General features: G+C 36.8%; 62 protein-coding genes. 32 read left to right on the forward strand and 30 right to left on the reverse strand.

The window, feature by feature from the left end; all coding sequences use genetic code 11:
• Positions 1-217: 217 nt before the first annotated feature.
• The 9 genes from AC220I_RS03505 to AC220I_RS03545 form a co-directional block, all read right to left on the reverse strand.
• A complete protein-coding gene (locus AC220I_RS03505) occupies positions 218-1492 on the reverse strand; it encodes a phage major capsid protein (RefSeq protein ID WP_486722434.1) in 1275 nt (424 codons plus the stop codon).
• An 18-nt stretch (positions 1493-1510) separates the two neighbouring features.
• Complete coding sequence (locus AC220I_RS03510) at positions 1511-2824, reverse strand: hypothetical protein (protein WP_486722435.1); 1314 nt, start codon at positions 2822-2824, stop codon at positions 1511-1513.
• Positions 2821-4899, reverse strand: a complete 2079-nt coding sequence (locus tag AC220I_RS03515; RefSeq protein ID WP_486722436.1) for a hypothetical protein — start codon at positions 4897-4899, stop codon at positions 2821-2823. The genes AC220I_RS03510 and AC220I_RS03515 overlap by 4 nt, the downstream gene beginning before the upstream one ends.
• Before the next feature lie 2 nt (positions 4900-4901).
• Positions 4902-5081 carry a DUF6496 domain-containing protein gene (locus tag AC220I_RS03520; protein WP_486722437.1) on the reverse strand — a complete coding sequence of 60 codons (180 nt, stop codon included), beginning with the start codon at positions 5079-5081 and terminating at the stop codon, positions 4902-4904.
• Positions 5078-5359, reverse strand: coding sequence for a hypothetical protein (locus AC220I_RS03525; RefSeq protein ID WP_486722438.1), 282 nt, complete (start codon positions 5357-5359; stop codon positions 5078-5080). The genes AC220I_RS03520 and AC220I_RS03525 overlap by 4 nt, the downstream gene beginning before the upstream one ends.
• Positions 5346-6869 (reverse strand): hypothetical protein, encoded by a 1524-nt coding sequence (locus AC220I_RS03530; protein WP_486722439.1) that lies wholly within the window; start codon positions 6867-6869, stop codon positions 5346-5348. The genes AC220I_RS03525 and AC220I_RS03530 overlap by 14 nt, the downstream gene beginning before the upstream one ends.
• Positions 6862-7173 (reverse strand): hypothetical protein, encoded by a 312-nt coding sequence (locus AC220I_RS03535; protein WP_486722440.1) that lies wholly within the window; start codon positions 7171-7173, stop codon positions 6862-6864. The genes AC220I_RS03530 and AC220I_RS03535 overlap by 8 nt, the downstream gene beginning before the upstream one ends.
• The gene (locus AC220I_RS03540; protein ID WP_486722441.1) at positions 7160-7759 is read right to left on the reverse strand and encodes a hypothetical protein; all 600 of its coding nucleotides are present in this window, start codon (positions 7757-7759) and stop codon (positions 7160-7162) included. Before AC220I_RS03540 ends, AC220I_RS03535 begins: the two co-directional genes overlap by 14 nt.
• A 134-nt stretch (positions 7760-7893) precedes the next feature.
• A complete protein-coding gene (locus AC220I_RS03545; RefSeq protein ID WP_486722442.1) occupies positions 7894-8295 on the reverse strand; it encodes a hypothetical protein in 402 nt (133 codons plus the stop codon).
• Positions 8296-8633: 338 nt separating this feature from the next.
• Here AC220I_RS03545 and AC220I_RS03550 point away from each other — a divergent pair, with 338 nt between their 5' ends.
• The 21 genes from AC220I_RS03550 to AC220I_RS03650 all read left to right on the forward strand — a co-directional run bounded on the left by AC220I_RS03550 (position 8634) and on the right by AC220I_RS03650 (position 15766).
• Positions 8634-8942, forward strand: a complete 309-nt coding sequence (locus AC220I_RS03550) for a DUF7447 family protein (protein WP_486722443.1) — start codon at positions 8634-8636, stop codon at positions 8940-8942.
• Positions 8932-9177 (forward strand): hypothetical protein, encoded by a 246-nt coding sequence (locus AC220I_RS03555; protein ID WP_486722444.1) that lies wholly within the window; start codon positions 8932-8934, stop codon positions 9175-9177. Before AC220I_RS03550 ends, AC220I_RS03555 begins: the two co-directional genes overlap by 11 nt.
• A 183-nt stretch (positions 9178-9360) precedes the next feature.
• Positions 9361-9537, forward strand: coding sequence for an HNH endonuclease (locus tag AC220I_RS03560; protein WP_486722445.1), 177 nt, complete (start codon positions 9361-9363; stop codon positions 9535-9537).
• Positions 9515-9691, forward strand: coding sequence for a hypothetical protein (locus AC220I_RS03565; protein ID WP_486722446.1), 177 nt, complete (start codon positions 9515-9517; stop codon positions 9689-9691). Before AC220I_RS03560 ends, AC220I_RS03565 begins: the two co-directional genes overlap by 23 nt.
• Positions 9678-10208, forward strand: a complete 531-nt coding sequence (locus AC220I_RS03570; protein ID WP_486722447.1) for an Nmad5 family putative nucleotide modification protein — start codon at positions 9678-9680, stop codon at positions 10206-10208. The genes AC220I_RS03565 and AC220I_RS03570 overlap by 14 nt, the downstream gene beginning before the upstream one ends.
• 2 nt (positions 10209-10210) lie before the next feature.
• Complete coding sequence (locus AC220I_RS03575) at positions 10211-10489, forward strand: HU family DNA-binding protein (RefSeq protein WP_486722448.1); 279 nt, start codon at positions 10211-10213, stop codon at positions 10487-10489.
• 10 nt (positions 10490-10499) lie between these two features.
• On the forward strand, positions 10500-10772 hold the full coding sequence (locus AC220I_RS03580; RefSeq protein WP_486722449.1) for a helix-turn-helix domain-containing protein: 273 nt from the start codon (positions 10500-10502) through the stop codon (positions 10770-10772).
• A complete protein-coding gene (locus AC220I_RS03585; protein ID WP_486722450.1) occupies positions 10769-10984 on the forward strand; it encodes a hypothetical protein in 216 nt (71 codons plus the stop codon). The genes AC220I_RS03580 and AC220I_RS03585 overlap by 4 nt, the downstream gene beginning before the upstream one ends.
• Positions 10984-11295 (forward strand): hypothetical protein, encoded by a 312-nt coding sequence (locus AC220I_RS03590; protein WP_486722451.1) that lies wholly within the window; start codon positions 10984-10986, stop codon positions 11293-11295. Before AC220I_RS03585 ends, AC220I_RS03590 begins: the two co-directional genes overlap by 1 nt.
• 62 nt (positions 11296-11357) lie before the next feature.
• Positions 11358-11636 carry a hypothetical protein gene (locus tag AC220I_RS03595; RefSeq protein ID WP_486722452.1) on the forward strand — a complete coding sequence of 93 codons (279 nt, stop codon included), beginning with the start codon at positions 11358-11360 and terminating at the stop codon, positions 11634-11636.
• A 104-nt stretch (positions 11637-11740) separates the two neighbouring features.
• Positions 11741-11962 (forward strand): hypothetical protein, encoded by a 222-nt coding sequence (locus tag AC220I_RS03600; protein WP_486722453.1) that lies wholly within the window; start codon positions 11741-11743, stop codon positions 11960-11962.
• On the forward strand, positions 11949-12086 hold the full coding sequence (locus tag AC220I_RS03605; protein ID WP_486722454.1) for a hypothetical protein: 138 nt from the start codon (positions 11949-11951) through the stop codon (positions 12084-12086). The genes AC220I_RS03600 and AC220I_RS03605 overlap by 14 nt, the downstream gene beginning before the upstream one ends.
• The gene (locus tag AC220I_RS03610; RefSeq protein ID WP_486722455.1) at positions 12083-12412 is read left to right on the forward strand and encodes a hypothetical protein; all 330 of its coding nucleotides are present in this window, start codon (positions 12083-12085) and stop codon (positions 12410-12412) included. Before AC220I_RS03605 ends, AC220I_RS03610 begins: the two co-directional genes overlap by 4 nt.
• On the forward strand, positions 12405-12917 hold the full coding sequence (locus AC220I_RS03615) for a hypothetical protein (RefSeq protein WP_486722456.1): 513 nt from the start codon (positions 12405-12407) through the stop codon (positions 12915-12917). Before AC220I_RS03610 ends, AC220I_RS03615 begins: the two co-directional genes overlap by 8 nt.
• Positions 12898-13059 carry a hypothetical protein gene (locus AC220I_RS03620; RefSeq protein WP_486722457.1) on the forward strand — a complete coding sequence of 54 codons (162 nt, stop codon included), beginning with the start codon at positions 12898-12900 and terminating at the stop codon, positions 13057-13059. Before AC220I_RS03615 ends, AC220I_RS03620 begins: the two co-directional genes overlap by 20 nt.
• A complete protein-coding gene (locus AC220I_RS03625) occupies positions 13052-13246 on the forward strand; it encodes a hypothetical protein (protein ID WP_486722458.1) in 195 nt (64 codons plus the stop codon). Before AC220I_RS03620 ends, AC220I_RS03625 begins: the two co-directional genes overlap by 8 nt.
• A gap of 2 nt (positions 13247-13248) precedes the next feature.
• Positions 13249-13476 (forward strand): hypothetical protein, encoded by a 228-nt coding sequence (locus AC220I_RS03630; RefSeq protein WP_486722459.1) that lies wholly within the window; start codon positions 13249-13251, stop codon positions 13474-13476.
• Between the two features lie 18 nt (positions 13477-13494).
• Positions 13495-13944, forward strand: coding sequence for an RNase H family protein (locus tag AC220I_RS03635; protein ID WP_486722460.1), 450 nt, complete (start codon positions 13495-13497; stop codon positions 13942-13944).
• A gap of 262 nt (positions 13945-14206) precedes the next feature.
• Positions 14207-14434 (forward strand): hypothetical protein, encoded by a 228-nt coding sequence (locus AC220I_RS03640; protein WP_486722461.1) that lies wholly within the window; start codon positions 14207-14209, stop codon positions 14432-14434.
• A 5-nt stretch (positions 14435-14439) separates the two neighbouring features.
• Positions 14440-15312: an N-acetylmuramoyl-L-alanine amidase gene (locus AC220I_RS03645; RefSeq protein ID WP_486722462.1), complete on the forward strand. Its 873-nt coding sequence runs from the start codon at positions 14440-14442 to the stop codon at positions 15310-15312.
• Positions 15272-15766, forward strand: a complete 495-nt coding sequence (locus AC220I_RS03650; RefSeq protein ID WP_486722463.1) for a hypothetical protein — start codon at positions 15272-15274, stop codon at positions 15764-15766. The genes AC220I_RS03645 and AC220I_RS03650 overlap by 41 nt, the downstream gene beginning before the upstream one ends.
• Here AC220I_RS03650 and AC220I_RS03655 read toward each other — a convergent pair.
• The 6 genes from AC220I_RS03655 to AC220I_RS03680 are packed head-to-tail and all read right to left on the reverse strand — an operon-like array spanning position 15763 to position 20597.
• Positions 15763-18168, reverse strand: coding sequence for a DUF3987 domain-containing protein (locus AC220I_RS03655; RefSeq protein ID WP_486722464.1), 2406 nt, complete (start codon positions 18166-18168; stop codon positions 15763-15765). The two genes, AC220I_RS03650 and AC220I_RS03655, sit on opposite strands and share 4 nt — an antisense overlap.
• Positions 18132-18557: a VRR-NUC domain-containing protein gene (locus AC220I_RS03660; RefSeq protein WP_486722465.1), complete on the reverse strand. Its 426-nt coding sequence runs from the start codon at positions 18555-18557 to the stop codon at positions 18132-18134. Before AC220I_RS03660 ends, AC220I_RS03655 begins: the two co-directional genes overlap by 37 nt.
• Complete coding sequence (locus AC220I_RS03665) at positions 18550-18711, reverse strand: hypothetical protein (protein ID WP_486722466.1); 162 nt, start codon at positions 18709-18711, stop codon at positions 18550-18552. The genes AC220I_RS03660 and AC220I_RS03665 overlap by 8 nt, the downstream gene beginning before the upstream one ends.
• Positions 18708-18986 (reverse strand): hypothetical protein, encoded by a 279-nt coding sequence (locus AC220I_RS03670; protein ID WP_486722467.1) that lies wholly within the window; start codon positions 18984-18986, stop codon positions 18708-18710. The genes AC220I_RS03665 and AC220I_RS03670 overlap by 4 nt, the downstream gene beginning before the upstream one ends.
• A gap of 1 nt (position 18987) precedes the next feature.
• Positions 18988-20418, reverse strand: a complete 1431-nt coding sequence (locus tag AC220I_RS03675) for a DEAD/DEAH box helicase (protein WP_486722468.1) — start codon at positions 20416-20418, stop codon at positions 18988-18990.
• Positions 20415-20597: a helix-turn-helix domain-containing protein gene (locus AC220I_RS03680; RefSeq protein ID WP_486722469.1), complete on the reverse strand. Its 183-nt coding sequence runs from the start codon at positions 20595-20597 to the stop codon at positions 20415-20417. Before AC220I_RS03680 ends, AC220I_RS03675 begins: the two co-directional genes overlap by 4 nt.
• 83 nt (positions 20598-20680) lie before the next feature.
• On the opposite strand from AC220I_RS03680, the gene AC220I_RS03685 reads away from it, so the two are divergent.
• The 11 genes from AC220I_RS03685 to AC220I_RS03735 all read left to right on the forward strand — a co-directional run bounded on the left by AC220I_RS03685 (position 20681) and on the right by AC220I_RS03735 (position 25949).
• Complete coding sequence (locus tag AC220I_RS03685; RefSeq protein ID WP_486722470.1) at positions 20681-21025, forward strand: DUF7173 family protein; 345 nt, start codon at positions 20681-20683, stop codon at positions 21023-21025.
• Positions 21026-21200: 175 nt separating this feature from the next.
• Complete coding sequence (locus AC220I_RS03690; RefSeq protein WP_486722471.1) at positions 21201-21884, forward strand: AAA family ATPase; 684 nt, start codon at positions 21201-21203, stop codon at positions 21882-21884.
• A 9-nt stretch (positions 21885-21893) separates the two neighbouring features.
• A complete protein-coding gene (locus tag AC220I_RS03695) occupies positions 21894-22172 on the forward strand; it encodes a DUF2829 domain-containing protein (protein ID WP_486722472.1) in 279 nt (92 codons plus the stop codon).
• Between the two features lie 38 nt (positions 22173-22210).
• Positions 22211-22804 carry a DUF669 domain-containing protein gene (locus tag AC220I_RS03700; protein WP_486722473.1) on the forward strand — a complete coding sequence of 198 codons (594 nt, stop codon included), beginning with the start codon at positions 22211-22213 and terminating at the stop codon, positions 22802-22804.
• A gap of 82 nt (positions 22805-22886) precedes the next feature.
• The gene (locus AC220I_RS03705; RefSeq protein ID WP_486722474.1) at positions 22887-23573 is read left to right on the forward strand and encodes a PD-(D/E)XK nuclease family protein; all 687 of its coding nucleotides are present in this window, start codon (positions 22887-22889) and stop codon (positions 23571-23573) included.
• A gap of 3 nt (positions 23574-23576) precedes the next feature.
• A complete protein-coding gene (locus tag AC220I_RS03710; RefSeq protein ID WP_486722475.1) occupies positions 23577-24077 on the forward strand; it encodes a hypothetical protein in 501 nt (166 codons plus the stop codon).
• Positions 24061-24336, forward strand: coding sequence for a hypothetical protein (locus AC220I_RS03715; RefSeq protein ID WP_486722476.1), 276 nt, complete (start codon positions 24061-24063; stop codon positions 24334-24336). The genes AC220I_RS03710 and AC220I_RS03715 overlap by 17 nt, the downstream gene beginning before the upstream one ends.
• A 16-nt stretch (positions 24337-24352) precedes the next feature.
• Entirely contained in the window at positions 24353-24595 is a 243-nt protein-coding gene (locus AC220I_RS03720) for a hypothetical protein (protein WP_486722477.1), read from the forward strand.
• Positions 24561-24929, forward strand: a complete 369-nt coding sequence (locus tag AC220I_RS03725; RefSeq protein WP_486722478.1) for a hypothetical protein — start codon at positions 24561-24563, stop codon at positions 24927-24929. The genes AC220I_RS03720 and AC220I_RS03725 overlap by 35 nt, the downstream gene beginning before the upstream one ends.
• A complete protein-coding gene (locus tag AC220I_RS03730; protein WP_486722479.1) occupies positions 24913-25218 on the forward strand; it encodes a hypothetical protein in 306 nt (101 codons plus the stop codon). The genes AC220I_RS03725 and AC220I_RS03730 overlap by 17 nt, the downstream gene beginning before the upstream one ends.
• Positions 25215-25949, forward strand: coding sequence for a 3'-5' exonuclease (locus tag AC220I_RS03735; RefSeq protein ID WP_486722480.1), 735 nt, complete (start codon positions 25215-25217; stop codon positions 25947-25949). Before AC220I_RS03730 ends, AC220I_RS03735 begins: the two co-directional genes overlap by 4 nt.
• 227 nt (positions 25950-26176) lie before the next feature.
• Here the strand turns inward: AC220I_RS03735 and AC220I_RS03740 are convergent, their stop codons facing one another.
• The 15 genes from AC220I_RS03740 to AC220I_RS03810 all read right to left on the reverse strand — a co-directional run.
• Complete coding sequence (locus AC220I_RS03740) at positions 26177-26407, reverse strand: hypothetical protein (RefSeq protein ID WP_486722481.1); 231 nt, start codon at positions 26405-26407, stop codon at positions 26177-26179.
• Complete coding sequence (locus AC220I_RS03745; protein WP_486722482.1) at positions 26407-26703, reverse strand: hypothetical protein; 297 nt, start codon at positions 26701-26703, stop codon at positions 26407-26409. The genes AC220I_RS03740 and AC220I_RS03745 overlap by 1 nt, the downstream gene beginning before the upstream one ends.
• A gap of 142 nt (positions 26704-26845) precedes the next feature.
• Positions 26846-28669 (reverse strand): hypothetical protein, encoded by a 1824-nt coding sequence (locus AC220I_RS03750; protein WP_486722483.1) that lies wholly within the window; start codon positions 28667-28669, stop codon positions 26846-26848.
• Entirely contained in the window at positions 28666-29736 is a 1071-nt protein-coding gene (locus tag AC220I_RS03755; RefSeq protein ID WP_486722484.1) for a hypothetical protein, read from the reverse strand. The genes AC220I_RS03750 and AC220I_RS03755 overlap by 4 nt, the downstream gene beginning before the upstream one ends.
• 1 nt (position 29737) lies before the next feature.
• Positions 29738-30037: a hypothetical protein gene (locus tag AC220I_RS03760; protein WP_486722485.1), complete on the reverse strand. Its 300-nt coding sequence runs from the start codon at positions 30035-30037 to the stop codon at positions 29738-29740.
• Complete coding sequence (locus AC220I_RS03765) at positions 30006-30893, reverse strand: hypothetical protein (RefSeq protein WP_486722486.1); 888 nt, start codon at positions 30891-30893, stop codon at positions 30006-30008. Before AC220I_RS03765 ends, AC220I_RS03760 begins: the two co-directional genes overlap by 32 nt.
• Before the next feature lie 2 nt (positions 30894-30895).
• Positions 30896-31213 (reverse strand): hypothetical protein, encoded by a 318-nt coding sequence (locus tag AC220I_RS03770; protein ID WP_486722487.1) that lies wholly within the window; start codon positions 31211-31213, stop codon positions 30896-30898.
• Complete coding sequence (locus AC220I_RS03775) at positions 31210-33222, reverse strand: hypothetical protein (RefSeq protein WP_486722488.1); 2013 nt, start codon at positions 33220-33222, stop codon at positions 31210-31212. The genes AC220I_RS03770 and AC220I_RS03775 overlap by 4 nt, the downstream gene beginning before the upstream one ends.
• A 1-nt stretch (position 33223) precedes the next feature.
• Complete coding sequence (locus AC220I_RS03780) at positions 33224-34111, reverse strand: phage adaptor protein (RefSeq protein WP_486722489.1); 888 nt, start codon at positions 34109-34111, stop codon at positions 33224-33226.
• Positions 34111-34500: a hypothetical protein gene (locus AC220I_RS03785; protein ID WP_486722490.1), complete on the reverse strand. Its 390-nt coding sequence runs from the start codon at positions 34498-34500 to the stop codon at positions 34111-34113. Before AC220I_RS03785 ends, AC220I_RS03780 begins: the two co-directional genes overlap by 1 nt.
• Before the next feature lie 8 nt (positions 34501-34508).
• Positions 34509-35102, reverse strand: coding sequence for a hypothetical protein (locus AC220I_RS03790; RefSeq protein ID WP_486722491.1), 594 nt, complete (start codon positions 35100-35102; stop codon positions 34509-34511).
• 23 nt (positions 35103-35125) lie between these two features.
• Positions 35126-39343 (reverse strand): hypothetical protein, encoded by a 4218-nt coding sequence (locus AC220I_RS03795; RefSeq protein WP_486722492.1) that lies wholly within the window; start codon positions 39341-39343, stop codon positions 35126-35128.
• A 4-nt stretch (positions 39344-39347) separates the two neighbouring features.
• Positions 39348-40097, reverse strand: a complete 750-nt coding sequence (locus AC220I_RS03800) for a hypothetical protein (RefSeq protein ID WP_486722493.1) — start codon at positions 40095-40097, stop codon at positions 39348-39350.
• A gap of 31 nt (positions 40098-40128) precedes the next feature.
• On the reverse strand, positions 40129-40341 hold the full coding sequence (locus AC220I_RS03805; protein ID WP_486722494.1) for a hypothetical protein: 213 nt from the start codon (positions 40339-40341) through the stop codon (positions 40129-40131).
• A 1-nt stretch (position 40342) separates the two neighbouring features.
• A partial coding sequence (locus tag AC220I_RS03810) for a hypothetical protein (protein ID WP_486722495.1) occupies positions 40343-40675 on the reverse strand: 333 nt, incomplete at its 5' end.

The following is a 40675-nucleotide window of genomic DNA, read 5'->3' on the forward strand; positions in this document are numbered from 1 at the left end:
TATGATTGTATAGTTACCGACACCTAAATCAACAACACTTGAAATCTGGAATCTATCAAATCCAGTTGCCGCAGGAGTACCAGCAGTACCGTCAATGATAAAATTCAATTCTCTCATTTTTAATTGAGCGGTCTTAATAGACCTAGATCTTTCTTTCATAGATGCTCCTTTAACCCTTGGGAGGGAAAAATAAAGGGGAGCTAGGCTCCCCTAATTATTAAACTGCAAGGTTCTTCAGTAGACCGTGAGCTGTAGGAGTAATGAAGTTCTCATAGTACCCACCATAGCGAGCATTGTAAGCATCTTCATCAGTCTTACGTAGGAACACGGTTCCATCATCATCAAACCATCCAAATCCCGGTCTGTGATGTCTCTCAATGTAATTATCATTGAGAAAATAGATTCTATCATCTTCACAGAATCTATCAACAAAGATACCAATTGGTCCACGGGTAGACATAAATTCTACGCCTTGGAAGCTCAAGTTACCCTTGATATTTCTATTTGGAAGGTTATAAACCTTTTGATCCTCAAGAAGAGCAAGGATATTTTGGAATTGAGCATATGAAGTAATAATCAAGTTAGGAGCTTTTCCAAACTTTTTCTCAACATTCAACATGGCTTTGTTCATTTTATCAACGTTAATACCAGCTCCACCTTCATCAGAAATGTAGGATTGCCATCTTCGTTGAACTGTAATGTTGTAAAGAGTACCAGAAGATACGTTAACAACACCATCAAGACCAACAGGCTCAGAAAGATATGATCTTTGCATACAGAAACCAGAAGTTGTAAGCATAGGACCAACACCTGCAAGAGCGGCAAGAACAGCAGATGTACCAACAAGACTTACTGTGTTAGCTGATGGATCAACAGCAACAACTTCTAATAAGTTAGTAGTAGCTGTACCACCTTCAGCGGTGCCACCCAAGTTATCACCAGCATTCATACCAGTTACAACTTGAATATGATCTTTTTCCTCAAAGTTGGCTTCTTTCCAACCACCTTGAGTACCAGCAGCTCTGATTTTTACTACATAAGGGTTAGCTGTTGAACCAGCACCAGTTACGTTAGTAGCACCATCGCCACGACCAAGAATACCTGTACCATCACCAAAAAGAATACGAGAGTCGTTTCTCATGTATGATTCAACAGTCTTCTTAACCGTTTCTTTTGTTGCCTGAACAAATGCCCCAGCAGAGTCTTTTGAAGCTTTGATAGCCTCTCTTTCGATCTCACAAGTTGCGTAGACCTTTTTAGAGGTTATGATAGCTCCTTGATAATCACCAGCATTTGATACAGGCAATAATGAAGCACCAACACCACCACTAAAAGAAAGAGGAGTTGCTACAAATCGCTGCTTACCAGTGAAATCGTATCTTTTTCGAATACGACCATTGCAAACGTTAGCACTGTTGTACATGTTTTCAGATTTTTTGTAATAGTTGATTTTAAACAGATTTGTCTGATCTGTTAGGTTAAATTGTGCCATATCACACGCTCCTTAATGTTAAATGTCAAAATCATCAAAGGATTCGATATGATCAGGAGTTTTGTTTTCCTTGTATTTCATACCTTTTCCCGGTTGTTGATAATCATTTCCGACTTTTTCGTTTAATTTATCGATATCGTCGTCAATGGTTTCAACTTCAAATCCAAGCATTTTGGCTGCGATTGAAAAGGCATCTTCGTCTGAAATTTGCGGTCTTTTTCGCATGACATTAGCAGTTTCAGTAATCAAAGAGTCCATTTCATCATCACTTAAATCGTCTTCAAAGTTTGGGATAACAAAATCTTCAGCTCGTTTAAAAAATGGAAGCATAGCACCATAATTTATAACTTGCTCAGGTTTTATATCCTCTTCCTTGTAGCCCAATTTAATTAGCTCATCATGAGCTTGGACATACTGCTCCTCACTAACACCCTGCGATTCCCTTAGCTTGTCTATCCGAACAACGAGTTCCCTTTGGGCTTGCTCTTGTTTGGCAGATTCCGCTTTGGCTGCCTGATTGTTATTGATTGCATCGAGTTTCTTCTTAGTCCAGTACAAATCTTTCTCTGTCTGATCCATATCAGACATTTCTGAGATCTGACCTTCCATATAGTCGAAGATCCTCTTACTATAAGTATTCACATCACGCCCGGTCATGTCAAGCAAATAATAAAGAGCATCCAATGGATCTCCATCTTCTTTGTCAAGCATTCCAGCAATTTTAGTAAGATGACCTATGAGTACATTTTTTTCATCTTGAAGTTTTAATGACTTATCTTCAGCTAATTGAGTTTTTTCCTTGGCCGTTTCAATTTCTTCAGTCCATGCCTTTTTACCAGAATAATTATCTCTCAACTCCTGAAGAGTCACAAACTCATTTTTACCTTTAACTTTTGTTTTAATCGTAGCATCTAAAGAGATATCGATCAATTTATCTCCATCTCTAACTTTAAGAGGTTTTCCTGATGTTTTAGTTTCAGAGCTTTTTCCATCTTCGCTTTTCTTTTCTTCTTCGCTAGATTTATCCTTCTCGCCATCAGTGCTTTTTTTCTCTTCGCCTTCTTCTTTCTTTCCATCATTCTTGTCTTCGACATCTGATTTCTTATCTTTTTCATCATCTCCACCTTTTTTTTCTGATCCATCTTGTTCATCTAATAACTGAACTTGACTATCTTTTGATTTTTCATCATTTTGATATACGTTGTTTTCAAATGTATCCATTGATGGATCTTTTATGATGTCTTCTTCACTTAGTGTTGGCTTGTCACCCTGTGGTAGTTCGATAACTTCTGTGTCGTCAAATGATTCAATACTTTGTGCAGCTCCGCTCATTGTTCTTCTCCTGTTTTATTCATTGATTTAATATTTTTAGTATCTACCCCACTTTCACTTTGAGGTTCAACTGGTTGAGGTAATAACATAGATAATGGTTCTGGGAGAGTAAATATAACTGGATATGACTTAACTTGAAGAAGCTCCATTAAAAACGCCTGATTCTTAGTGGCCTTATCGTACATAAGTAATTCAAGTGTCATCAAGTACTGAAGAATTCTTTCTTTTATACCACCTGGTGTTTTCATTTTAAACGATATTGTCTGAACCGCTTTCCCAAATATTGAGTAATAAACTAAAAGATTATCATATGGTTCAGGTTCAGGAACACTCTCGCCTTCAATAAGCATTTCTAAAATCTGCTTAGCTGAATCAACTGCAACCGTTGCTTCATCCTTGAATGCGTCATCAAGCCCTAAGTCTAACATTTTAATAATTTCTTCTTTCTTAAAAACAGGATCTTTCTGAGTAGCAATATTTAAGTCAACAATTGTTGATATACGACCTGTCTTTGTATCAGGAAGAGCAGAGCTATTCTGAAGTCTTATATCAGCAACCATGGAAAAGTTTGCCTTCTTGACAGACTTAATTATATATTCGTTATTTCTTCCAAGCTTCTTGACTGTCCTTTCATCAGATTCTTTGTAGAACTGTGCCATCCTATATAACATCATTCTATAAACAGCAAGGACTCTAACTTTACGCCTCTGCTCTTCTGTCATATTACGCTGAGATTCTTGTTCATCTAGAAATCTCAATGCAGAGTTTGCAGTAACACCTTGAGGAACCTCTCCTCTGGTTATGTCATATACCTTAGAATGTTTGGCTATTTTTCTTTCAAGTCTATCTTGAACAGTAAACGATTGCTCTGATACTGGATTACCCTGAACAAGCTTAGGAGCTATTGCTCCCCTAAATTCCATAAGTGTAAATTCATTATTGTAATGATGAATCTTACAAGCACCTTTAGGGGCCACCCATTTCGGAGCAGAACCTATACCAAGATCTCGTGCCTGAGCTGATTGGATATTATTATAATATCTTTGCATCTGCTCGATATCACCAATAAAACTTCTAGGCCATAGCTCTCCATATATACGACCATCACCATCCCAAACAAATGGTAGTCTTCCATCATCGTATGGGAAGTTTCTCATCTCAAGAATAACGTCATCAGTATAGATAATATGAGCACCTTCAGGAAGATACTTAGTTTTCTTATGATAGAAATGCCTAACCATAACTTCATCTTCTGGTCTTGATATTTCCATCAATTCAAAATCATATCGCTCTCTTTTATTCTGTTGTATTTCATCCTCTAGGTGTGGGTAGTCTGCCTTAAGCTGATGGATATTAACCCATTCTATATAATCAAAATGGTTAACATCGCACCATTTACGCTTATTAATTTCAGGAAATACTCTATCGGGACCATAGTTGACAACATCAACATCACCAACATGAATCGGTCCAGTTTTCTTAAGTTTTCTCTTATACTTACTAGGTAAATCATTCCCATACATCTCATTAAGTTTTCTGTATGATGGATGAAGTGGTCCAGCATCTGGGTTCCACAAAACAAACTGAAATACGATTCCATAAACATACTTAATCATATCAGCATCTTGATGAATTATTTCAAGATCTATTTCTTCACTTCTGGCATCAAGCAAAAGCTTGCAACCCTTAACGTTATTGATGTCTGATTGTTCATCGTGAGCAGGTATTAAAGCAATATTGGCCCTGAATCGTGCCATTTGCGAGACTTTGGTGTCAACCATCTCCTTAACGAAATTAACCGTGTGACGGGGCTTACGTTCGGTGTACTCAATGTCTCTGTCACTGTTACGAACATCACTGAATCTCCAGTGAATCCCCTTATAGAGTGCGTGATGCCTTCTATATGTGATAAATCTAGATCGAGATGCGTGTTCGAGTATTTCGAAGTTACTATTAAGCCAGTCGAGTGTTTTTTCTTTGTCATTTGGATCGTCCCTGAATTGAAATGGTTTCAGTTCACTGGTAAGTCCCATCTGTTCCGTACTATTAAAATCGTCAAATGATTCTGTGCTCATTATTATTTCCTTAGTTTCAATTTAAGAACTCTTCGACCTTCACTCATTGCAATTGCCTTGGCCTGAGCAGGATTGGTGACAATTTCTCCAGATCCACCAGAATGAAGTTTTCCAGCATAATATTCTCTCATAACACGAGATATCTTCTTCTTAGCATGTGGATCTGTCAGATTCTCTTTCATACTTGCTCCTCTTCTACATCAGGATACATGTCTCTGAATTGCTTCAGATATTCACGATCCTTTTTAGTTAGTTCATTCCCTAGGTCGTCATCATGTAATTGAGTGGTAGGTTCAGATTCATCAGATGGACTATCAATAGGCATCCATTGTAGCTGATGAGTAGACTTCTCCATTCCAACAACTCTAGCGTATGCCATAAAAGAAAAAATGGCAGTAACACTACATAGGATAATTGAAAGTAGCGATAAAACCAAGCAAATGGTGTCAATAGTTCTCATATAGCATTCCCTCCTGTCTAAAATGTTTTGCTAAATCACTATCTGGAGTCTCAAACCTCCGATTATTCTTATTATCAATATATTCTTGGAACAACATGTCATAATGTGATTCATTGAATATATAACGCTCACAGTCTAATAAGTGGTCATTAATTTTCGGTATCTTGCCTTTATCATCCTTGGCATAGTTAACCTTCTCTTTGATAAAATTCTGACATCTATCTGAAATAAGGTACATCTCTGGTTCAAGCATTACGTCCTTAATTAAACTCAATTTAGCTTCTTTTTTCTTGACATCTTTAGTACACGGCATAAGGGCAACATCGTCATAGTGAGCATGTACTTCGTTGGCAAACCAAGTGGCAGCGTTATCATATATCTGATTCCAATCATCTCTGAAAAAATGGAGTTCATCCATCTTCACCTCGGCCTGATCGTAAATTATCTTAGTGGTCATCCTAATCTGCTCAGTTTCATAAACTTCATCTAAAAAGCAAATCTGCTTAGTATGCCTATTGATGGCAACAAATAAAACAGCAAATGTGGTTGCAGATCCAGCATCAAAGCAAACATACCAATCCCAATCTCTAGGTCTTGCTGAGATGATGGAGAGTATTTCAAAGTGAGGTCTAACATGTTCTGTTCTACCTTCGTATTTATCTGTTTCGAAATTCTTACTAGGATATTTAAGCATAGGAAAAATTTGCTTACTTGTGTCTGGAACGATTTCACATTCGTATTCTCTAAGATAAACGTGAAGCTCTCCCTTCCTTGTAAGGGCCTCTTTTTCTGCCTTCAGCTTAGGACAATCACGACCTCCATAGACATGCGGATTGGTCCAGCTAGGTCGTTTAAAATAAGCGTGCCCCGGCTTAATCATAAACTCCTGCTCAGTCCTACAGTAATAGTTATCTTCATTATCTGGAGGAGTACCAATAATCATGATACGACCATTGAGATCCATTAAGTTAGGACGGGCAGCTCTATCATAACGAGGATCATGATTTTTAAATTCATCATAAACGATAAACACAGGACCAAGACCATCTGCTTTCTTCCAGTTCTTAGCGCCGTCAACCTTCAACATAGAGTTGTTATCAAGTCTAACATACATCTCAGACTCATTAACCTTACGAACCCACTGATCCTGAAGCCTATTCCCTGCCTTCTTCCTTCTGACGAAATCCTCTTGCGATTCATTCTTCTGTATCCTAAACGATGTGAAGAACTCAGGAAGTCTCCTGTTGTCCCAACAGATATCACGGGCATGGTCCTTCTCATCTGCTACGTAATAACATTCTGAATTGGGGAACAGCTTGGCAAACATATACATGCAATAAATAGCAAGTTCAGTCTTCCCGAACTTACGACCACACCTAAGAAAAACACCAATAAGCCAATATATAAAGAAGGAAGTAGCAACAGGTACTTGTCCATCATGTGGCATCCATACCTGATGCATCTGCCTTTCTATGCTTTCTTGATGCTTAAGAAATTCCTTCTTATTCATCTGACTGTGATTGCTCCACTGATGGATCTGCTGCGAACATAGGACCGCCAGTAGCTACACTAAATCCAGTAAAGAATAAAGAGTGCTTCTTAGCGAACTCCTTACATAAAGCACCTTGGTCAACAGCTTCCTTAGTTGACTTGAGCGCTTCAAGAAGGTCAGCATAGTCCTTATCAATAGTATCAAGCTCCTCTAGTTCATCTTCAGACATATCGGCATCTTCAGATGGATTACTGTCTTCAGATTGATCGGCATCTTCAGATGGATCGGATTGATCGGATTGGTGGTCTTCATTGCTCATCATTGCCGATTGATCTTGGGAATCTAATTGGATTCCTTCTTCTAATGTCATCGGCCGTTCTTGCAGGTGTTCTTGGTTCATTTGTTCTTCCATCTGATATCTCCTTGGTTGATGGTTTATTTGTTATATCTTCAAATTCAGCATCTACTATTTTACTTGCATTTTCAATCTCTCTGAGACTAAATCCTTGTTCAACTGAAATAATATCAGTTGACTCTCCACGCTCAAGTCTACCTATCTTATCCAATTTACTGATAATATCTACTGCCTTACCCATATCATCAAGCTCAAGAATCTCTTTTTTTTCAGCTAATTTGTGAGCTGACTCGGCAACCTTCTTGGCGAGACATGCCTCTGCTGAAGAGAGGATATATGACTTGACCTTCTGATAGGTTACAAAAGATCCGGGCTGCATTTGTTTTCTTTCCTGATACCAACAGTTGGGATCATGACCAGTTTTATCTGGACCAAATATCTGTATGCCTAAATCGTTAATTGGAATATCCAACTCTTCTGCTATGTCTACGACGGAGATATCCGAGAAGTACATGTGCTTTGCTCGGATTAAAATATCGGTGCTATGAGTCATAGTATTTCCATATTGAAAAAAAATATTGATGTGGGATATAGGCGGTACATCTCTCTCCTCTGCCCTTTAGGGGGGGGGGTCAATTTTCCCCGTTTTCGTTGCCACTAAGGCGCTTCGCATTACTGATTGTATCATTATTTTAGCCACGGTGGAATTGGAATTGGCTTATCAGGTTCTACGGGCGCTATCTTTTCCTTTATTGCGTTTATCATTCCCTTAGATTCTATCACCTCATTAGGTATCTGCAATTGATTACAGTATTGATTAAGTATCTCTGTGCTCAATTCATGAAGGTTCACGAGATTGATATCTTCTATACTGAAATTCTCCTCTTTATTTTGTAACTGACTAACTATCTCGATTTTACGCTCTATCTCGTCGGCTATCATTTTACTGATTATTTTTCTTCTTGAATAAAGTAGGTCTACCATAAGCGTCATATTTGCTGATGCGTTTAATTCTGTTAGTCCCTCGAAAAATTCTCTCGTTTTTTTTGGTATTCTAATTACCACTGTGTTCTCTTTTTTTGTGCTCATATTTTCCCATAAATTCCTTGTTACAATTTGTAACATTATGTTCTTTTTTCACTTTTTTCAAGTTTTTTCTGTTACCTGGTGTAACAAAAATGTTACAAATTGTATACAGCGCACAGATATAACAGTTAACAGTTAAAATACACTTTTTACCCATTTTTATAACATATTGGAATTATATATATTATACTATGCGTCATTAACCTTGGATTAATTCTGTATTATTAGAGTTACTGTGAACGTACTCAAAAACACAATTTGTAACATTTGTTGACTTTTGACATAAATTATTATTTACTTCGCTTGAGGAACAACACAATAAATAACTAGGAGTTAATGAAATGAAGACTAAAGAGATGACGATACCTGAATTAAGAAGAGAATACTACTTAGTAAGACCAGACGGTCATTGGTTCGATAGAGATTCAGAGAATTTTTTCGGTACTCAATATCACGGCAATGCAATAGTTAAAAAGAATGTGGCAGTCTTTGTTACTAGTGAATTTACTTCATTTGATAAAAAGAATAGAGCATTTAATGTGAGGGCCTTTGATCTTGACGACGGCACGATGGAAACTATCGGAGAGTTTGCAGTCATGACTAAAAATGAGGCGCATGAACTGAAAAGGAAGTATCTCAATGAGCTTTAAAGATAAATCAATAAGAATAGATGACTGGTCCGGTAATTTACTTTATATCGGTCCATACGACGATGACGAGGCAGTCAATAAGGTGCTCGATGCTAACCGTTGCAATCAGTGTGAGAATTACGCAGATGGTATGTGCGCCTATTGTGATGATACTGGTTACATTGGAGACTTTGAAGTCTCATGGGTGGATGAAGAGAATAATAGATATAACGTGTATGAGTATATTAATTATTAAGGAGTAACTATAATGCGAGTCATTCACATGAAGACGATAGGCAATCACATGTACCTATCTAATGGAACTACTTATAACATTAGAACTAATCAGAAGATTAAGCCTTGGATGCATTTTGGTAGGTGTCTAGCTATGCCTTATCTTAAGCAATGGAGTTACCGAGGTCTTAAGCGTAGGAAGGTTATGACCCATGTGGAAATATGGGAAGTATTCAACAATAGATCAGTAGCTAATGGAATGGTTATTGATCATATTAACGGTGACAGACTAGACTGCGCTCTGTGGAATTTAAGAGAAGTTACGCCAGTAATTAACAATAAGAATAGAGGAGGTATGCATGGCAAGCAACACAACGACTAGAAATACAACGGCTAGCAATACAAATGAACTTAAGCACATTAGAGAATTCCTATTACTCGTAGCTACTGAATTGGGCTTAGAGCTACAATACTATGACTTAGTGTACGAACATGAACAACCAACAACCGAGGAGAGTAGAAATGAGATTAACTAATTCAATGAGAGATTCGATTATTAACCAAGAAGTCAACAACAAGTATCATGACAAGCGTAATGAAGCAGAGAAGAAGTTCAGAGACGCTATCGAGGAGTTAGCGAAGAAGGCGGTTGCTGCTGGTCCTAAGATACCACAAGAATTGATTGATTCTAACTATATCCGGCTAACTGATAGTGCTAGAATTGAGTATTCTTGTGGTGAAAAAGATAACTATTATCAGTTATACAACTATTACCCTGCCAACATTAATGGAAATAAAATTGAGATTAAAGCAACTAAAACCGTTGAGAAACTTAGGGATAAGTTGAGAAGCATAAGAGAAGAGAGGATTAAATTTAAAAGAAGTCTTAAACAGATTCTTTATGCCTTTACTACAGATAAGCAAGTCGTTGCTGCTATTCCTGAATTTAAACACTATTTTGCTAATCAGCAGAAGGCACAATCAATGGCTGTAATTCCAGCAGAACAGATTAATAGCATACGTAAACAATTGGTCAAACCAAAAGGAGAATAGAAATGAATTTAAAGCAATTAACCAAAAGAATTAGTTTAATCAACAAGCGCAACCTTAATCAAGAAGATGTCAAAGAAGTATTAGAATGCTTCATGAACATAACTAAGGTGCAAGTAAGAGAAAATGATAACGTTAGGATAAGAGGATTCGGAACGTTCCACGCAGTAGATAGGAGATCGAGACGAGGAGTTAATCCAGCTACTGGTGAGAACATGATCATAGAGGGTAAGAAGGTTATTAAGTTCAGAGCATCAGAAAATTTAACTAAATTCGTTAACTAAGGGGAAAGCAATGAGCAGAAAAGAATTCAAGCACATAGGCGAATTAATCCGCAGGAATAGATTAAGCAAGGGAATATCTCAGGATGACATGGCAGCGGCCCTAGGCCTTAAGAAAGGACAAGCAATCAGCAACATAGAAAGGGGCATTGCTGGTTTTCCACGCAAGTATTTACATCAGCTACCTGATCTGATAGGAGTCGGTAGACAAGAAATTGTAGCCGCTATGATTGCTGACTACAGAGAAAGAATAGAACGTAAACTTTATCTAGGAGGAGACAAATGAGATTATCGGCACTAATTATTTTAATTGCACTTAGCTCTTGTGGCAAAGATAGTGACATGGTAGTCATTAGTGAACAACTTATCTGTAATCGATTCGGTTATGGATACGGAGAAGAAGTTAAATGTAACTCTAAGCACTTTTCTTGTGTCACTACAATCAGAAACAACGAAACGAGATGCACATTCAGTGCTGATAGAAACGAGGTGGAATAATGGATAAAGACCATTTAAAAGTAGGCATGATTATAGAATGTCATAACCCTGATCTGGACAGAGAGATTTTATTCATAGGAGAAGAGACCTATGTCTATAAAGATAAAAACGGAGAATGTTATGCAGATCTCGGTAATTTAGGATTACAAGGGTGGGAACCGAAGAAACCTAAACCAAAACTAATCGGGCGGCTGTATATAGATGCTAGAGACGGAGAGATAATGTTTAGGTCTATTGTTGAAAGATTGTATAACCATCATAGGCCAATAACAATCAACGAAAAAGGCGAAGTCTTTGAGGTAGAAGAATGAAGACAAGACTTGATAAGCATGGGAAATTAGAGTGTGATATGAGAAGGCAGTGGGGGCGATAAATGACACCAAAATGGTTTTATAGGAAATATGGTAAAGCAATTTATGGAGACAAGAACCCTCCAGACGATCAGGTGGCTGCCGGAGTTGCCACGCTTTTTACATGCATTTTTTTATATGGATTTATCATAGGTAGAACATGGTATGGAATTTATAAGGCTAATAATCCATCTGAATGTCACGTAAAATCTATAGCAGATATTATCGTGGCACCATTTTATGCATTAGGATGTAATATCGGAAAGGATAGGTGGAATAAAAGCTTAATTATTGGAGAATAGGATGACCAAATTCGTTGAGGCAGCTTTAGAATATCCAGACAATTTAGAGGCAGCTACTTGGAGGCTTTTTATAAATTTAAACACTGGAAACATAGGGGGACGATATGTCTGATAAAGAAGTATTAATTGAGACTAATGCAAGAAATGAATATGAGGAACGCCAAGATGAATTTTTCAATGAAATAATGGGAAAAATGGAAGACACTTTTGGTTTTGAAGATATCGTTATTATCACTCAAAAAGATAATAAGGTAGGTGTTCACGGAAATAGCAGTAGAGAAAAATCTAAAGCTATTGTAAAGTTCATGGCAAATGAAATCCTTTAACCAAGCCTACAACGATGGAAGCTATGACGAGTGGCGAACCAAGGACACAAGAGGCGATAAAGACGAAGAATTAAACCAAATGAAGAATTTAACACAGAAGACTATTTGTCGAGGCTTTAAATGACTAAAAAAGAATTCATAGAGAGCTTTAATGAGTGGTTTAATCCGTTTGATGAGAAAATGGCAACTAGCAAAGTTGAAGCTGTTCGCGCTGCCTGGGACTATCAACAATCAAAAATCGAAAAGCTCGAACAAGCCGTGGAGATACTAAGGGAGAGCAATGGGTATTACAAAGAATATAAAAACTGGACATGCTCACAAATAGACGCACCATTAAATGAATCTTTTATATTGAATGATACGACTAGAAAACCTCATAGCGTCGCAATAGTAGGCGGCAAACGCGCTCGCGAAGCAGAGAGAAGGGTAAAGGAGATATTGGATGAGTGAGATATGGTTAACTTCTGATAATCATTTTGGACATGAAAACATTATTAAATATTGTAAGCGCCCATTTAAAAATGCAAACGTCATGAACAAGATGATGATAGATTTATGGAACATAACAGTAGATAAGGGTGATACTGTTTATATCCTTGGGGACTTCACGTTAGTTCGTAATTTTGAACAGATTAAAAACTGGACCGGGAAACTAAACGGGACCAAGCATTTAATCCTTGGTAACCATGATGAACTCAAACCTTTTAGATATATTGATTGCGGTTTTGCATCAGTACACACCTCTTTATTGGTTGATGGTTTCTACATGGCACACGACCCCGCAGTTAAAACAGCTCTACCCAAAGACTCAGTGCTGTTACATGGTCATGTGCATTGTTTATGGCGAGACGAGCTAAATAAAGGGCTTATTAATGTCGGCGTGGATGTTTGGGAATATAAACCCGTAAATATTAAAAAACTTAAGGAGTTGTTGGATGGGCATAGAAAAGGATGAGATTCGCAAGCTGAAACAACAACTCTCCGAAGCTAAAGAGCTAGTAAAAGAGTTACGTCATTTCCTAGTTCTAAGGTATCCAGAATATGAAGATAACTATAATAAAGTGATGGTGAAAGTAAAGGAACTATTGGATGAATAATAATCTACCTAACAGGCCTTGTACCAACAGTAATGAGTATGAATATAAATCAGAAGATATGGTTAGGGATGAAATAGTTGGCTTATCTATATTATATATAGAAAAAAACAACGGCAAAATGCCAGACAAAAAACAGATAAAAGAATGGATTAAACGATGCCTAGAGGCAACGAACAAGGAGAAGTAAAAATGAATGTAGACAAAGAATATCAATGCTTTTTAGAAGAGAGATTAAGAGATCAAGTAGATTATCATAAAATAGATCGTAATAAATTGGTTTTGCTGATGATGGAAATAGCTAAAACTTGTGCATCTTTTGGAATAGCACCAAAAGAATCAGAAGCGTATATAACTGCCTCAAATGACGTAATACAGGCGATTGAAAAATTTGTTGACAATAGATCAACAAAGAAATAAATTACTTTCGAGGTAGGTATGATTTATCTTTACACTGATGGTGCTTGTAGACCGAATCCCGGAAAGGGAGGAGCAGGAATAGTCCTTAGCTACAAGAAACATATTCTCAAAATAGCAATTAAATTAAAAAAGGAATGCACTAATAATATTGCTGAACTTTTTGCTATATTAGAAGGCCTTAAAGCGATAAAAGACAAAGACATGCCAGTGACAATATTCAGTGATAGTAAATATTGTATTTCTGTTTGCACTGGCGTATTTAAGGCAAGAAAGAATAAGCATCTAGTGGATGAAATTATTAAACTAATTAATCAGCATAAGTCTGTTAGATTTGTATGGATTAAGGCGCATTCTGGACATGAGCTTAATGATACTGCTGATGAGCTGGCCGGTAAAGCAATCACAATGACCGATAGTAGAAAAGAAATAAGAGAAATAAGACAAAGGACCAGAAATAACTTTCATTAACTTTTTTTCTGTTGTGTGTATAGGGAGGTTTGGTCCACCTCCCTATTTTTTAAAAAACAAATGGCGGTTAACAAATAATTAAATATCAATATGGGCAATTGGTTTTTATGGGGAGTTCGCCGCCGCTCCCCAATTTTTGGAGGAAATTATGGACACAAGTATCTTTATAGAGTTTATAGGAAGAAACCTAATATTACTGTATGGGATAATGTGGTTATCAGCAATATTCTTAATTCTAATTTTTTTCAGAGGAGCAAAATAAATGAGAGAAGCTTACGAAATTTGTGGTGGTAATACTTTTAAAATAAAAGAAGACCTTAAGGCACACAGATGCAAAGAGAATTCACAAAATAAAACGTGGACAACTCAACCGTTAACAAAGCACGATACCAGATATAAAATGCTTAAAAGTCTTACTTCTGCAGTAGGCGCTGAAATGTATCCAGTATCATCTAATAATATTCAGAAAATATTAAGAGGAGAGGAGTGATGTTTATGAAACTATGGAGAAGAATAAAAAAATGGTGGAACAAAAGGCCAATAGACAGGGAAATTTCCGACGATTATCATCAACCAGTTGGTCATCCAACAGCTTACAAGGTGTGGTATCCTAAAGCTGAGAAGATTAATGAAACTGAGGATATCTGGATGAAAACTCGATATGAATTTGAAGATGGTTATCCTGAAGGTTTGGTTGTCCATTGGCCGTCGGGGTGGATGCTTCCGAAGGGAGTTTTTTCTTCAGTATTCCCATTAATTAATCCGCTTAGGATTTTATATAATATGAGCGGTAAGGGTATATATGCTGGTAAGGAGTCTGAAAGAATTGCTAGAAAGTATGCCATTCAAACAGCTCAAGGTGCCGAAGACAGAGGACATTGTTATTTAGTCATGGACGTTTTTGGTAAAATTTATCAGAGTAGACCAATCAACAAAGGTGGATACCACGCAGGAAAATCCTACTGGAAAGGAATTGGTTACAACGTATCAAGAAAGCTCATAGGTATTGAAATAGAGAACCCCGGAAGCCTTAAAAAGAAAGGCGATAAATACTTAACATGGTTTGGTCAAGAAATTCCAGAAAGACTTGTTAGATTAGATGAAAAAGGAAGGCCGTATTGCATGTACACAGCAGATCAGGAATCTGCTTTAGAAACATTCTGTATATGGCTGTACAACAACTCTCCTAAAAAAAATAAAGAGAAGATACTAAAAATTAAAAACATCGTAGGACATGATGAAGTTGCTCCAAATAGGAAAGATGACCCAGGAGCCTCATTGTCAATGACTATGGAGAACTTTAGAAAAATGTTAACAGGTGAAGAATATGAAACCAGAAACGGTAAAAAGAATAATCGATTGCTTTAATTCAATCGATAAAAAGAGCACAGAAGAGGACGAAAAATATCTTAGGGTGAAGGCATACGATGAAGGTTCGGTTATTTTCACCTATAGATATTCAACTATATGCAATATTTTTATCAAGGAGGTTTTAGAGGATTGTATGATTCATGTTGATAAGCTAGAGCATGTCAAGGCACTCTATAAGGAGTTTAAGGGTTCTGATGTTCCGTTTAGTGAGTTTAAGAAGCTGACGACACCTTATACGAATCCCAAAAAGAACACGGATGAACAAATGCAACGTGCTTTCATGTCTAAAAAGAAAACCATCACATTTGACTTTAAGCTTTTAGAATCTCTCTATAAGAGTATGAAAGACAAGTCAACCATTATCAGAATAGATCTTACTGACAGAAATAATGAAATTCTGGTATCAAATGTTTCTGGCGACATCTCATTAATGGGTTTACATAATCCTTAGAAGATGTAGGGGGATATTTCGATGTATGTCGATGTCCCCCTCTTTTCTACTTTAATAATATTCCGCTCAACCAATTCAGCTATTAGAGCATTAGACTGCTCTTTATTTCCGAAATACTTATTATGTGATCTTGATAGCTTGTAGGTGGTAGTTCCGCTCTCTATGATGCCTGCTCTCATCATATATACGACATCTGAGAGGCCATATACACTGTCTCTAGGAAAGAGGTTCCTAATATGGGTAATCTGCCTGTCCATGATATACAGAGCGCTCCTGAACGATTCTAGGCTTATCTCCTTAACGAATACACCATCATTTTTGATGAACTCAATCAATGAGGCTATTTTGACTATTTTCCCGGTGAACTTGCCCCAGAATGCACCAATTGCGTCATTTCCTTCAGAAAAGCTCATATTATTTACTCTTGACTCGAATTCCATATATTCTTCATAAGCCAAGTAATGTGAACCAATAGGTGCATCAGATTTCTCTGCTTCATAGGCCTTGTAGAATATTTCATAAGCTTTGTAGTATTTATCATGGTCGAATTCAACATCAATTGCTTCAACTGCTTTATTACTTTCATTTGAGATGATAAATGGACGTTGCCAGAATCCATCATCGTTTTTGCCATTGTAAATATCAAGGACATGTTTTCTGAATATTGATGGTTGAATGGCCCCGTAGAGTGAGGCACAGGCAGTATCAATAAATACATCTCCAGAGTTTTTAGTCTGATAACTAGCTGAACCAAGTCCGTCCCAACTATCCATGATAATTTGACGTTGAGTTTCGTACCCTTTCTTACTGAACTGGCCAATCAATTCAGCAAGCTCATTATATGCGAACATAATTCCATCTTGATTTTGTTGCATAAGAATCAAAAGCTTTTCAGTAGTAGCTGACTTGACAACTAACTGCTTTCTTGGCTCAATTTCTATCGAATCTTTGAGAGCATCTATTTTCATTTGAGTTTCTAATATATATTCCTTATTGTCGTTACTATCTATAGCGATAACTGCTTCTTCTTTTAGTCGTTTTTCAAGCTCAGCTATTTGAGGTTCTACCACTTCTTGAAGTCTGACTATTTCTTTTTTCTTCTTTTCATAGTCATCATTTATTTTCTTTTGTAGCTTTCTCATTGGCTCGCTAAGAAGTCTCAATAATTGAGTTTTTCTAGTTCCTGACCTTGCTATATAGACTGACCATATATTATGTGCCTCTCTCCATTCTTTATTTTGTTTTTTCCATTGAATTATTCTCTTGTTCCCTATCACAGCACTTAGTTCAGTAAGCAGAAGAAAGAAGCAAGCTTCATAAGGAAGTGAATTCGATTCAGCAGCGTCCTTGACTAGCTCTCTCCATGCCGGAGGAACCACATTGAGATCAAACGGAGGAAGTATGCTATTATTACTGTCTGGAAGAATAGGATGAGCCCATCCCTCATTTACAACTGAAAGATCAATTATTGGCTCATTTTTTAGTGTAAGAGGAACTTCACATTGAGCTATCGGTTTTTTGGCATTATTGTTTTTCAGTTGATTAATATACCAATAGTAGCAGTTTATTTCTGGACTAGCTGTATATCTAACTTTAGTTTTGAACACCATATTGTCTATACCATTTCTTTCCAGATCTTCTTTGATGAGTATCTTTACTGCCTCTGTTGGATCTATTAATTGTCTCTGAAGTTGCGCTATTCTCTTCCTTGCATGATTATATCTCCCTTCAGTTTCTTCCTTATCTAGGTCGATACTACCCGGTCTTACACTGTGAACAATCTGAGAAGGTGTTTGTCCATCCAGTGTGAGCTTTATTGCCGTTAGGATATCTTCATCGAGAACTGGTAGATCATCAATTACTGGATACTCTCCATCATTGTAGTTAGAGAGCCAAGAATAGCTTAGCTTTTCTCCATTCTGATAACAGGTATGAATAGACGGAGGAACAGCTATCTGTGCTCCAGACACAAATATATCGACAGCATTTCCTATCTTAGTTTTGGTGATATTCAGAATAGGGTCATTGGGGAATTCTCTGAGCTTGAACAGATACTTACCGCCCCTTTTTGGATTTCCTATTATACTAGGAGAATTGGCAGGCATAATGGCCTTCAACCTTCTATTTAGTTCAGGGTCTTCCGTGTCGATATCAACACAACCTAAATTAGACGCTTCTCCACAACAGATTCCAACACCACTAACAGTACCAATTATATTCCATGAATCTATTTCTTCATCTGTTGGTAGTTCATCACAGTATTTACTCCAACCAGAAATTGCAGGAATCTTTCCGCTTTTGATGTCTTCATCCTTCACTAACCTAAGTGGAATGAATGAATACTTATATTTATTTACAATATCTTTTATATATTCTTTGAGTGAATCGTTTCTGCTGCCCATATTTTTATTCTCTCCAAAGGTTTGAGCTGATCTAAAATAGGTGATTTGTCATCTAATAGAATATAGATACCACCGGCCTCTTTTATAACCCTCTCCATTATTTTTTGTCCTGCTCTTTGCCTGTCCTTTCCAACTTTTATCTCTATTCCTACAAATATTCCGAAATATATTCCTGCCAAGTCTGGAAATCCTTCGTTGCCGTAGGTAATAACTATTAATTTCTTCAGTGCTTGAGTTATAGAGTTTGTCTTCTTGTACTCTTGAAGCGCTTCTTTCACTGAAAATTTTGCATAGGCTTGACCATTATCAAATACCCATAGCCTAATTCCAGAATATTCCTTTTGAGCAACTAGCATTACTTTGTTTTGTCTTTGTGTATGCTTACTCAACTGTCCTCTCCAATATTTCTACCAACGTAAATGGCCCATATTTTTCATATGCCTCTATTTGATCTTTTTCAGCTTCTGCAAAGCTAGTCCTAACTCTCCAAACAATTGGCTTTATCCCATCTGATACAATAACAATAAATACCTTCAGCTTCATTGCATACCCTTATTGATCAGTGCCATAGAATAATTTTTCATTGCTTCAATAAGTGTTGAGCCGTTACCTCTTGCTGTTTTATGTTGTTGTCCTGTCCAGTGAATCGATGATACCTCGAAAACAGTGCGATAATGCTTATCCTTACTATTATACTGTTTGAACATTTTCAAGTCCATCATCATTATATCGTCGTTGTTATTTGCCCAATTGAACATTCCAGTTATTTGATTAGACTCTTCTTGGCTGATTTCTTGCTTTATTATTTTTTTATCCATTTCAAAACTCCATATTTATATACTTACCTAACTCTTTGCATTTTTGTATTCCGTATTTTTCCTGCATTTTGTGCCATAACCATTTATCTTTGAATTGTATTTTTTTGTTTCTATGTGCAATATTTTTTAGCTTATGGTAATCACTTATAAACGAACTTTTTATGAGAGCACTCTTCTCTTCCTCACTCATCTGATACTCAATCAGATCTCCATCTTTTTCAGCGATTGATCTTTCTCTTTTAGGATTTACGTATCCACAATTGGGGCACGCTTTGAGAGATGGTTCGTAAACGAAATGACATTGTTTGCATCTTCTGATTCCAACTGATTCTTCGTCGGACTCCATTGCTCTCTTCTTTTTTGGTTTTCCAAGTTCTGCCTCTCTAATTCGATAAGCTGTTCCATGGCGTATTGTGTTTCCAGCATTGTCAATAATAATGCAATTTGCTTTTCCAACATGAGGAGCGGTCCTGAGTCCTCTTCCGATAGACTGAAGATGCCAGATAAGTGATTGAGTCGGTCTACATATTTGGATTGCTGCGACTTCGGGGACATCAAGGCCTGTAGAGAATATGTTAACGTTTGTGAGAACTTGTAAGTCTCCTCTAACAAGCCGACTAAGAAGTTGATCTCTGTCTCTAGAGTTGGTATTAGCATCTGCATGTTCTGTTCTAATTCCTGCTTCGTTGAATGCTTCACGTATAATCTTGCTATGTTCAACATTGACAGCAAATAAGATTGTAGGCCTTCCCTGAGCATAGAGTTTCCAATCTCTGACGAAATCTCCAATAATTTCTTTTCTAGAGCTGACCTCAAATAACTCTGATTCATTGAATACTCCTCTTGATATTGTCACATTACTGACATCTATAATGTTTGGTACAAATGTTCTCTCAGGAACTAAATAACCTCTATCTCTAAGCTCATGTGCCTCGATAGGTTTTACAATGGCACTCCAGAATGAGTTATCAGAAAAAGGTGTTGCCGTAAATCCAATTTTTGGCATACCGGGATATGAGTGGAAAAACTTAGCGTACTTTCTTGCCCTTGGTGTACAATCATGACACTCATCTATAATTATGCAGACCCTATTTTTATCAGCATGTGGATATAAAGATCTGGCATCTAATGTATCAATTGAGCATATCTGAACTTTTTCATTTGGTCTAAAACGATAGTGTCCTGCCATATGAACACCATGAGGAATTTTCCATTTATCCATATGCGCAGAGGCTTGCTTTATAAGCTCCCTTCTCTTTACTGAAAAAACCACATGAGCACCGCCATTTACAATGTCATCTATGATTGAAGAAAATATAACAGATTTGCCTCCACCAGTTTGCAACCAGAATAGATTTTCCAATATGCCAGAGCTGATATTGCGATAAAGCTGTTCCTTACCTTCTTGTTGGTAGTCCCTAAGTTCGGTCATACAAGATCTTTTATAGTCACTTGTTTGTCTGTAATTTTTTCAATCTTCAGAGCTATTTTGATGCTAGGCTTTCTTTTCCCATTACAGTAGTAAAATAGTGAAGTATGGTGAATTTTGAGCTTTTCAGCGATTTCTCGATAAGTTTTGCCATTTCTTTTCATCCAAGTCTTTAATTTCATGAAAAATTCCCTTTTGTTGACTTTTCCCTGTTGACAAGTATTATGAATGAGAATAGTCTCAGTGTCAACAAGGAGAGTAGGAAATGAACATTTATGAACAGTACCTAAAAGCAAAAGCTGAACTAGATACAGCTAAAAAGAATCTAGAAGAACTTCAAATCGCACTTTATAACAAATTCTCTGAAAAACTTAACTTCGATACTGGAACTTTTATGACGGAAGATAGCGGATTTAAGGTTAGCATTGTTAAAAAAGAAACCGTAACTGTCGATCAAGCATTAGCCTCCGTAGTCGGTGTTGGTTTCGATGCTAAATATTCTCTCAGTAAAAAGAAATACAAATTACTGTCAGATCAGGATAAGCATCGAGTTGATGAATGTCTTACGACTAAGCCAGCTAAGCCATCATTTAAAGTAGAGAAGTTGTAATGATTATCACCAAACCGAATCCTGTGCGAAAAGGTGCTCATAAATGCAACATCTGTGGAATGAGAACTGATAGAAAATGGAAGAATACTATAGTTTGTAAAAATTGTTATGAAAATGCCAAAGAAAAAAGAGGCGGCTCAACAGTTAGAAACTATTTAGCCATTAAGGGGAATATATGAAAATCCAACAAGCAACAGCAGAAGGTGATCATCACGTGTATGGATTAATACCGGGAAAGCCGGGTGTGGGAAAGACAACACAGGCAACGACCTTTCCAATTCAAGAGACACTTATAGTCTCAGTTGAAGATGGATTGCTATCTATTAAAGGATCTAATTATGCCTTTACCAACATTACTGGTTATGATGACTTGATTGACATATTAGCCAATATTAGAAAGACAGCTCCATGGTGTAAGTACCTCTACATTGATTCATTAACTGAGATATATGACGTACTTAAGCATGAAGTCAGAGGGAAATTTACAGCAAAACAAAATTATGCCAAGCATGAGGAAATTATTGATAAAATGCTTCATTCAATTCGTCTTGCTAGACAATTACCGATAAATGTCTTTTTCACTTGTCACACCAAGGAAGATAAGGATGGTTTATCAATCGTTCAGAACCTAAACTTTGATGGAAAACTTCCTGAGATGGTTCTTAAGCAATTTGACCTATCTTTTCATTTAGATGTTGTTGACAATTCAAATGGACAAAAGGTAAGAGCATTTGTTACAAATCCTCTAATTAGTAAAATAGCTAAGGGAAGATTAAGTCCTTGGATGAATGTCACACTAGAAGATTACGAAGAACCTAATCTATATAAACTTACCCAAAAATTATTGGGCAAACAATAGGAGAAATATATGGATAAATTTCCAACAAGTCCTGGATGTCCTGACTCAAATAAGACATCTAATTTGTCATTTGGTGAAGCACTTAAGCATCTTCAGCAGGGATCTGGGTATAAGGTGACAAGAAAAGGATGGAATGGTAAAGGAATGTGGATATCTATTCAATTTCCAGATGAAAATTCTAAAATGAGAAGGCCATATATATACATGTATCCGGCTGATGGAGAATTAGTGCCATGGGTAGCGTCTCAGTCAGACATATTGGCAGAAGATTGGATGATTTTTATTTAAAAAGCGTAGAGTTGCGCATAAACATAAGGAGAAATGAAATGCAATTAAATTTAGATCTAAGTGGTGTTAATACACTGTCTTCAAAAGTAGTAGTTCCAACAGGAAATTATTCAGTTGAAATTGAAAGAGCTGAAGTAAAAGAAACAAAGTCAAAGGGTGGATATTATATCGAACTAGGGTATAAAATTCTGTCTGGAGATCACGCTGGACTTGTACTGACTGATAGACTTAATATTGTTAATAGCAATGAAGATGCTCAAAGAATTGGGTTATCAACATTAAAAACAGTAGCAACTGTTGGTAAGCACAGAAATCCAAACCTCATATCTGACACCAATGAGCTACTTGGACTTAAATTCAATATCTATATTGAAGAAGTTGATTCTACATTTACTACAGTAGATGGTAAAGAAATCGATACAACTGAAAACAAGTTCAAATCGTACTATGAATATGAGGAAGTTAAACAGCAAGTTTCAACACCTCAACCGAAGCTTGAGATGGCCCCAGCACCTCAACCTACGGTAACGCCAGCACCTACACCACAAGTACAACAACCTAGCTTGTCCCAAGGTGAAGCGCCTGCTCCTTTACCTACTCAGGCAGCAGCGCAGTTTCCTTGGATGAAATAAGCTAGTCCGTGTTCGGGGAATTCTAGGGAGCTGTCTGTGTGGATGGCTCCCTATTTTTTAAATTAATAGAGGGGACTTAAATATGACTGAAATAAAATTAGGAATAGCTAAACTTATAGATGATGCCATTGTTAAGCAGGTGCAAGAAAAAGGAAGTCGTGACTATATGGGAGCTTCTGGACTTGGTACTGAATGTTCTAGAGAGCTGTGGTACTCATACCACCAGCCTAAGCCGATACTTGACCCTAGAGTTAATAGGATATTCAGAGTGGGAGATCTTTATGAAGATTATGTCATCAAGCTCTTGAGAGATGCTGGTATGACTATTTATACTGAAATGGAGAATGGTGAACAGTTTGGATTCGTTGATGGCAAAATAGCTGGTCATATTGACGGTGTAATTACGGGACTTCCAGAGTCTACTAAGCCCCACCTTCTTGAGATTAAATCAGCAAATGCAAAAAGATTCAAGGCGTTCACTGAAAAAGGTTTCAAGTCAGACAAAAAGTACTGGACTCAGATTCATGTTTATATGCTGAAAATGGGTCTTGGAGATTGCCTAGTGGTAGTCATCAATAAGGATAACTGCGAGTTGTATTTCGAGAGAGTAAAATTAGACAAGAAGTTTGCTGAAAGACAATTATTGCGTGGTCATGAGATATCTAACATGGTAAACGACATACCTGTTAGGCCATACAGCAAACCGACTTTTTATAAATGCAAATTTTGCAACTATCATAGTGAATGTTGGAACAACATCGAGGAGTGAAGAATGAAATTTTTAAACAACAAAGAGTGGAATGAATTTAAGGTTCTCAGAGAGAAAAGGGAATCTCTACATGAAGAAATGAAAAAATTCGAGATTGAGAAAAAGACTGTTCAGATGGATATTGAAAATAAGCTTAAACAGCTTAAGATAGATAGAGGAAGAATGGAGCAGGAATTCGAGCTTAAGGAGAAAAAAATTGTAGCAGCTTATGAAGATAAACTATCTAAAGAGCTTATGAAAATTGAGACAAAGCACCAAAGAGAACTTACCAGAGTCAAGGAAGATTCAAATGACAAGATCTCTAAAGAGATCGAAAGAATGCTTAAGAAAAACTACGACAAACTATCTGAAGCAACCATGAAGCTACACGAGGAAGGAAATGCCCAAACAAAAGCAGTCACTGAATTATCAAAAGAGGTGATCAAGGCTGTTGGTCTTTCAAACAGCACAATGCAAACCCAGCACTTAAAGTTAGAGCATATAAACGATGGAAAACATAAGTAGATGCGAATGGTGTAATGCTATAAATCACTTCAGATGGGACGGAAGACATCTCATCTGTAGTGATTGTGGTGGTGTTCACGCTAGAGAAATCTTAAATCCTTCTGAAATAGCGGAAATTGAAAAAGAGAAGAAAAAAGAGTTAGAGAAAAAATTAAAAAAAGAAGAAAAACTAAGAAGAGAGCGATATGCTCTTGATGGGTATTATGAAAGAATGCCGATAATTGAGGATTGGTGCGCTGATTATGACTTCTTTGCTTGATCATTATGAATACCATATGAGAACTGTTGAGCAGTTCATAGATGAGTTCTGGTGGGGTGATGAAGTACTTAAAAATCTTGAAGGATTTAGATCTCCAACGGCTAATATTGAAAATGTACCAATAGCAACAATTTTTGGAATGGACGTAGAAATAAATGATAGTTTACCGGATGATACCGGATATATAATAGATAAATCGTTAATGTTTAGAGGAGTAAGTGATTATGAAAAACCAATCTTCATGCCAATCATTATTTGAAATCAAAATCAAGAGAAATGAACTCCTTGGTGTTCATAGCTGCATAATGATAGTGCTGAATAATGAGATACCAGCTCCTCAAGATGCAGCTCTGCTATTAGAGGCCATGAGCGACCTAGCAAATCAGGATAAGGATACTAAAAAAGAGTTCACTATCAAAATAAAAGAAAAGCAGCTTAAACCATTATGGCATTGCTGCAATATAGTTCTTCAAAATGAATTGCAAAAAGGACATATGCACGCAACTGATATTATTCAGATTCAAACTAAACTGGCTGAAGCAATTGATGCTCAGACAATGATGGGAGTTAGACCTCTTGAACTGGTTAAGTAGCTTTGGAGAGTGGAAATGCCCAATATGCACTAAAAAGAGATTTGGTTTTCAAACAACTTGTAGATGCGGATACAATAGGGAGAAGTATATGGAACCAAGAATTGAAATGATTAAGCCACAATTTAATATTGAAGAAGAGCTTAAAAGAATTCATTTAATAATAACAAAAATTATGAGTATGAATAAAAATCCAAGTAGTGACAAGGAGCTTGATTACTGGAAAGCTCAAAGAGAGATGATAGTTAATCCAGTTTCTTCTGCTGCAAAATGGATTGTTCCAAAAGAATGAATTACTTATCAATAGACACCGAATACACGTCGTTTTTCTCACCAACAAAAAACAAGTCGGGAGAGCTGCTTCAAATAGCAATTGTTCCAATAATTAACGGAGTCAAGGAAGAACCATTCAATGAGTTCATCAGGCCATTAACAAAGATATGGAATGTGGGTGCTGAAAAAGTTCACAAAATTCCAAGAAAGAGAGCGCTAACATTTCAGCATCCTGTAGAAGCAGCTCAGAAATTAAGAAGCTTTCTTGATAAGTATGACACAGTGTTTACAGTAATCGGACACAATCCTAAAGGCGATAAGAACTACCTAGAGCGCTTCGTTAGGGATTATGGACTAATTAATGAATGGCACCGGAAAGTACGCCCAGAATGGAAATGTACCGCTGAAATGGCATCTAAAAAGAAGTCCTTGATTCCTGTGAAGAATTACAAGCTAGAAACCTTATGTAAGTACTTCAGAATTGAAACAACATCTCATGATGCACTACATGATGCAATAGCAACAGCTACTATTTATGAAATGATGAATGCCATGATAGCTGCCAATGCCACAAGGGTTAACGAAGTTGGAGAGCTTTCTGAAATCAATAAAAGAAAAAAATATCTAGATCTTAAATATGTAATGTTCAACGGAGATGGGTGTATATTTATAACTGAATATGGAACCAGTAATAAAGAGGCCCTTAGAATTATTCTTGAAGAGATTTGGAATGTCTACGGCGAAGCTTAGCTAATTCTTTAAGCTTTGAATCGATATCATCTTTTAGTGCCCCATATCCTTCTGGACTTGTTATTTGCCAACCAGAGGGAATAGAAGAACACTCATATTCATGCTTATCATCACGCTGATAACATACATCAGGCACTTTAAATCCATCAGGGATTGTGCAAGTCATACCTGGAGCATTAAGTTTTGAGCAGCTAGGGATTTCTACTAGCTTAATAGTTTGAGTACCATTACAGCCCAACAGAATCAATAGCACGAAGCTTACGATGCAATTCACGCAGTTTCTCATCATCCTTTTCCTTTTCTATTTGTTCTAGAAGTCTGTCTCTTCTTGCCTTCTTGTTGGCATAATGCTTGTCGATTTTGCTATCATTCCACTTATCAACCCATCCGTCGATAATTTTAAAAATTGAGGCGATCGATTTGATCGCCCCAACAATTGATAGCAGGTTTGCCCACATTATACAGCTTCCTTAGCGGATTTAATTGCCTTGGCAATTTCAAATCCCTTAGCAACTAGTTGAGCAGCTTCCATTTCATCAACGTCTTTAAGTTGCTTCATGGCAACGTCTAGATCTTTAAATCCCTCTATAATGGAATCAGCGTCCTTTGCTAGGGCAACTACTTCCATAAGATCTCCAGTATTGATCTTTCCGTCTGCTCCGATTTTAATTCCAGCTACAGCCAATTTTTTAACTGCGTCTAGTAGTTCTAGGACTTGTTCAATCCCCATTTCTTGTTTTACTTCACCTTCCATAAAAAATCTCCTTATGTGTTAGGTCCATAGTATAATATAAGTTCCTCTATTATGAGTGGTTATAACATCATTAATAGTAGCTGGCATTGCCACGATTGCAGCCAATCGTACTTGTAAAGCTTCAGGTGTGCCAGTAAAGATTTCAATTGTCATGGAATATCCCCGTTTTATTGAGTTCGTTAATTATTATTGCTTTTTCTATCTTTGACAAATCTTCTCTCATCATTGTGTCTTTTCTTGCCTTTTCCCTCATAGCAGGGTCAATTATTTTACCGTCTACTCTATTATATTGATCTCTTTCAAACAGTTGAGGAAACCCATTGACTAGACCGGGAAGAATATCTGGAAGGACTTCAGGATTGTTTTCAAGCACTTCTCTAACGTGGTCAAACATCTCTGGAGCTTGCTGAGCTGCCTTAGCTAGAACAAAATCCTTGCCCTCTAGAATGCGATCAGTGTCTCTAGGTAGGGGAGTTCTAACGATAGATTCAGGAATTGATTGTGGTTCACGACCATAATCCTCTTCAGCACCTTTGATAATCTGAAGTGGTGTCATTCTGGCTGGCCTTTTTATTCCTTCTGGAATTGAATCAATAATTTCAGCACCTCTTGCTCTAGACAAAAGACCCTTTTCTCCACCACCAAGAATTTCCATACCTCTTTGTACTTTATATCCAATTTGCCCAAAAGCAGGTATATTTGATCTGTTCATACCAGCCTTCTCTGCAGAAACCTTTTTTGATAATGTTGTCTTGACGTTGAATAAGTTGTGCATTATCTCATTTGCATGAGCTATGTCAGCACCCTCTTCACCCATTTGTTCAGTTATAAAGTTTTTAAGCCTATTGGCTATAATTTTTTTCATATTAAGATCTACTAAATCTGGATCTTGTTTTTTATATCCTTCAGCTATACTTGCCATTAGATTTTGCTTTATTCTTTGAATATCAGATAGTGTACTTCCTTCACCAATTTCCTCTAGAAATTTGTTCATAGTTTTCTCTGCAGCAGCATTAGCTTCCTTTTGGCCATACACCTTAGAGAGATAATTATTGACATCATCCAGTAGAGATTCATCTCCTATAAAATCTTCCCAAGAATAAACTCCTTCAGATGGAACTCCTTCAATTACGAAATCTGGAGATTTTTTTGATATCTTTGACTGAATATACTCTCCTAGTTTATTTATAGCATCTTTTGCTCTTTTAAGTGCTTCCTGTCTGCTAGGGAAGCCTCCTTTTTTAGTAGGAACAAATGACATTTTTTCTGGAGAAAACTCTGCAGACTTGTTTTTAAAGAATCCTGTTTTATCAAGAAACTCTGCAGATTTCTCAGGATCTCCAAGAAGGCCAACTCTTTCAAATTCTTTAGGAGTTGCACCAGTGTATCTTGCCCTTAAGATATTAGGATCTTTAAACATGCTACCAACAGCTTTTGTTATTGCTTCAGATGTTCCTCCAAGCGCACCACCTATTGCAGACATAGATGGAACGTCTTCAACCTCTTTTGCTTCTCCAGCACCAATTGCGGCTCCAGTTGCAGCTCGTCTCATAATGCCACTTCCACCATATGGAGCAGAGCCAAGTATTTCAGCAACAAAAGAAGTTACTGGACTTTGCTCTCTTGCCTCTGATGTTTTTCCTCTAACAGCGTCTCTGACCTCTTTATATATTTCTGAATATGGTCTTTTATCGCCACTTGCTTTTTGCCATGCTGCTGAAAGACCCCCCGCAATTTCATCAGCAAAACTTAGCGTAGCACCTTGAGCTGCTGATATCCCTAAATGTTCTAGCTTTGGTGGAGTAAAAAACTCCTTGGCATTTTCAAGTATTTGTTCACGAGTTTCTGCACCACGTTCAACATTGGCTTGTCTTTTTTCTTCTACCAGCTTAGCTTCTTCTTTCCATTTAGGAAGCTCTGGAGATTCTGATGGTTCTACTTTTTTAGCTCTAGTTTTCCAGTTCATTCAACCACCTTGAATCCATCTTTCTGAGCATCTTTAAGGTCTTTAGGATTTATATCATACGTTTCTTTTCCATTCGATACTCTAACTGTTCCACCTTTTGGAAAACTTATCCCTTGAGATTCTTTAAGCCCAAATCTGCTTGTTGCATAATCTGAAGGAATTCCAGCAGCTTTTAATTGACGGACTCGCCTATCTCTTTGCTTTAATATATGTGAAGATGTTGCTCTTTTTGCGTTAGCTATTAGCTCTTTAGCCTCTTTTACAATATAACTTGGAAGCCTTCCAGTCTTCTCTCTCTTAAGCTTATCCATAAAGCTTCTTATATACCCTAATTGATTAATATAAAAAGTTCTATCGTAATCTGATAATCTTGTTTCAACATCTTTTACTAGTTGCATAACACCAAGTTTTTCAGCAAATTGACCACCATTTGCCAACGACCTTTCTGCTTTATCTAAAGATGTTATAGCTTCATCATGTTTTTTTACAACAGAATTAAAATCTTTAACTGTTTTCTGAGTTAAATCTTCTTTTGTTTTTGTCCATCCCTGTGGATATTCTTTTGGGATTTCCATTGGTTTAGCAACCACTTTTTTAGTTTTTTTGCTAACCATGACCTTCTCACCACTAATTGGATCTTCAACAACCTGAATATCTTTACCTAAATCAGTGTATTCCTTTTTTCTTACTTTTGACTTGCCTTCGGCAATACTAATCTCTTCAGTTTCTGGCCTTCTTAGGTGAGGAGCAAGACTTCCTAGAGCTTGCTCATGTGTTCCGTACTTAATATCGCCAGTTTTAGGATCTCTTATTTTATAAAGCTTATTGTCAGATGTTGTTTTTTTCTTCATCAGATATGTCATTAAATCTGAATCTTCTTTTAACTGTCTTCTATCCTCATCCAGAAGTGCTTGGCCTGCAATATCAGCAGCGTCTCCCATGTTTCCAGATAACAATCCGACAAGAAGAGGTGTAGCTCCAGACATAATAAATCTTTTATTCCTATCTTCCTGACTAGTTGGCTTTAAATAGTCGAATAATTGTTTTTCTTCTGTTGTATCTTCCATATCACTTCATTTTTAATAGTTTTTTATAAAGTTCGCGCTCTCTTTTTAGTCTTTCTTTTTCAAGACCCTCTTTCATTACTTCTCTAGTTTCGCTTCTAGCATCAATGATATTAGGTTCTGAAATGCCTTTAGATTTTCTTATAATAGTTTTTCCCATTTTCTTGCCAGGAATTTTTGCAAGACTAAGTTTTTTTTCTTTTCCAATAGATACTGATCCACCTAATTCAGATTCTTCAGCCATTGGTTCTACAGATTCTTTTTTTCTTTTTTTAAGCCTCAGCTTTGGGGATTTGTATTCCATATAAACACCTTCCTATAATTCCACAAACTTTTTCACCAAAATAACCAATAACAGATCCTAGAATATTTTTTTCTCCTGCCATGTTTCTTGCCCATGCTATTCCGGGAACTGATATTATCTTTGTAACTAGTTTAGATTTTCTCATCATCCTAACAACTGGAGAAGCCAAAAAGATATAACCAGTATAAATATGAGGATTATCTCTTCTGATACATTTTCCATACTCACGATCCTTTAAATATATCTCATATGGCATATAACCTTGAATATATAGTTCAGTACAGATAACGGTTCCAAGTAGTCCACCTCCAGACGACGGAGTTGGAACATATTCACCAGACTTCTCAAGGCCAGCAAATCCAAGTTCAAGACCTGTTTGCCCTTTAAGAATATTTCCTATTAATTTTTGATATTCATTAAGTGACTGAGAAGCTTTCTTATACTCTTGGTTAGCAATATCAGATTCAGCATTTCTGCTTATCTGAGCTATCTCTTCTGGAGATGCACCAGAAGCCTTTGCCATTCTTATCTGTCTATTCCTAGACTCTCTCATTCTTGTAGATGCTGGATCTAATCCCTCTAGTCTTTCTCGCCTTCTCTTTACAATATCCTGAACATTTGAACCAGTCTCATCGATAGATTGACCGTAAACCCTTTCACCTCTTTCTAAGCCGACCCTCTGGCCAGATGCAATTGATGGATCTGATGACAAAAGCAATTGGTTAACCCAATCTGATTGGCCAACAGTTGGTGTATAATAATTTGGCTGTTTAGCTTTTTCGTCCTGTGATTTTGCAATGTCTATACTTGCATTACCCATTCCAGAACCGATATCGTAACCTGCGCCGCCTGCCATAACTAACTCCTAAGCAAAATAACTGAAATTAATGCGTCCGTAGCTCCAGTATTCTTTAATGATATTTTTGTTTCTGTCCAGTCAGTATCGCCGTCTATTATAGCTCCACCGTTAACCTGTTTCAAAATTATCCTATATTTTGGGGTGACTTTCAAGCTATGTGCAATTTCAATCGAAATGGTTGCTGGAATATAGATGTTTTCAATTATTTGACCTTGCATATTCTCAAGTCCGACTGACCGCATAAAAACATTTATCTGATTAACCAGCTTGTCAAAATTCTCCTGATTCATTGTATTTGGTATATTAGCTATTTTCACGATTCACCCTTGACAGCTCTTTGGTTTTGAGCATATTCAATTTCATAGGCGCTGACAAGCATACCCTCGTTATTCACATTATTTGCAAATTCAAATCTCATAGAATAGCAATTTGATAAGTTAAGTGGCTTATCTTCAAATATTACAGAAGATGAAAAACTAATTGATGAATCAGTATCATCAGTTGTCCCATAATCTTTTTGAGTTTTAAGATTACAAACCCAAGATAAACTTCCAATAGACATAACAACAGCTCTTATAAATTTCTTAAGAAGTGATGGCATACCAAAGTGGTAATAACCAGTTCTATAAAATGCATTAATAGCACTTCCATTGTCACTATAGCTTGAGCTTGCTGTATATAGAGAAGTCCCATTTGAATGGTATATTACATTATTAGAAATACAAAACCCACCATCAGCATCATAACCTTTAAATAGAAACCACTCTTTATAGTAGTAGTCATAAACAAGAACAATATCATCAGCAGTAAGGGTGGCTGGTATGTAAAACATTATCAGCTCATTCTTAGTGTCTCTAATTGCTCTACATCTAGTTAAGTCAAGTCCAGTTGTATCATTTGTAAATATTGGCTCTATTAAATCACTTATCTCTATTGGCTTTCTTCCACCGCCTACATAGTAGACTCCTTTTTCTGATTGAAAGAAGCATCCATTTTCAGCTTCTACAATTGATCTATGAGAAGTGCAACCAATTCCACCAGATAAGGCACTGGTTAATCTGAATGCTCTGTCTATTAATATTCCATGAATATAATAAATCTGAAATTCTTTAAGAATAATAAGTTCATTATCACTAGCAAAAAGTCCAGATATCTCTCCTTCTGATGTTTTTCCTATCTGCTGCCTATTAAATGGAGGAAATGTTTCAACTGAAGATCCAACGCCAGTATCAGACCAAGCTATTTGACTTTTTGTATAGTCAGTTAAGTCTGTGGATGATTGCTGTTCATTTATTTTATTCCCAAGAACCATAGTGCGTCCATATATTTTTACATATTTACACTTTGGTGGAAGTCCTTTTATAAGTGTTGAATCATAAATATCTTCCATTGGAACTGCTGTTGCACCAGTAGATGTTACCACCTGAGTTGCTATACTTCCATTTAGATGAGAAACTGTAGCGTCTTGATAATATCCCCAAGTAGCATAATCAGAAATGAATATTGCACAGTGTACACGCCGCTCTAATTGTTCAGCAGCTCCATATGAAAATGATCCTGCTCCAACAGATCCGGCAGTAAATACAACAGTTGTTGCCGTAACAGAATCAACCTCAAGCATTTTAAATCTATTATCAGTTGAATCTAAGCCTCTTATAAAATCACCAGCTACATAATTATGTCCAGCATTTACATTAGCCGTTAGATTGCCAGCATTAATTGTTTGAGCACCACTAGATATTGCACCCTTTGCATAATATTCGGTTCCATTAAACGTATTTACTGTGAATGATGCTCCAGCAGCTAGTGAATCAAACTGAAGATAGTCTCCCCAATGAATTGCACCTTGTGCATCTATGAAGTAATAGGCAAGTCTATAATATTTTGCACCTGCTCCAGTTGCTGTTGTTGCATAAACTTGAGGAATTCCTGCCCTATAGATAGCATATCCATCGTATTTAAAAAGATCAGTGTTTCCAGCTATATCTGTAAAATAAAGTGAATTGTTGTACTGATCAAAATCAACTCCACCCCAACCACCTGCAGGAGCAGAGCCTGCTAAATTTATAGACTGAAAAGATCCAGCAGAGAGTTTATAGAGCCCTGTTGATCTGACACCAATAAGTTCAGATGTTGTCTTATATTCCATTATATCAAGTAATGAAAATCCAGGTGTTGTAGTAAGAGTGAATCCATATCTTTTAATAAGTTCTCTTCTGTTATTGAGAAGAACGTTCTGAAGATCAGATGCGTATTCAGGATTTCTGACTATATCAGAATCTCTCTTATTTAATCCCTTAAAATTGGTTACTGTAAGTAAAGTCATATTAATTATTGATGTAAGTACTATCAGTAATTGGAGGGTACTGAACATCATTATCCTTATCTGAAAAAAGTTGTATTACTAGATCTTTTTCTTCTTGTGTAAATACTTGAGAATTTGGAAGATCAATTGAAGAATTTATTGCATCTATCTTCCTTTCAACAAATGCAGTAAGCAATGGCTCTGTTTCTTCTGGCAATTCTGAATGTGATGTTGCGTATTTACCTAATACAACATAGTCGTTTATTGCTATGCCTGTAAGAGCTGTATCTGTTGTTATAACACCTGCAGCGTATGCATTAAGGTTTATTCCACTTTGTTTTATTACACCATCAGAATCAACAACTGTAACATGATCAGCATAATTTTCTATTGTTTCAGTTGAAAATCCAGCAGCAAGAGTTATACTTGCTCCAGAAACAAATGCCTGTATTTTACCAATTCTAATCGAAAGATCTGCGACCTTTTGTATATAAGTTAACAATATGCCATTAGTTACAGATTCTCTTGGTATTGGAGATATAAGAACGGCTTTATTTTTTATTATATATCCTAATTGAGATCTCCTCTCTTTATTACTTATTTTTGATAACTGAGTATATTTATAGCTTGTGTTGCTTGAAATATTATTTGGAGCTATTCCAACTCCACTTATACTACTAACTGAGTAAATGTCTGTTGGAAGAGAGTACGACTCCTGATCAGCAACCATGTTCATATAATAATCAACTTCAAAAATAGAAGAATCAACATCTGACATAAAAATTATGGCCTGTATTTGTTTTTGAGCATCATTAAAAAGTTTATGTAATCGTATATCAGAAAATCGATTGCTATCAACCTGATTGGAATTAAACCTTATATCGTTTATTAAATGTTCAAGTCGTCTCATCAGAGTCCCATTCCTTTTGATATTTCAACAAGTTTATTGATAGCACTTTGTTGTCTTTGTATCCTATCAAGCCTCATTTTTGCTCTAAGTTCATTTTCTCTTTCTTTTCTTTTTGCTGCAGCTCCAATTACTTTTAATCCTAGACCAGCACCTATTGCATATGGAGCATATGGACCAGATGACATAACACCATATGTAGCTAATGAAGAACCAACATCTCCACCGCTAAGAGCTTGACTTGCAGCCAATCCTTGAGCACGATTTTCAGATGGTGATGAAACCTCTGTTTTTCCAACCTCTGGTGCTATAGAGACATCATCTTCAGCAGTATCCAGCCCACCAGAATCTATTAAGTAGTTTTTTCTTCTTCTTTTTTCGTCTTCAGTCATAAAAACTCCTATTTCTTAATTATAACACAGATATCCTGAAGAATGGAATTGACAAGACTGGAGCAATCTGCCGCCTTTAGTCTTGCCATGGCAGCCACTATAGAAGCCTTTTTTGAGGCACTTGCAGCAATATCTGAATCAACCTCTATCTGCTTCGACTCTAGGCAGGTTAATTTAATTGTATCTTTATTGTCATGAATTTTATTAAGCAAGACCGCAGGGTTAGGATCTAAATATCCACATTTTTCCATCTTTTTCCTTATCTTATCATCTCTCTGTGCGTCCACTCTGATTTTCCAATTTATCGCATCTACCATCTCTGATTTCCAAACAACAAGCTCAGCTTGGAATTCTCCAAGTGTTGGCTTTGGACTCATTAGAAGCCTGTCGTATAAAGATTTTGGGAAATTTGAATCATATGCTTCGAAAGCGAATGTGTAAGCTTCGCCTGTATACTCGCCTTCAGAAACTGCAACATAAATTGGATACATTCTGCTAATTAAGTTATGGATTCTATCTTCAACTGTACATGAGTTTATTGACTCAATTGATGATGTGCCACAATTAGTAGCAGCGCTTACCCTAAAACAAACAATAGACAAAAATAATAGTAAAATTATATTTTTCACTTTATCTCCCTTATGGTTATACGAGAATGCCATTCATTCCCCGTTGCAACTGCTGACTTTGTTCTAAATTCAAAAGTTGTAGCTGCTGTAGTCGTAATATTTCCGCATACCATATTAAATGCTTCACTTCCAGATTGACTTGTAACTACATCTTGAAACTCTTCATAGTTAGCAGCTCCAGTTATATTATATACCAAGAAGTCAACAAGTCCAGTGCCACCATCTGCACCGACCGATGTGCAGAATTCATACTTAGATCCAGTACTTACGCCCTTAAGTGTTAACTGGTTACTTGAAATTGATGCAAATCCTGTGTCTCCGCTAAGAGTGCTGAGAGTAATTGTCTTATAGGCTGCTGTGGCTGCAACGCTGGTAATATGGTTGGTAGCATTTACATCTATATGTGCCACTTTCTCAACAGGAATGGCCGCTAAGAATGTGGCATCACTTCTCCATGATGCTATAGGAACCTTAATTCTATAGTTAATTTCGTCAGTATTTGCCCAAGTAATTGGAGAAGCCTGAGTAACATCAGTATCATTAATTGTAAAAATCATTGTTGTACTGGTAGCATATCTAATTTTACCAGCATTAGTGACTCTTACGCCTCCATCTATATAATCAAACCATCCACCAATTGTATTATCAGTATTGGTATCAAAATAGCTTGTATCAATTGTTTCTGGTAATGTAATTGTAAGTGTTGCTGAATCTGGTGCTCCAGAAAGCGTTATATTGCCCTCTATGTAAAGATACTTTCCAACTCTCCATTGATTTGCCGTATGGGTTGTATTTGTTGTCCAGTTTAGAGTAGCAGAAGAAGCTTCTGGATCTGTCATATTTGATCTAGCAGGAGTTATTACATGATCTTCAATACCAACTGCAACTATATGGAGATCAATATCTGCACCACCAAGAACAGATCTGCCACCCTGAAAGCCTACTGTTATGTAATCACCAGCGCTTAATTCAAATGATCCACTTATACCATTTGTTTCATTGGCACCAGTTGTTCTAGAACTCCAGTGAATAACCGTTCCATTTTTAAGAATTGCTAAATTTCCATCAGAAGATCCTGTAGCAGCATTTAAAGTTACATGAACCCTAATGTCTTTATTGGCAGTAAATTTTGTCCTAGTGTTACCAGAATCGTCAGTTGCTGAAATTAAATTTGATCCAGTATTAGTTAAGTTAGATAGATTGAACTCAATCTCATCGGTTCCATTTGTTAAATCAGACCCTAATTGGTCATATCTAAGAAATTGCTCAACCTGAAGATTCTTATATGGATATGGAGATTTAGATGTAAAATCACAGTTATCTATAAACACATCATCAGTAATATTTCCATCTGTCTTAATGGTTACACCTACTGTTCCAGATGTTTGTCCGGGTACAGATGCAACAAGAGGCAGCCATCTATCGCTTCCATCATAGTAATCAGAGCACTCGTATTCTGTACCACCAATGTCAGTACATAGTCTTATTGTTGTATCTGAAGATTTTACTTGGCATGAAAACCAAAGCTCCTGACCATAGAATTGATTTTTTGTAATATCTTGATTTATAGATAATGTCTGAGCAGTTAATGTAACCTTTAAAGATGCTGAGCCTTCAAAAACAGTAGTTGTCTCTCTAGATAAAGATCCAGCTCCAGATGTCCAGTTTTCTCCAGCAGTATTCTTTTCAAAATCCCAATTAAGTAAATAGTCTCTTTCAAATTTCTTATCAACAGGAAGTTCATCTCCAGAATCGTCAATAGAATAAAGAATATTATCAGACTTAAAATATAAAGCATGTTCATTGGCTGATGGCGTAGATGGCGTAGACTCTTCTTGCAGGCCAAGCACGACATCAAGTTCAAAAGATCCTGTTCCAAGAGGATTCATTACGGCATTTCCACTTGAATCTATCTGAAATCTACTATTAGATCCACCAGTATGGAAATCAAGTCCATACCCTGATTCTGCTCTTAGAGTAAAATCCGTACCCTCTGTTGGACTTGTAACAAGTCTACCAACATCGGTAGAATTGACTTTAAACTGAATGCTTGATTCATTAGAAGCCCCACCCTCAATTTTCATAAGAGCATCGCCAGTTTCTTTAAAATGCCAATCAACGTCAGGGGCATTTGATCCAAATCCCATGTTGCCAGTGCTTCCATCTAGTCTCATAAATTCAGTGGTATAAATTTGAAAGTATATGTCATTAGTGGTTTCATATTGAAGAATTCCAAAATCTCCTGAACTAGTTAATCTAAGTTCAGAACCATCGGAAGCTGTTTCTCCAGTTACTGTATTTGTAAGCTTAAGGTATTGATCTCCAGTTCCGCTTATATGAAGATCCCTAGCTGGTGTAGCAATTCCTATACCAAGCTCTCCAGTTATTGACACATCTGCACTTGTTGGAGCTATAACAACATCTCCTGCAGTTGATGATATTGTATTTCCATTAAGATTCAAGTTATCAACAGTAAGTCCAGCAAAAGATGGAGATGAAGTTGTTAATACTGATTGATCTTGTCCGTTAAGAAAACCAAACTCAGTTGCATCTAGATGGTAATATTCTGAAGCTGCTCCTCCCTGAAGGTTAGATAGTAAATTATGGTCTGTAATAGCTCCTACAAAATTAGTATCAAACGCAGAAGATACTCCATAAAAAGTAGCACTATTTTTCTGAATGATAATCTTACCAACAAGAAAAGCATGAGCAAGCATAAGATCTGGAAGACCATCTGGTTGAGCATCAAGAGCTGCTGGAAGAAGATAATCTCCTTGGCCATAAACCACCATCACATCGCCATCAGTCTCTAAATAAACCCAATGAACTCCATATCTATTATTAGTAAGAGTTTGAAGTCCTGTAGTCGTATCATTATATTGGGTGTTATCAATTTGAGTCTGACCAGTTACTTGAGTCCATGTACCAGCAGTAACGTACCAATACGAGAAAGTTCCAGCTCCAGAGGAATCAAAAGCTGCTGTTGTGAACTCATCAACTCCATGCCAAAAAGTACCAGCGGAAATGGCAATATTTCTTGTTCCAGTTTCGGTTAAATCTGCTCCAGAGTCGTGTGCATATGGATCAGTACCAAAAAACCTTCTGTTTAAAAGGCTTGGTAAATTATAGTTATGAATATGTTCTTTATCATTCATATGGGCTTTAGTCCCATCTCTATAGACCTTTCCTAGTAAAACATTTGTATTGTAATCAGTCCTCTCTGTTGTTGTTGCAACAACCTGTGGAGATCCAGCATTATATTCAACATAGATCCAGTTTAGATTAGCATCTGTCAAAGCAAGAGAAGAAGTTGCACCAACAGAGAAAGAAAGTAGGTCAGCAGTATCACTATTTGTTGCTCTAATTAGACCATCTATAGCACTAACATCAATCGTACCATCAGCATTGTCAACAAATGAAACATCATTTAGCGTTCCAGAACTTTGTGATAAATTATGAATATCTTTATATGTAGTATATGTTGGAGATCCAATTATCTTAGAATCAATTAAGACATCTCCACCAGTTGCAGTAATTAGAAGATCACTAGCAGTATTGTCTACAGTGTTTCCATTTATTTCTACGTTATCAACAGTTAATCTTGTTGCACCAAGAACTTCATCAGACGCATTTATTGTTACACCTGATGAAACAAGCCCATTAGCGCCATCTGCTCTTATAATTGTATTATCACTGAGATCTGTTACTTCAAGCGTTGAGGCAACAACCTCACCACTACCATTAGGAGTAATGTTAACATCACCATTTACATCTGTTGATATAATAGAATTTCCATTTACTTGAATATTATCAACATCTAACTGAGTTAATCCACTTAATGCTCCGACATCATCTAGTGAGGCCAATGAATCCTGAACAACAGGGACTCCAGTTCCATCCCATCTAACTAATCTATTGTCAGTACCACTACCAGATGGACCAATAAGCAATGGCAACCAGTTTGTTGAAGATCCTGAATCTTGCTTTTGGTAAAATACACCAGTTGTTGATCTGATATAAAGAGAACCAATTTCTGCATCTTTTGCAACAGATGTTGGATCATCAGAATCATTTGTCATTATCTTGGTGTCAGTATTTTTGAACCTAAGATTATCTTTCAGTAATTTAATATTTGGACCAGACGGTATAGCACCTGTTCCACCGTTTGCAGAAAAAGAAAATAAGAATAGAAATACTAATAATAATTTTTGCATAATATTACCCTATAAAGTTCATTGATATAATTGCATTTGGATCATCAATAGAAGCATTCTTAGCTGCCCTTATATATATACTGGTTCCAGCAGGAATATCAACATCAACAATTTCATCTGGCGTTAACACTAGGTGAGCTATCAGAACCGCACCTGCTGCATCTGTATATAGATTAATAAATTCACCAACATCTGAAATAACTTGAATTCTAGTACATGCTTGAGCAAGTGCTGCTACTACTTGAAGTGGTGCTGCTGCACTGGCAGGAATTGCATTAGCTCCAGTTGGAACCATTGACTGATTATCTAAAAAATCAATAACAGTTGATGTTCCCTCAACAACTGAAATATTTCCTGCTGAATCAAGTGTAGGTGTCATAGGTCTTAAGAGCGTATATCCATCAGATGCGCCTGGAACCTGTGGAAGCTCTTGGCCAAGTAATACGGAGTTGGCATCTGCCTGATCAACAACCTGAACTTCTTCACCTATGTTTGGTCCAGATGTAAATCTGAGTACATCGTACTTTCTAATTGAATGCCCAGCTATGGCCAGCACCCTCTGAGTACTTCCAGCAGCATCTATTGTATTGCCAGTAGATACCTGAGAAAGCCATCTAGGTGCCGTCATTAAACCTATTTTCCCAGATCCTTGATACTGAAAAGTAGCAAATATCTGTTCTAAAGCAATTGCGGCTCCATTGTATGTTGATTTAATACCTTTGAATAGTGATGTGAATCCTTTTAGCGCTGACATAAAACCTCCGCTCCTTTAGGGCATCTTAGTGTTATTGGAGCAATTTCTTAATATCGTCTTGCCCCTTACGTAGATATTGTAAATCAGTTTTTATAACTGCAATATCCGCTTTGTCTTTATTGTATTCTGCTTTAGTTACGAAGTCTCCAAAATAAGAAGAAACTAGAAAAGTGATTAGCACAACTAAAGTGCTAACCACGGTTCCAGTAAAAAGCAAAATCATTTTTTCTTTTAACTTTTCCATATTACAAGTCGTATCTAGAATCAGTTCCTTTAACACAGAAGTGTAAATCAGCATCTTTAGCTGCAGCCGTAGAAGCTGCAGTACACTGAACTGTTATACGGTCATAAGCAACTGCCGTCACTTGAACTGCGACATCGGCAGTAAGAGATGTAATACCACCTGCTTGACATGCTCGATTAAACGGACTCTTGAATATGATTGTATAGTTACCGACACCTAAATCAACAACACTTGAAATCTGGAATCTATCAAATCCAGTTGCCGCAGGAGTACCAGCAGTACCGTCAATGATAAAATTCAATTCTCTCATTTTTAATTGAGCGGTCTTAATAGA

This window comes from Fusibacter sp. (genome assembly GCF_057447755.1).

What these genes read in the sequence shown, in the direction of transcription:
- AC220I_RS03505 (WP_486722434.1), bottom strand. Translation starts at nt 1,492, where the DNA reads ATGGCACAATTTAACCTAACAGATCAGACAAATCTGTTTAAAATCAAC.
- AC220I_RS03510 (WP_486722435.1), bottom strand. Translation starts at nt 2,824, where the DNA reads ATGAGCGGAGCTGCACAAAGTATTGAATCATTTGACGACACAGAAGTT.
- AC220I_RS03515 (WP_486722436.1), bottom strand. Translation starts at nt 4,899, where the DNA reads ATGAGCACAGAATCATTTGACGATTTTAATAGTACGGAACAGATGGGA.
- AC220I_RS03520 (WP_486722437.1), bottom strand. Translation starts at nt 5,081, where the DNA reads ATGAAAGAGAATCTGACAGATCCACATGCTAAGAAGAAGATATCTCGT.
- AC220I_RS03525 (WP_486722438.1), bottom strand. Translation starts at nt 5,359, where the DNA reads ATGAGAACTATTGACACCATTTGCTTGGTTTTATCGCTACTTTCAATT.
- AC220I_RS03530 (WP_486722439.1), bottom strand. Translation starts at nt 6,869, where the DNA reads ATGAATAAGAAGGAATTTCTTAAGCATCAAGAAAGCATAGAAAGGCAG.
- AC220I_RS03535 (WP_486722440.1), bottom strand. Translation starts at nt 7,173, where the DNA reads ATGATGAGCAATGAAGACCACCAATCCGATCAATCCGATCCATCTGAA.
- AC220I_RS03540 (WP_486722441.1), bottom strand. Translation starts at nt 7,759, where the DNA reads ATGACTCATAGCACCGATATTTTAATCCGAGCAAAGCACATGTACTTC.
- AC220I_RS03545 (WP_486722442.1), bottom strand. Translation starts at nt 8,295, where the DNA reads ATGAGCACAAAAAAAGAGAACACAGTGGTAATTAGAATACCAAAAAAA.
- AC220I_RS03550 (WP_486722443.1), top strand. Translation starts at nt 8,634, where the DNA reads ATGAAGACTAAAGAGATGACGATACCTGAATTAAGAAGAGAATACTAC.
- AC220I_RS03555 (WP_486722444.1), top strand. Translation starts at nt 8,932, where the DNA reads ATGAGCTTTAAAGATAAATCAATAAGAATAGATGACTGGTCCGGTAAT.
- AC220I_RS03560 (WP_486722445.1), top strand. Translation starts at nt 9,361, where the DNA reads ATGACCCATGTGGAAATATGGGAAGTATTCAACAATAGATCAGTAGCT.
- AC220I_RS03565 (WP_486722446.1), top strand. Translation starts at nt 9,515, where the DNA reads ATGGCAAGCAACACAACGACTAGAAATACAACGGCTAGCAATACAAAT.
- AC220I_RS03570 (WP_486722447.1), top strand. Translation starts at nt 9,678, where the DNA reads ATGAGATTAACTAATTCAATGAGAGATTCGATTATTAACCAAGAAGTC.
- AC220I_RS03575 (WP_486722448.1), top strand. Translation starts at nt 10,211, where the DNA reads ATGAATTTAAAGCAATTAACCAAAAGAATTAGTTTAATCAACAAGCGC.
- AC220I_RS03580 (WP_486722449.1), top strand. Translation starts at nt 10,500, where the DNA reads ATGAGCAGAAAAGAATTCAAGCACATAGGCGAATTAATCCGCAGGAAT.
- AC220I_RS03585 (WP_486722450.1), top strand. Translation starts at nt 10,769, where the DNA reads ATGAGATTATCGGCACTAATTATTTTAATTGCACTTAGCTCTTGTGGC.
- AC220I_RS03590 (WP_486722451.1), top strand. Translation starts at nt 10,984, where the DNA reads ATGGATAAAGACCATTTAAAAGTAGGCATGATTATAGAATGTCATAAC.
- AC220I_RS03595 (WP_486722452.1), top strand. Translation starts at nt 11,358, where the DNA reads ATGACACCAAAATGGTTTTATAGGAAATATGGTAAAGCAATTTATGGA.
- AC220I_RS03600 (WP_486722453.1), top strand. Translation starts at nt 11,741, where the DNA reads ATGTCTGATAAAGAAGTATTAATTGAGACTAATGCAAGAAATGAATAT.
- AC220I_RS03605 (WP_486722454.1), top strand. Translation starts at nt 11,949, where the DNA reads ATGAAATCCTTTAACCAAGCCTACAACGATGGAAGCTATGACGAGTGG.
- AC220I_RS03610 (WP_486722455.1), top strand. Translation starts at nt 12,083, where the DNA reads ATGACTAAAAAAGAATTCATAGAGAGCTTTAATGAGTGGTTTAATCCG.
- AC220I_RS03615 (WP_486722456.1), top strand. Translation starts at nt 12,405, where the DNA reads ATGAGTGAGATATGGTTAACTTCTGATAATCATTTTGGACATGAAAAC.
- AC220I_RS03620 (WP_486722457.1), top strand. Translation starts at nt 12,898, where the DNA reads ATGGGCATAGAAAAGGATGAGATTCGCAAGCTGAAACAACAACTCTCC.
- AC220I_RS03625 (WP_486722458.1), top strand. Translation starts at nt 13,052, where the DNA reads ATGAATAATAATCTACCTAACAGGCCTTGTACCAACAGTAATGAGTAT.
- AC220I_RS03630 (WP_486722459.1), top strand. Translation starts at nt 13,249, where the DNA reads ATGAATGTAGACAAAGAATATCAATGCTTTTTAGAAGAGAGATTAAGA.
- AC220I_RS03635 (WP_486722460.1), top strand. Translation starts at nt 13,495, where the DNA reads ATGATTTATCTTTACACTGATGGTGCTTGTAGACCGAATCCCGGAAAG.
- AC220I_RS03640 (WP_486722461.1), top strand. Translation starts at nt 14,207, where the DNA reads ATGAGAGAAGCTTACGAAATTTGTGGTGGTAATACTTTTAAAATAAAA.
- AC220I_RS03645 (WP_486722462.1), top strand. Translation starts at nt 14,440, where the DNA reads ATGAAACTATGGAGAAGAATAAAAAAATGGTGGAACAAAAGGCCAATA.
- AC220I_RS03650 (WP_486722463.1), top strand. Translation starts at nt 15,272, where the DNA reads ATGAAACCAGAAACGGTAAAAAGAATAATCGATTGCTTTAATTCAATC.
- AC220I_RS03655 (WP_486722464.1), bottom strand. Translation starts at nt 18,168, where the DNA reads ATGGGCAGCAGAAACGATTCACTCAAAGAATATATAAAAGATATTGTA.
- AC220I_RS03665 (WP_486722466.1), bottom strand. Translation starts at nt 18,711, where the DNA reads ATGAAGCTGAAGGTATTTATTGTTATTGTATCAGATGGGATAAAGCCA.
- AC220I_RS03670 (WP_486722467.1), bottom strand. Translation starts at nt 18,986, where the DNA reads ATGGATAAAAAAATAATAAAGCAAGAAATCAGCCAAGAAGAGTCTAAT.
- AC220I_RS03675 (WP_486722468.1), bottom strand. Translation starts at nt 20,418, where the DNA reads ATGACCGAACTTAGGGACTACCAACAAGAAGGTAAGGAACAGCTTTAT.
- AC220I_RS03680 (WP_486722469.1), bottom strand. Translation starts at nt 20,597, where the DNA reads ATGAAATTAAAGACTTGGATGAAAAGAAATGGCAAAACTTATCGAGAA.
- AC220I_RS03685 (WP_486722470.1), top strand. Translation starts at nt 20,681, where the DNA reads ATGAACATTTATGAACAGTACCTAAAAGCAAAAGCTGAACTAGATACA.
- AC220I_RS03690 (WP_486722471.1), top strand. Translation starts at nt 21,201, where the DNA reads ATGAAAATCCAACAAGCAACAGCAGAAGGTGATCATCACGTGTATGGA.
- AC220I_RS03695 (WP_486722472.1), top strand. Translation starts at nt 21,894, where the DNA reads ATGGATAAATTTCCAACAAGTCCTGGATGTCCTGACTCAAATAAGACA.
- AC220I_RS03700 (WP_486722473.1), top strand. Translation starts at nt 22,211, where the DNA reads ATGCAATTAAATTTAGATCTAAGTGGTGTTAATACACTGTCTTCAAAA.
- AC220I_RS03705 (WP_486722474.1), top strand. Translation starts at nt 22,887, where the DNA reads ATGACTGAAATAAAATTAGGAATAGCTAAACTTATAGATGATGCCATT.
- AC220I_RS03710 (WP_486722475.1), top strand. Translation starts at nt 23,577, where the DNA reads ATGAAATTTTTAAACAACAAAGAGTGGAATGAATTTAAGGTTCTCAGA.
- AC220I_RS03715 (WP_486722476.1), top strand. Translation starts at nt 24,061, where the DNA reads ATGGAAAACATAAGTAGATGCGAATGGTGTAATGCTATAAATCACTTC.
- AC220I_RS03720 (WP_486722477.1), top strand. Translation starts at nt 24,353, where the DNA reads ATGAGAACTGTTGAGCAGTTCATAGATGAGTTCTGGTGGGGTGATGAA.
- AC220I_RS03725 (WP_486722478.1), top strand. Translation starts at nt 24,561, where the DNA reads ATGAAAAACCAATCTTCATGCCAATCATTATTTGAAATCAAAATCAAG.
- AC220I_RS03735 (WP_486722480.1), top strand. Translation starts at nt 25,215, where the DNA reads ATGAATTACTTATCAATAGACACCGAATACACGTCGTTTTTCTCACCA.
- AC220I_RS03740 (WP_486722481.1), bottom strand. Translation starts at nt 26,407, where the DNA reads ATGTGGGCAAACCTGCTATCAATTGTTGGGGCGATCAAATCGATCGCC.
- AC220I_RS03745 (WP_486722482.1), bottom strand. Translation starts at nt 26,703, where the DNA reads ATGGAAGGTGAAGTAAAACAAGAAATGGGGATTGAACAAGTCCTAGAA.
- AC220I_RS03750 (WP_486722483.1), bottom strand. Translation starts at nt 28,669, where the DNA reads ATGAACTGGAAAACTAGAGCTAAAAAAGTAGAACCATCAGAATCTCCA.
- AC220I_RS03755 (WP_486722484.1), bottom strand. Translation starts at nt 29,736, where the DNA reads ATGGAAGATACAACAGAAGAAAAACAATTATTCGACTATTTAAAGCCA.
- AC220I_RS03760 (WP_486722485.1), bottom strand. Translation starts at nt 30,037, where the DNA reads ATGGAATACAAATCCCCAAAGCTGAGGCTTAAAAAAAGAAAAAAAGAA.
- AC220I_RS03765 (WP_486722486.1), bottom strand. Translation starts at nt 30,893, where the DNA reads ATGGCAGGCGGCGCAGGTTACGATATCGGTTCTGGAATGGGTAATGCA.
- AC220I_RS03775 (WP_486722488.1), bottom strand. Translation starts at nt 33,222, where the DNA reads ATGACTTTACTTACAGTAACCAATTTTAAGGGATTAAATAAGAGAGAT.
- AC220I_RS03780 (WP_486722489.1), bottom strand. Translation starts at nt 34,111, where the DNA reads ATGAGACGACTTGAACATTTAATAAACGATATAAGGTTTAATTCCAAT.
- AC220I_RS03785 (WP_486722490.1), bottom strand. Translation starts at nt 34,500, where the DNA reads ATGACTGAAGACGAAAAAAGAAGAAGAAAAAACTACTTAATAGATTCT.
- AC220I_RS03795 (WP_486722492.1), bottom strand. Translation starts at nt 39,343, where the DNA reads ATGCAAAAATTATTATTAGTATTTCTATTCTTATTTTCTTTTTCTGCA.
- AC220I_RS03800 (WP_486722493.1), bottom strand. Translation starts at nt 40,097, where the DNA reads ATGTCAGCGCTAAAAGGATTCACATCACTATTCAAAGGTATTAAATCA.
- AC220I_RS03805 (WP_486722494.1), bottom strand. Translation starts at nt 40,341, where the DNA reads ATGGAAAAGTTAAAAGAAAAAATGATTTTGCTTTTTACTGGAACCGTG.